Genomic DNA, 53,183 nt, shown 5'->3' with positions numbered 1-53,183 from the left:
CGCAGCGCCGTCTCGAAGGCGACGTATTTCGCCCCGGATTGCACGCCAGCCATGTTCAGCAGGTCGGCCAGTTCGAACCCGTTCCACGGCACGACCATCGACCACGCCTCGACACAGCGGAAGCGGTAGATGCGCTCTTCGATACTCATCTGCGAGAGAATGTCTTCGAGCGCGTAGGTGCCGGGCTTGTCGACCATGCCATCGATGGTGACCGACCACGGCTCGGTGGTCAGCGCATCGGCGTATTTCTTGGGATCGCCCTTGTCGGTGCCGAACTCATAGTAATTGTTGTAGCTGGTGATCTCTTCCCAGCTGTTGGGCTCGAGCCCTTCCGCCGCATGGGCGCGGCCCGCGAGACCGGCCAGCGCCAGCCCCCCTGCCCCACCGATGATCTGTCGGCGATTCAGCCACAGCGACTCGTCGGTAACGTGATGATCCTTGAGATCGCCTTTCCAGCGGAACGCCATGGGTATCCTCCTTCATACGGGTGTGGGTATCCGGGTTTCAGCAAAGGTAGCGGCAATCCGCCGATCCACCAAACCAAGCGATCTCACGTTGCGGTGTCTCCTCTGTAACTTGGGCGCAGTTTCGAGAAGGGGATCGAGCTGCCGTCGGCCTGCACGATGCGCACATGGCGGCGGCGCATCTGCCGCGGCTCCGACACGCCGACCGAATGGGCGATGGTCTCGACCTCTTTGATCACCGCTTTGGCGTAATTGGCGACCTTCATGTATTTGTCCTCGACCACGAGGCCCTTTTGCAGCCGCGGATCATGGGTGGTGATGCCGGTCGGGCAGGTGTTGCGGTTGCACTTCAGCGCCTGAATGCAGCCCATGGAGAACATGAAGCCGCGCGCCGAGGTGACAAAATCCGCGCCGAGGCAGATCGCCCAAGCCACATCCGCCGGGTTCACCAGCTTGCCCGCGGCGACGATGCGGATGCGCTCCTTCAGGCCGTAGCGGTCGCGCAGATCGACGATGCGCGGCAGCGCCTCGCGGATCGGCATGCCGACAAGATCGATAAGCGGCATGGGCGCGGCCCCGGTGCCACCCTCGCCGCCGTCGATGGTGATGAAGTCGGGCGCGCTTTCCGGCCCGCGCTCGACGATCAGCTGGAACATGCGCTCCCATTCGTCGGAGGAGCCGATCACCGTCTTGAAGCCCACCGGCTTGCCCGAGACGCGGCGGATGTGGACGATCATGTCGAGCAGGTCTTCGAAAGTGTCGATCTCGCGGTGGCGGTTCGGCGAGATGCCGGGCTGGCCCACCTTGAGGCCGCGGATCGCGGCGATCTCTGCGTTGACCTTCTCGCCCGGTAGGATGCCGCCCTTGCCGGGCTTGGCACCTTGGGCGAGTTTCAGTTCGAACATCTTCACCTGCGGACGCGCGCCCACCGCCGCCAGCTTGGCGTCGTCGATATTGCCGTGCTCGTCGCGGATGCCAAATTTGGCGGTGCCGATCTGATAGACGAGATCGCAGGCGCCAAGCTCGTGAAACGGGGCCAGCCCGCCCTCGCCGGTGTTGAGCCAGACCCCCGCCGCGGCGGCCCCGCGGCTGAGCGCCTCGACCGCCGGGCGCGAGATCGCGCCATAGCTCATGCCCGAGATGTTGAAGATCGAGCGCGCCACGAAGGGCACTTTGGCCATCGGGCCGATCACCATGGGCTCGGTCGCCGAGAACTGATCGTCGAGCGGCGGGAAGACCGCGTTCACGAAGATCGGCGTGCCGGGGATGTTGAGATTGCGGGTGGAGCCGAAGGCGACGGTGTTATCCTTGCCCTTGGTGGCATGGTAGACCCAGTCGCGCTGCGCCCGGTTGAAGGGCATCTCCTCGCGGTCCATGGCAAAGAAGTACTGCCGGAAGAATTCGCCGAGCTTGCTGAACCAGCCCCGAAAGCGGCCGATCACCGGGTAGTTGCGCCGGATTGCGTCGCCGGTCTGGGTGGTGTCGATCAGGTAGAGCAAGACCACCGCCAGCACTGCAAGACCGATGGCCACCAGAAAGACCAGTGCCAGAACCTGCAGGATATACATTGCCGCGCCCATGAAGTGCCTCTGCGTTGTCGTGTGATTGCGTAGATTGCCGGGTTTGTCGCTTGGCATGGTTACAAGGCGATGTCGCCACGGCAAGGCAGGAGTGAGCGGGCTCGAGCACTGTTAGCGCCGCAGCTTCGCCTGGGATCAGGTGGCGATCAGTGCGGGATCAGGCGAAAACCGCGCCAGATCATTCACGAGGTGCTGACATGTTCTCACGCAGGCTCGACCAGATCGCCCGGATTTGCCCGATTTCGGGCGCTGCAATAGCCCCGACCCGCGCTCCGGCAAGCCCGGCTCACGCGGATTTCAGGCTGATCCGTCTGCGAGAAGCCCCCGTAATCCTTGGTACATTCACCTGATGAAGGAGGACTTCACAATGATCCGCATGACTTCCATTGCTCTCACCACCACCGCAGCCCTGATCGCCGGCCCGGCTCTGGCCGATCACCACATGGAGAAGAACATCGTCGAGACCGCGCAGGAAGCCGGTGACTTCTCGACCCTTCTGGCCGCAGCCGAGGCGGCTGGCCTTGTGGACACGCTGACCGGCGAAGGCCCGTTCACCGTGTTCGCCCCCACCGACGAAGCCTTTGACGCACTGCCCGAGGGCACCGTGGACGAGCTTCTGATGGAAGAGAACAAGGACAAGCTGACCGACATCCTCACCTACCACGTGGTGCCGGGCAAAGTGATGTCGACGGACCTCGAAGACGGCATGATGGCCGAGACCGTGCAGGGCGAGAGCCTTGAGATCATGACCTCGGACGGCGTGACCGTGGACGGCGTGAGCGTCACCAAAGCCGACATCGAAGCCTCGAACGGCGTGATCCACGTCATCGACGGCGTGCTGATGCCCGAGTGATCTGACCGGAGCGGCCGGGCGGGATGACCCGCTCGGCCCCGCGAACAGGAAAAAGGCCCGCCGGATCGGCGGGCCTTTCTCACATTATATATAGGGCGCTGTTCAGTGCACCACGGCGTCGTCGGGACGGGGCCGGTTGCTGGCACCGATCTTGTCGCCGATGATCAGCCCGTCGGCCCCGGCGCTTACCGGCACCGTGTCGCCGTCGTGGATGTCGCCGCCGAGGATCATCTCGGCCAGCGGATCCTGCAGCGCGCGCTGGATCACCCGCTTGAGCGGACGCGCCCCGAAGACCGGATCGTAGCCTTCTTCGGCCAGCCACTTCTTGGCGTCCGCGTCGAGCGTAAGAGTGACCTTGCGGTTCGCCAGACGCTTGAGCAGCCGCGCAAGCTGGATCTCGACGATGCCGTCCATGTCCTCGCGCTTGAGCCGATCGAAGATGATCGTCTCGTCGAGACGGTTGAGGAACTCGGGGCGGAAGTGCGCCCGAACCGCATCCATCACGTCACGCTTGGCCGCGCCGCTGTCGGCACCTTCCGGCAGCTGGCTGAGCGCCTGCGAGCCGAGGTTCGAGGTCAGCACGATCAGCGTCTGCTTGAAGTCCACGGTCCGGCCCTGACCATCGGTCAGCACACCATCGTCAAGCACCTGCAACAGCACGTTGAACACATCCGGGTGCGCCTTCTCGACCTCGTCGAACAGCACCACCTGATAGGGGCGCCGCCGCACGGCCTCGGTCAGCACACCGCCTTCGTCATAGCCGACGTAGCCCGGAGGCGCGCCGATCAGACGGGCGACCGCGTGTTTCTCCATGAACTCGGACATGTCGATGCGAACCATCGCGCTGTCGTCGTCAAAGAGGAACTCGGCCACGGCCTTGGTCAGCTCGGTTTTACCCACACCGGTCGGCCCGAGGAACAGGAACGAGCCGAGCGGACGGTTCTCATCGTTGAGCCCGGCCCGTGCGCGGCGCACCGCGTTGGCCACGGCACGCACCGCCTGGCTCTGGCCGACGACCCGCTTGTGCAGACCATCTTCCATGCGCAGCAGTTTTTCGCGCTCGCCCTCGAGCATTTTCGAGGTCGGGATGCCCGTCCAGCGCTCGACCACCTCGGCGATCTGCTCGGGACGCACGGCCTCTTCGACCATGACATCGCCTTCGCCCTTCTCGGCCTGCTCGAGTTTCTGCTCGAGCTCGGGGATCTTGCCGTACTGCAGTTCCCCGGCCTTGGCGAAGTTGCCCTCGCGCTTGGCGATCTCCAGATCGGCGCGCATCCGGTCGAGCTGTTCCTTGACGTCCCGCGCCGAGGCCAGCTTGTCGCGTTCGGCCTGCCATTTGGCGGTCATCTCGGCAGAGCGCTCTTCCTGCTCGGCCAGTTCCTTCTCGAGCTTCTCGAGCCGGTCCTTCGAGGCAGCATCATCCTCGAGCTTCAGCGCCTCGACCTCGATCTGCATCTGCAGGATGTTGCGGTCGATCTGGTCAAGCTCTTCGGGCTTGCTGTCCACTTCCATGCGCAGGCGGGAAGCGGCCTCATCCATGAGGTCGATCGCCTTGTCGGGCAGGAAGCGGTCGGTGATGTAACGGTGCGAGAGCGTCGCCGCGGCCACAAGCGAAGAGTCCGAGATTCGCACGCCGTGGTGCAGCTCGTATTTCTCCTTGATGCCGCGCAGGATCGAGATCGTGTCCTCGACCGTGGGCTCCTGCACCATCACCGGCTGGAAGCGGCGTGCGAGGGCCGGGTCTTTTTCCACGTGCTTGCGGTACTCGTCGAGCGTGGTGGCGCCGACGCAGTGCAACTCGCCGCGGGCCAGCGCCGGTTTCAGCAGGTTCGAGGCATCCATCGCCCCGTCCGCCTTGCCCGCGCCGACAAGCGTGTGCATCTCGTCGATGAAAAGGATGATCTCGCCAGCGGCGGTCTCGATCTCCTTCAGGATGGCCTTCAGCCGCTCTTCGAATTCGCCGCGGTACTTCGCACCGGCGATCAGCGCCCCCATGTCGAGCGCCATCAGCCGCTTGTTGCGCAGGCTTTCGGGCACGTCGCCATTGACGATGCGCAGCGCAAGACCTTCGGCAATCGCGGTTTTACCCACGCCGGGCTCACCGATCAGCACCGGGTTGTTCTTGGTGCGGCGCGAGAGCACCTGCATCGAGCGGCGGATCTCGTCGTCACGGCCAATGATCGGGTCGATCTTGCCCTGTTCGGCGGCTTCGGTCAGATCGCGCGCATACTTCTTGAGGGCGTCATAACCCTCTTCGGCATTGGCGCTGTCCGCCGTGCGGCCCTTGCGAATGTCGTTGATCGCCTCGTTCAGCTTCTGCGGCGTGACCGCGCCAGCCTCCAGCGCCTCCTTGGCGCCGCTGCGCTCGATGGCGAGAGCCATGAGGACACGCTCGACGGGAACAAAGCTGTCGCCCGCCTTCTTCGCGATCTTCTCGGCCTCGTCGAGCACGCGCCCGGTGGCCGAATTGAGATACACCTGACCGGCGTCGCCCGAGACCTTCGGCTGTTTCGCGAGTTTCTGATCGAGGGTTTCCACCACCCGCTGCGGCGAACCGCCGGCCCGGGTGATCAGGTTGCTGGCCAGCCCCTGGTCATCGTCCATCAGGGCCTTCAGCAGGTGTTCGGGAACCAGCCGCTGATGGCCTTCCCGCATAGCGATGGTCTGCGCGGCTTGAATGAACCCACGCGACCTTTCAGTGAACTTCTCCAAGTTCATCACGTCTCTCCTTCCACAAGCGCCCGTCTGGGATTTGCCCCGCCTGCCAGGCAGCACGGAGCGGTATCGGGCCTCGGAGTAGAGATGGGCGCAGCGCATGAACGGTTCAAGAACATCGGCATGGAAAAAACGCCGGGGTGCGCCCCTCGCCCGCCCCCTGCAATGGCCTGACACCGATGTTTAACATCTTTGCCGCATGTTGGCCCGAAGAGCATGACGCTGCGCGACAATAGACCGCCCAGAGACAGCGCATTGACAGACCGACCTTTAGAAGGATGCAAGAAATGCATGTGGACCGCGTCGAATTCGACGGTTTCGAGCCGATGGAACGGGGCGCTGCCGCCCGGCTCTGCGATGGCACCGATCCCGATACCATCGGCCCGCCCGGCGGCAGCGTCTCGCTGGTCTCTCAGGATGGGCGGCTGCGGGTCTCGCTGCTCGGCGCGCCGCAGGCGCAGCGGCCCGCGCTGATCGCGGCGATCCGGCTGCTGCTGCGCATGCCGGAGTTTCGCGGCGGTGCGCAGCGGCTGACCTTCGCCAGAACGCTGCCGCTAAGCACCCGCAAGCGCCGCTAAGGCGCTCAGCCCGCTTTGCGCAGGTCGGCGATCATCGCGTCGATGTCGCCCCGTCGCCGGTCGAGCATGGCGCCGATCTCGGTCCGTTCGGTGAGCAGCATGTTCACGCCCTCGACGTACATATTGTAGAACCGCCCGGATTTCTCGCCGACGAAGAAGGTCACCTCGAAGGGCGACTGCCCGCGCAGCTTGGCGACTGTGGCCACCTGATAGGCGTTCTTGACCTTCTGCGTGCCGGAGACGGTGATCTCGCTGCCGACGAACTGGCGGAACTGCTTGCCGTATTTGCGCGCGGCATAGCCTTGGAACGCCGCGGTGAAGGCTTTCTTCTGCGCCCCGGTGGCGCGCCGCCCGTCGGCGCCCATCACATAGGCCGCGATATAGGGCATGTCGCCATAGCGCCCGAAGATGCGTTCGAACTGCGCAATCATCGCCGACTCGGAGGCGCCCGAGGCGATCACCGCGTTCACGTCGCCGACCAGCCCCTGCACCAATTGCTCGGCCTGCGCCGCGCTGGCGGCCAGCGCCGCGCCGGGCAGCAGCGCCAGCCCCGAGAGCGCCAGCCCATGGCTGAGGAAGCTGCGGCGGCTCGCGAAATAACTCATCAAAATCCCTCCGTATCCAAGGCTTCGGGGTCGATGAACCCCGCACCCTCTATGCTGTCGTCGCCCAGTTCGTGACGGCGTTTCTCGAGCCAGATCACCCGGGCCTGCGCGTAGCTGTCGGCGCTGCCGGTAAGAACCGCGTCGATCGCGTCGCCATAGTCGCTGCGCTTGATCGCCAGTTCGCCCAGACGGGCGCCGTAGCGAACATAGCGTTGCGGCGAGGGAAGCACATAGGCAAACGGATCGGTGAAAAAGTCGACGAAGAGGCCAACCGTCTCGCGCTCGGTCGAGGGGCCGAGCACCGGAAGCTCCATGTAGGCGCCCTCGGGAAAGCCCCAAACGAACAGTGTTTCGCCAAAATTGCTGCGATCTTCGGGCAGGCCCATGGGGCTGGCGACATCCATCAGCCCGGCGATTCCCAGCGTCGCGTTCACGGAAAAGCGAAGTGTGTTTCGCGAGGCGCGCAGCAAGCGACCCTGCAAAATCTGGTTCACCACGGTCTGCGGCAAAGCGACCGTGTCGGAGAAATTGACCACGCCGGATTTAACCGGCTGCGGAAGCGACGAAATCATTCCGCCGTCGCCTTTACCGGAAAGGCCGGAATAGATTTTCTTGTTAAACGCGTGGACGCGGCGGTTGGCAGGTTCTTGCGGATCGAAGATGCCATCGGGCGACTCGCCCGGACCGGGTGTCGCACAGGCCGCGAATCCCGTTATAAGCGCCAACGCAGCAAAGGCGCGCAGCAACGAGGCGCAGCCGCCCGTCGGTGGAATTGTCATTAGGAAAAACCGAATCTTGATGTACAAGATCTAGGTAATTGGAAAAGGTGTCCAACCCAAGCGGACAATCGGCATGTGCCTCAGGCGTGGCAAGAGAGCGACATGGATATTTTTGAGCAACCACGTCGCAGACGAAATACAGACAAACGGAGAGCGGAATAGCGCTCATGCAAAATAGAATAAAATCTGCTGGAGCTGATGAACTTGCAGCCGCCCGCAAGCAAAGTCGGCCCTATTTTTGGTTCGTTGGTGTTTTCAGTTTCTTCGTCAACATGTTGATGCTGACGGGTCCGCTTTACATGCTTCAGGTCTATGATCGGGTGCTTGGCTCGCGGTCCGAAGCGACGCTGCTGGCCCTGACCGCACTTGTGGTGTTTCTCTACGGCATGATGGGCGTGCTCGACTACGCCCGCGGGCGCGTGATGGCACGAGTTGCCGCGCGCTTTCAGGCGGCGCTCGACATGCGCGTCTTCGATGCCGTGATTCGGCGCTCGTCGGTAAAAATGGACGAATTGGCCGCCACCGGCCTCAAGGATCTTGAGGCGGTGCAGCGGTTCATGGCCTCGCCGGTGCTGATGGCCCTGTTCGATCTGCCTTGGACGCCGCTGTTCATCGCGGGCATCTTCGTTTTCCACCCGTGGCTCGGGTTCCTTGCCATTGCTGGCGGCGTGGTGCTGGTGATCATCACCATCGCCAACCAGATGCTGAGCCGCGCGCCGACGCTGAAATCCAACCGCGCAGTGCTGGCCGCCGAGCAGACCTCGGAGCAGATCCGGCTCGACGCCGAGACGGTGCAGGCCATGGGGATGCGCGGGGCCGCGTTCCGCCGCTGGGACCGCGCCCGCTCGGAGGCGCTGAACGGCCAGATCTCGACCAATGACCTCGTCGGCACCTTCACCACGATGACCAAGAGCTTCCGCATGCTGCTGCAGTCGGCGATGCTGGGTCTTGGTGCCTATCTGGTGCTGCAGAACGAGCTGACCGCCGGTGCGATGATCGCAGGCTCGATCCTGATGGGCCGCGCGCTTGCCCCCATCGAGCTGGCGATTGGCCAGTGGCCGATGGTCACCCGCGCCCGCAAAGGCTGGGACAACCTGTCGGAACTGCTCGGCGAGATGCCCCCCGAGCCCGCCCGCACGCCGCTGCCCAAGCCGCGCGCCCTGCTCGAGGTTCAGCAGCTTACCGTGGTGCCGCCGGGAGAGCAGCAGGCCGCCCTGCGTCTGGTCTCTTTCGATCTTCAGCCGGGCCATGCGGTCGGCGTGATCGGCTCGTCCGGCGCTGGCAAATCGACGCTGGCGCGCGCGATCACCGGGGTCTGGCGCCCCGCTGGCGGGCGCATCCGTCTCGATGGCGCGACGCTCGATCAATATGACGAGGATCTGGGCAAGCACATCGGTTACCTGCCGCAGCGGGTCAGCCTGTTCGACGGCACCATCGCCGAGAACATCGCCCGTCTTGCCGACCAGCCCGACCCCGAGAAGATCGTCGAGGCGGCCAAGAAGGCCGACGCGCATGAGATGATCCTCAAGCTGCCCAAGGGCTACGACACCCGTGTCACCGCCACCGGCGGGCGGCTGTCGGGCGGTCAGATGCAGCGCATCGGCCTTGCCCGTGCGATGTATGGCGATCCGGTGATCCTCGTACTCGACGAGCCCAACTCGAACCTCGACAATGAGGGCAGCGAAGCGGTCAACGCCGCGATCCGACGCCTCAAGGAAGAGGGCAAATCGGTCATCATCATGGCCCACCGCCCTGCCGCGATCCGCGAATGCGACATGCTGCTGATGCTCGAGCATGGGGCCCGCGTCGCCTATGGTCCGAAGGACGAGGTGCTGCGCGCGCAGGTCAAGAACCACGAACAGATCACCCGGCACGCCGGGCCCGGAGGTGTCCGCTAATGTCGCAAGAGACCGACAAGCGCTTCCCGCTCAAGAAACCGCTCATGCTGGGCCTTATCGCCCTGCTGATCCTCGTCGGGGGCTTTGGCACCTGGGCGGCCACAACCAATATTTCCGGCGCCATCGTCGCCGGGGGCCAGATTCAGGTCGAACGCAACCGTCAGGTCGTGCAGCACCCCGATGGTGGTGTGGTCGAAGAGATCGTCGTCGACGAGGGCGATGTGGTTGAGGCTGGCGATGTGCTGATCAAGCTCGATCCGACGCTGCTGCAGTCCGAGTTGAACATCGTCGAAGGGCAGTATTTCGAACTGGTCGCCCGCCGTGCCCGACTGCAGGCGGAACGCGACGGCTCCGAGGAGCTGACTTTCGACGAGACGCTGCTCAAGGTGGCCGAATATGACGACGAGGTGCAGGAGCTGATCGAAGGTCAGCGCAACCTGTTCTTCGCCCGTCTCGAGTTGATGAACCGCGAATCCGAGCAGCTGACCAAGCGCCGCGATCAGATCGTGAATCAGGTCGAGGGGCTCGACGCGCAGCAGACCGCGCTGAACAGCCAGCTGTCGCTCATCGAAGAAGAGCTGAACGATCAGAAATCGCTGCTCGACCGCGGTCTTGCGCAGGCCAGCCGCGTGCTCGCCCTGCAGCGCGAAGAGGCGCGGCTGTCGGGCGAGGTCGGCGATCTGACGGCGCAGAAGGCGCAGTCCGAAGGCCGGATGACCGAGATCGACATCGAGGTGCTGAAGCTCGCCACCACCCGCCGCGAAGAGGCGATCACCCAGCTGCGCGACATGCAGTACCGCGAGCGCGAGCTTGCCGAACAGCGCTCTGCCCTGCTCGAAAAGCTCAAGCGGATGGAAATCCGCGCGCCTGTGAGCGGCGTGGTCTACGGGCTGACCGTCTTCGCCCCGCGTTCGGTGATCCGCGCCGCGGACCCGGTGCTCTACCTCATTCCGCAGGACCGCCCGCTGGTGATCACCGCGCAGGTGCCGCCGATCCACATCGATCAGGTGCACGTCGGGCAAGAGGTGACGCTGCGCTTCTCGGCGCTCGACCAGCGCCGCACGCCCGAGACCTTGGGCACGGTGACGCAGATCTCGGCCAACTCCTTCACCGACGAGAACACCTCGGCCAGCTTCTACCGCGCCGAGATCATGCTCGACGAAGGCCAGATCGACCGCCTGCCCGAAGGCACCAACCTCGTCCCGGGGATGCCGGTAGAGGCCTTCCTGCGCACCGCGGACCGCACGCCGCTCGCCTATTTGGTGAAACCGTTCACCGATTACTTCTCCAAGGCGTTCCGCGAATAAGTCTCGCACATAAAGCTTGGAAGGGGCCGCTGTCTTCGGGACGCGGCCCCTTTTCTTTGAGCTGCCGTGGGTCTAGCGTCCGCCGCAGATCACACGCACCGATCTTTCGGGCAGATCTCCCGAACAGATCACACGGAGGCTCCAATGACCGATATCACCGCCCGCCTTGCAGAGCTTGGCCTGACGCTGCCCGACGCGCCCGCCCCCGCCGCCAACTACGTGCCTTATGTGCAGAGCGGCACCATGCTCTATGTCTCCGGCCAGATCAGCATGGATGAAAACGGCCTGATCACCGGCAAGATCGGCGACACGCTGGATGTCGAGGCCGGTGCCAAGGCCGCCCAGCGCTGCGCCCTGTCGCTGATCGCCCAGGCCAAGGCGGCCTGCGGCGGCGATCTGTCGAAGCTCAAGCGCGTGGTGAAGCTGGTCGGTTTCGTGAACTCCACCCCCGAGTTCACCGAGCAGCCCAAAGTCATCAACGGCGCCTCGGACCTGATGGTCGCGGTCTTCGGCGATGCTGGAAAACACGCCCGCTCGGCGGTCTCCGCGGGCGCGCTGCCCATGGGTGTCGCCGTCGAGATCGAAGCGATCTTCGAGCTCGCCTGATGACCGGCCTGCCCGCCGCGTTCCTCGATCGGCCCATCGCGCATCGTGCCCTGCATGATCTCGCGGCGGGCCGCCCCGAGAACTCCCGCGCCGCCATCTCGGCGGCCATCGAACAGGGCTATGGCATCGAGATCGACCTGCAGCTCTCGTCCGATGGCGTCGCCATGGTGTTTCACGACGAGCGGTTGGAGCGGCTCACCGGGGCACGCGGGCTCGTAGGGGCGCGCGATGCGTCCGAGCTTGCGGCGCTGCGCCTTAAGGGCGGCGAGGAGGGCATTCCGACGCTGAGCGAGGTGCTGGATCTCGTCGCCGGGCGCGTGCCGCTGCTCATCGAGATCAAGGATCAGGATGGGGCGCTCGGTGCCGATGTGGGGCCGTTGGAGAACGCCACCGCCGATGCGCTGAAAGGATATGACGGCCCGGTGGCGGTGATGTCCTTCAACCCCCATTCCATCGCCCGTATGGCGCGGCTCGCGCCGCAGCTGCCGCGCGGGCTGACCACCGACGCCTTCGATCCCGAGGATTGGTCCGGCGTGCCGGGCTGGCGGCTCGAAGAGCTGCGCGCCATCCCCGATTACACCCGCACCGGTGCCTGTTTCATCAGCCACGGTTGGCGCGATCTCGCCAGTCCGCGCGTGGCGGAGCTCAAAGAGGCAGGCGCCAGCATCCTGTGCTGGACCATCCGCACGCCCGAGCAGGAGGCAGAGGCCCGCAAGGTGGCCCAGAACGTGACCTTCGAGCAGTATCTCGCGTGAGCGTGTCTTGATCCCGGCCCCGCCGGGATCAGATACTGCCCGGTGATGACAGGGCCAAAGATCTCCGCATGACCGACCAGAGTCCCAACGAGACAGCTGGCGAGACCATCGCCGTCAACGTGCTGAGCTCGCTCGACCAGATTGCTCAAAGCGACTGGGACGCCTGCGCCTGCCCCGAGGCGGCCAACGGTGGGCGCCCGGACGATCCTTTCACAACCTGGCGCTTCCTGCGCGCGCTGGAACGCTCCGGCTCGGTCGGGCGCGGCACCGGCTGGGAGCCGCGCTATCTCGCCGCCGAAAAGGCCGGGCGGCTGATCGCCGTGGCGCCGCTCTATGCCAAGGGCCACAGTCAGGGCGAGTATATCTTCGACCACAGTTTCGCCCATGCCTACGAGCAGGCGGGCGGCGACTATTATCCCAAGCTGCAGATCGCCGTGCCCTTCACCCCCGCCACCGGGCGGCGCTTCCTCACCCGTCCGGGGCATGAGGCCGAGGGCATGATGGCGCTGGTGCAGGGCGCGGTGCAACTGACCGCCGATAATGATCTGAGCTCGCTGCACATCACCTTCTGCACCGAGGGCGAGGCGGTGGCTGGCGAGCGCATGGGTCTGCTGCGCCGCGTCACCCAGCAGTTCCACTGGCTCAACAGGGATTACGCGGATTTCGACGGGTTCCTCGCCGATCTCAGCTCGCGCAAGCGCAAGGCGATCCGCAAAGAGCGCGCGCGGGCGCAGGAGTTCGGCGGCCGCATCCGCATTCTCACCGGCGACGAGATCGCGCCCGAGCACTGGGATGCCTTCTGGGAATTCTATCAGGACACGGGCGGGCGCAAATGGGGCACGCCCTATCTGACCCGCGCCTTCTTTGACGAGCTGCATGAGACCATGCGCGAGGATGTGGCGCTGGTGATCTGCGAGCGCGACGGGATGCCGGTCGCCGGCGCGCTGAATTTCATTGGCCGCGACGCGCTCTTCGGACGCTACTGGGGCTGCACCGAACATCACCCCTGCCTGCATTTCGAGGCGTGCTACTATCAGGCCATCGACTTCGCCATCGCCCACGGTCTCGGGCGGGTGGAGGCCGGGGCGCAGGGCGAACACAAGCTGGCGCGCGGATATCTGCCCAGCCAGACCCATTCGCTGCATTGGTTCCCCGACAAGGGGTTTGCCCGCGCCGTGGCGCACTATCTGGAGGCCGAGGCACGCGCCGTGGACGAGGACATCGAAGTTCTCACCGCCTACGGCCCGTTCCGGAAAGACCACGGGAAGGACACCCAATGACAGAGAAACTCTCCGACACCGGCCGCGCCACCATGCTGGCCCCGCTGCTCGAGAACGGCTGGGAGATGAACGAGGCGGAAGACACGCTGTGCAAGACCTATGAGTTCGGCGATTTCACCGAAGCGTTCTCATGGATGACCCGCGCCGCGCTCTGGGCCGAGAAATGGAACCACCATCCCGACTGGCGCAATGTCTACAAGACCGTGGAAGTGAAGCTCACCACCCATGACGTCGGCGGCCTTAGCTCGCTCGACGCAAAGCTGGCGCGCAAGCTCGACACGCTCTGAGCATCCTCTGAGCATCCCGCCCGGCCTCCCGGCGCATGGGCGCGCCGGAGGGCTGGGGATTTGCGTATTTGGAAAGAGAAGAAGACCCGATGGTGAGACCCATTCTCGCTTCTTCTCTTTAAAAATACGCATATCCGGCGGCGCCACAAAGGATGCCGCCGGAGGATTGGGTCAGATCGCCGCCAGCAGCGCCTCGCCGCCCGAGATCTCGCAGGTGCCGCGCCCGGTCTCTTCGTGGAACACCACGACCTTGCCGTCCTCGACATACATCGCATAGCGCTTCGAGCGGCGGATCAGCCCGGCGGGCGGCGCGCTGAACTCCATGTCGATGGCGCTGGTGAAGGCGCATTCGGGATCGGCCAGCATGGTCAGCCCCGCCTCGGTCGCGCCGGTGCTTTCGCCCCAGACCTTCATCACGAAGGGATCGTTGACCGACACGCAGATGATCTCGTCCACGCCCTTGGCGTCGAACCCGTCCTTGGTGCGGATGAAGCTCGGGACATGCGCCGACGAGCAGGTCGGCGTAAACGCGCCCGGCAGCCCGAAGATCACCACCTTGCGGCCCTTGAGTTTCGCCGCCAGATCGACCGGCTCCGGTCCGGCCTCGCCCAGCTGAACCAGTGTCGCCTCGGGCAACATGTCTCCTGCGGATGGCGCCATGCGCGTCTCTCCATAGATTGCGTTTTCCTGTGTTCGCCATATAGGGTCCGCGCGACCATGGGAAAGCGGAAACGGAGGCCGGGATGGGGCATGTTGTAGTGATCGGTGCGGGTCAGGCCGCCGCCTCGCTGGTGGCCCGGCTGCGCGGCAAGGGCTTTGACGGCGAGATCACCATGATCGGCGCCGAGAGCGAGCCGCCCTACCAGCGCCCGCCGCTGTCCAAAGCCTATCTGCTGGGCGAGATGGAGAAGGACCGGCTGTATCTGCGCCCGCGCGCCTTCTACGACGATCAGAAGATCACGCTGATGCTGGGCGAGCCGGCGGTGTCGGTGGACACCGAGGCGCGCCATGTGATCGCCGGGGGCCGCGAGATCGCCTATGACGATCTGGTGTTCTGCACCGGCTCGGCGCCGCGCCGCCTGCCCGCCGCGATCGGCGGCGATCTGGACGGTGTCTGCTTGGTGCGCGGCATCGCCGATGTGGACGCCATGCGTCCGCGCTTCACCGAAGGCGCCCGCGTGCTGATCGTCGGCGGCGGCTACATCGGGCTCGAGGCGGCGGCGGTGGCCGCCAAGCTGGGTCTTCACGTCACGCTGGTGGAGATGGCCGAGCGCATCCTGCAACGCGTCGCCGCGCCCGAAACCTCCGACTGGTTCCGCGCCCTGCACACCGCGCGCGGCGTCGATATTCGCGAGGGCGTCGGCCTTGGCAAGCTGCTGGGTGAGGACGGCAAGGTCACCAGCGCCGAGCTGACCGATGGCTCTTCGCTGCCGGTGGATTTTGTCATCGCCGGGGTCGGCATCCTGCCCGAAACCGCGGTGGCCGAGGCCGCCGGGATCGAGAACGTCAACGGCATCCGCACCGATGCCTTGGGCCGCTGCTCTGCCCCGCATGTCTGGGCGGCGGGGGATTGTGCCTCTTTCCCCCATGGCGCGGCGCAAATCCGGCTTGAGAGCGTTGGCAATGCCATCGATCAGGCCGAGGCGGTGGCGGACAACATCATGGGGGCCGAAGCGCCCTATCAGCCCAAGCCTTGGTTCTGGTCCGATCAGTACGACGTAAAGCTGCAGATCGCCGGGCTGAACGCGGGCTACGACAAGGTGGTGGTGCGCGATGGCGGCGAAGGGCCGGTGTCGCATTGGTATTACCGCGAAGGCCAGCTGATCGCGCTCGACGCGATGAACGATCCGCGTGCCTATATGGTCGGCAAGCGGCTGATCGAGGCGGGCAAAAACGCCGATCCCGAGGTCGTGGCGGATGCGGGGAGCGACCTCAAGGCGCTGCTTAAGGCATGAGGATCATCGCCGGAGACTGGCGCGGCCGCCCGCTCACCGCCGTCGGCAAGGGCGATCCGGGCGCGCATCTGCGCCCGACCACCGACCGCGTGCGCGAGAGCCTGTTCAACATGCTGGGGGGTGGGCGCTTCGGCGAGCCCTTCGAAGAGGCGGTGGTGCTCGATCTTTTCGCCGGCACCGGGGCGCTGAGCTTCGAGGCGCTGTCGCGCGGCGCGGCTTCGGCCACGCTGGTCGACGACGGGCGTATCGCGCAGAAGCTGATCAAGCAGAACATCCGCCTGCTGGGCTGCGCGGACCGCGCCCGGCTGATGTCCTGCAACGCCACCCGCCTGCCGCCCGCCGAAACGCAGGCGACGCTGGTGTTTCTCGATCCGCCCTATGGGCTGAACCTTGGCGCAAAGGCGCTCGAGGCGGCGCGGGCGCAGGGCTGGCTGGCGCCGGGCGCGCTGATCGTCTGGGAGGAAAGCAGCCCGCAGGACGCGCCGGAGGGCTTTGCGCCGCTCGACACCCGGCGCTATGGCGACACCACGGTGACCCTGCTCGAAGCGCCCTGATCTCAAACGGATCCCAGCGGCGCGCCGCCACGGCCCGTCAATGCGCGGCCACCTGCCGCCCGCTCGCGACCACTTGTCGCGCGGGCCGTGCGTTTCTATAACCGCGGCAACTTCAGGGGAGCCGTTCCATGCGTTTCGACCAGCGCCACCTTCTGGGCATCGAGCCCCTTCATCCCGACGAGATTACCACGCTGCTCGATCTGGCCGAGCGCTATGTGACCCTGTCGCGCGCGCGCGACAAGCATGCGAACGCGCTGGCCGGGCTCACCCAGATCAACATGTTCTTTGAAAACTCCACCCGCACCCAGTCCAGTTTCGAACTGGCGGGCAAGCGGCTCGGGGCGGATGTGATGAACATGTCGATGCAGGCCAGTTCGATCAAGAAGGGCGAGACGCTGATCGACACGGCGCTGACGCTCAACGCCATGCACCCCGATCTGCTGGTGGTGCGCCACCCGCATTCCGGCGCGGTGGACCTGCTGGCGCAGAAGGTGAACTGCGCGGTGATCAACGCCGGCGACGGGCGGCACGAGCACCCGACGCAGGCGCTGCTGGACGCGCTGACCATCCGCCGTGCGAAGGGCCGTCTGCACCGGCTGAACATCGCGATCTGCGGCGACATTGCGCATTCGCGCGTGGCGCGGTCGAACCTGCTGCTGCTGCACAAGATGGAGAACCGCATCCGGCTTGTGGGCCCGTCGACGCTAATGCCCTCGGGGATCGCCGACTTCGGTGCCGAGGTCTATGACGACATGGCCGAGGGGCTGAAGGATGTGGACGTGGTGATGATGCTGCGCCTTCAGAAAGAGCGGATGGACGGCGGTTTCATCCCGTCCGAGCGCGAGTATTACCACCGCTGGGGGCTGGATGCCGAGAAGCTGGCCCATGCCAAGCCCGACGCCATCGTCATGCACCCCGGCCCGATGAACCGCGGCGTCGAGATCGACGGCACCATCGCCGACGACATCAACCGCTCGGTCATCCAAGAGCAGGTGGAAATGGGCGTCGCCGTGCGCATGGCGGCGATGGACCTTCTGGCCCGCAACCTGCGCGCGCGGCCCAGCGAACTGGCGATCTGAGCGGGGCGCGGCGCGGCATGACCAAGATGCATATCAACGGCTCTGAAAGCGACGTGGTGCGGCTTTTCCACCTCGACCTGCCGCCAGAGGCGGTCGAGCGCTTCACCACGCAGGCGGGCACCGGCGAGTGGCCGCTGCAATACGCGCTTGGCGCGCGGCAACTGCGCAGCGCCTTCGTCGATGTGGTGTCGATCCGCGATCTCGGGGAGATGCCGCTCTCGCGCTATCTGGCCGAGGCGCATCAGCTGACCGGCGACGCTTTCGCCCAGATGCGTCCGCGCATCGACGCGCTGAAGGGGCATGTGGTGATCCTGCCCAGCCAAGCCTTCGATCATGTGACGCAGGACCTCAGCATCGCGACGCCGCTGCGCTGGATCGGCACATTCTCCGAGGTGAAGGCCAGCCCGCGCGGCCCGGCGCTGCGCAGCGCCTCCGCCCGTGGCCGCACGTCCCGGCCCGGCCCCGAGACCGCGCCGCGCAACCGCGGCCTCACCTACCTTCTGATCGGGCTCGGCGTCCTCGCGCTGCTGCTGCTCGCCGCCCTCTTCCGGGCTGGCTGATCCTGCCGTGATCGCCGCGCCCGCCACAAACGACACCCCGCCGCCCGGAGGCAAGGAATGAAAGACACGCTGCTTTACAACGCCCGGCTGATCGACCCGGAGGCCGGTGCCGTCACCGAAGGCGCGCTGCTGCTCTCGGGGGGCAAGATCAAGGCGGTGCTGACCTCCGCCGACGAGATCGCCCAGCTGATCGAAAAGACCGAGGCGCAGGACCTTGGCGGCGCGCATGTGGCGCCGGGGATCGTCGATCTGGGGGTGAAGGTCGGCGAGCCGGGCGAGCGCCACAAGGAAAGCTTCAAGACCGCGGGCATGGCCGCCGCCGCGGGCGGCGTGACCACCATCATCACCCGGCCCGACACCTCTCCGGCGATCGACACGCCCGAGGTGCTGGAATTCATCCGCCGCCGCGCCAATGAGACCGCGCCGGTCAATGTGCTGCCCATGGCGGCGCTGACCAAGGGCCGTGAAGGCCGCGAGATGACTGAACTTGGCTTCCTGCTCGACGCGGGCGCCGTGGCCTTCACCGATTGCGACCATGTGGTGCGCGACACCAAGGTGCTGTCGCGGGCGATGAGCTACGCCCGCTCGCTGGGGGCGCTGGTCATGGCGCATCCGCAAGAGCCGATCCTGTCGAAAGGTGCCGCCGCCAGCTCGGGGAAATTCGCCTCGCTGCGCGGGCTGCCGTCTGTCTCGCCGATGGCCGAGCGCATGGGGCTGGACCGCGACATCGCACTCGTCGAGATGACCGGCGTGCGCTACCACGCCGATCAGATCACCACCGCCCGCGCCCTGCCCGCGCTGGAGCGCGCCAAGAACAACGGGTTCGACGTGACGGCGGGCATCTCGATGCACCACCTCACGCTCAACGAGATGGACGTGGCCGACTACCGCACCTTCTTCAAGGTCAAGCCGCCGCTGCGCGCCGAGGACGACCGGCAGGCGGTGCTCGAGGCGCTGCGCACCGGCTTGATCGACGTGATCGGCTCGTTCCACACGCCGCAGGACGAGGAATCGAAACGCCTGCCCTTCGAGGAGGCCGCCTCTGGCGCGGTGGGTCTGGAGACCATGCTGCCGGTGCTGCTGCGGCTCTACCATTCGGGCGAAGTCGATCTGCCGGTGCTGTTCCGTGGCCTGTCCCTGAACCCCGCCAAGCGGCTTGGGCTGGACTGCGGTCGTCTGAGCGCGGGCGCACCCGCCGATCTGGTGATCTTCGACGCCGACAAGCCGTTCATCCTCGACCGCTTCAAGCTGCAGTCGAAATCCAAGAATACCCCCTTTGACGGGGCGCGGCTGCAGGGCAAGGTGCTGCAGACACTCGTCGCCGGAACCCCTGTCTGGAGCGCCTGACATGCTGCCCGAGATCACCTCTTCGGTCCCCGTGCTGAGCCTCTGGGCCGTGTTGGGCTACCTGCTTGGCTCGATCCCCTTCGGCCTGCTGCTGACCCGGGCGATGAACCTCGGCGATCTGCGCTCGATCGGCTCGGGCAATATCGGCGCGACCAATGTGCTGCGCACCGGCAACAAAGCGGCGGCGGTAGGCACGCTGATCCTCGACGGCGGCAAGGGCGCGGTGGCGGTGCTGCTGGCGCGCTGGTTGGCGGGCGAGGATGCGGCGCAGCTGGCGGGCCTCACGGCGTTTCTGGGCCATTGCTATCCGGTCTGGCTGAAGTTCAAGGGCGGCAAGGGCGTCGCGACCTTCATCGGCCTGGTGCTGGCGCTGCACTGGCCGGTGGGGCTGATCACCTGCGCCACATGGCTGGCCGGGGCCGCGATGTCGCGCATCTCGTCGGTCGGCGCACTGGTGGCGGCGCTGCTGTCGACGGTCTGGATGGCGCTCTTTGCCGAGACCCAGATGACCGCGCTGACTCTGGTGCTGACCGCACTGATCTTCTGGCGTCACCGCGAGAACATCGACCGCATCCGCAAGGGCACCGAGTCGAAGATCGGCCAGAAGGGCTGAGCCCGCTCCGAGGTGATGCAGCCCGGCTGCAGGCCGGGCCGTGGTCCTGACGTGATGCTTTTTTAGAGCTTTCCGCTCAGGTGCAGGTCCAGATCCTCGAGCCGGTCCTGCCCCCAGAACTTCTCGCCCTCTGCGGTGATCCAGAACGGCGAACCGAAGACTCCGGCGCTCACCGCGTCTTCGAGGTTGGCGGCATAGGTCTCGGCCCCGACCAGCAGGCCGCTGTCGGCGAGCGACGGATCGAAGCCATTCTCTTCGAGCGCGGCGCGGATCACCTCATCCTCGGCAATGTCCTTTTCTTCCGCCCAGCTGGCCTGCAGCAGGCTCTGGATCAGCCCGCCGACGTTTCCGCCGCCCGCCTTGGACGCCGCGATGATCGCATAGGACGAGGGCGCCGCATTGGTCGGCCAGAACATCGGCTTGAGGTTCAGCGGCATGCCCGCCTTTTTCGCCTGACGCGGCAGGTCCACATTGCGGTAGTCGATCCGCGACGGGTGCCGCTGCCCGAGCGGCGCGCCGCCGGTGCGCGGAAACAGCGCCATGATGTCGAACGGCTTGTAGACCACCTCGGCTCCATGCGCCTTGGCGATCTCCTCGAACCGCGGCCCGGCCAGATAGGCGAACGGCGACAACATGGAAAAGTAGTAATCAATTCGTGCCATGGCGTCACATGCCCTCCCCTGTATCTTTGCCCCACGCTAACTGCGTGTTAAGGCGACCGCAACGTCACGAATTTGTCATTCCGTAACGCCGGAGCCTCCCAAATGCCCACCGTCATCGAACCCAAGCTCATTGCGGGTAATGCCAACAAGCCGCTCGCGAATGCCATCGCGCGGCGCATGTCCCTCTACCGCGGTGGTGCGGTCGGTCTTGTGGATGCGCGCGTCGAGCGGTTCAACGACCAAGAGATCTTTGTCGAGGTCTACGAGAACGTCCGCGGCGAGGATATGTACATCCTCCAGCCGACCTCGAACCCGGCGAACGATAACCTGATGGAACTGCTGATCATGGCCGACGCGCTGCGCCGCTCCTCGGCTGCGCGCATCACCGCCGTGATCCCCTACTTCGGCTACGCCCGTCAGGACCGCCGCACCAAGGCGCGCACCCCGATCACCGCCAAACTGGTGTCGAACATGATCCACGAAGCGGGCATCGAGCGCGTGCTGACCATGGACCTGCACGCGGCGCAGATTCAGGGCTTCTTCGACATCCCCGTCGACAACCTCTACGCCTCGCCGATCTTCGCCCTCGACATCCAGCACCAGTTCAAGGACTCGCTGCAGGACGTCATGGTGATTTCGCCGGACGTGGGCGGCGTGGCCCGTGCCCGCGAACTGGCCAAGCGGATCAACGCGCCGCTCGCCATCGTCGACAAGCGCCGCGAGAAGCCGGGCGAGATCGCCGAGATGACCGTGATCGGTGACGTCACCGGCAAGAAGTGCATCATCGTCGACGACATCTGCGACACCGCCGGCACGCTGTGCAAAGCCGCCGAGGTGCTGATGGACCACGGCGCCACCGAGGTGCACGCCTATATCACCCACGGCGTGCTGTCGGGTCCGGCGGTCGAGCGCGTCACCAAATCGGTGATGAAGTCGCTGGTGATCACCGACTCGATCGCAGCGACCGATCCGGTTGCCGCCGCGCCGAACATCCGCATCCTGCCGACCGCGCCGATCTTCGCACAGGCGATCCTGAACATCTGGAACGGCACCTCGGTGTCGTCGCTGTTCGAGACCGACGTGCTTGGCCCGATCTACGAAGGCATCCTGTGATGACCTCGCGCCCGCCGCTTATCCGGCGGGCGCACCCCGCGGATCTTGGTGCGATCGAAGAGATCGTCGAGACCGCCTATTCCCCCTACATTCCGCGCATGGGCCAAAAGCCCGGCCCCATGCTCGACGATTACGCCGCGCTGATCACGGCGGGCCATGTGCATGTGGCCGATCTCGACGGTCAAGTCGCGGCGCTGCTGGTGCTGCTGGATCAGGCCGATGCACTGCTTCTGGACAATATCGCCGTCTCCCCGTCCGCGCAGGGCCGCGGCGTCGGGCGCGCGCTGATGGCATTCGCCGAATCCGAGGCACAGGCGCGCGGTCATGCGGTGATCCGCCTCTATACCCATGTCCTGATGCGCGAGAACCTCGTGCTCTATCCCCGGCTCGGCTATCAGGAAACCGGACGGATCACCGAGAAGGGGTTCGACCGGGTCTATTTCGAAAAGCCGGTCTGACCAAGGCCTTGCCGGTGCCATGCGCGGCTTGCAAGGCGGCACTTCCCTTTGCGTATCTTGTGAGACCGCCTCTCCATGCCGATTTCTCGGGCGAAGCAAACATGGAGACCAAGATGGCAACCACCGACATTCACTCGATCCCCGCCACCCGCCAGCCGGGCTTTGCCGGTATGATGGCACGCCTGCGCAGCGCCCGCAGCCGCCGCACCGAATACCACCGCGTCTATGGCGAGCTTGAGCAATACAGCGACCGCGAACTGACCGACATCGGCATCAGCCGCGCCAACATCCGCGACATCGCATGGCAAGCCGCCTACGGGCGCTGAGCGGGTACGAAATCGACAGGCGATCCCGCCTGTTCACCTGAACGCAAAAAGGCCCCGCAGTTGCGGGGCCTTTGCAATTTCAAGCGAGACGACCTCAGTAGTTGAGGTTCGGCGATTTCGGGTCGAGCCCGATGTGACCGCCAACCGCCACCATGTCCTGAAGCAGCTTGGCCGCTTCGTCCACGGGGCCCGGCTCGTTCTCGGGAGCAGCTTCCTTCGCGGCCTTGTAGGCCATCAGAGCGTCTTCCACGAGCGCCTCATAGGTTGCCTGATCCATGTCGCCATGCGGCACGGCCTTTTCGGCGAGCACGCTGACCGAGGTGCCGATCTCGGCGAAGCCGCCGGTCACGACGAACTCTTCCGTGCCGGTCTCGGTCTCGACCTTGAGAATGCCCGGACGCAGCGTGGTGATCATCGGCGCATGGTTGGGCATGGCCGTCAGATCACCCTCGGTGCCCGGAATCTGCACCGACTTCACGGCGGCCGACAGCAGCTTGCGCTCGGGGCTCACCAGGTCGAATTGCATCGTTTCAGCCATTTGGGCCTCCGGTTACTGGGGGGCACGAAGCCCCCCGCTGGTCTTAGGCAGCCTCGGCGGCCAGTTTCTCGGCCTTCTCGAGCACCTCGTCGATGCCGCCAACCATGTAGAAGGCAGCTTCCGGCAGGTGGTCGTACTCGCCAGCCACCACAGCCTTGAACGACTTGATGGTGTCTTCGAGCGGAACCTGCACACCGTCCGAGCCGGTGAACACTTTTGCCACGTCGAACGGCTGCGAGAGGAAACGCTGGATCTTCCGGGCGCGAGCCACGGTCAGCTTGTCCTCTTCCGACAGTTCGTCCATGCCGAGGATCGCGATGATGTCCTGCAGCGACTTGTAGCGCTGGAGGATACCCTGCACGGCGAAGGCGGTGTCATAGTGTTCCTGACCAACAACGGCCGGGTCCATCAGACGCGACGAGCTGTCGAGCGGGTCGACCGCCGGGTAGATGCCCAGTTCCGAGATGGCACGGTTGAGAACCGTCGTCGCGTCGAGGTGCGCGAAGGTCGTGGCCGGTGCCGGGTCGGTAAGGTCGTCCGCGGGAACGTAGACGGCCTGGATCGAGGTGATCGAGCCGTTCTTCGTCGAGGTGATGCGTTCCTGCATCGCGCCCATGTCGGTTGCCAGCGTCGGCTGGTAGCCCACAGCGGAGGGGATACGGCCGAGAAGTGCGGACACCTCGGAGCCTGCCTGCGTGAAGCGGAAGATGTTGTCGACGAAGAACAGAACGTCGGTGCCGGACTGGTCACGGAACTGCTCGGCCAGGGTCAGGCCGGTCAGGGCGACGCGAGCACGGGCTCCCGGCGGTTCGTTCATCTGACCGTAGACCAGCGCCACCTGCGACTCGGACAGGTTGTCGGGCTTGATCACGTTCGATTCGATCATCTCGTGGTAAAGGTCGTTGCCTTCACGGGTCCGCTCACCAACACCGGCGAACACGGAGAAGCCCGAGTGCACCTTTGCGATGTTGTTGATCAGTTCCATGATGAGAACGGTCTTGCCCACGCCGGCGCCGCCGAACAGGCCGATCTTGCCGCCCTTCGAGTAGGGGGCCAGCAGGTCGATGACCTTGATGCCGGTCACCAGGATTTCCGACTCGGTCGACTGCTCGTCGAACTGCGGTGCGGGCTGGTGGATCGAGCGGGTTTCTTCGGCGTTGACCGGGCCCTGCTCGTCGACGGGCTCGCCCACGACGTTCAGGATGCGGCCGAGGGTCGCGTTGCCGACCGGCACCGAGATCGGGCCAGCGGTGTCGAGAACTTCCTGACCGCGCACGAGGCCTTCGGTCGAGTCCATTGCGATGGTGCGGACGGTGCTTTCGCCAAGGTGCTGGGCAACTTCCAGAACCAGTGTCTTGCCGTCGTTTTCGGTGGTCAGCGCGTTCAGGATCTCGGGCAGGTGGTCGTCGAACTTCACGTCGACCACGGCGCCGATGACCTGGGTCACTTTGCCTTTTGCGTTTGCCATTTATCGTCTCCGGTTCTTAGAGCGCCTCGGCGCCCGAGATGATTTCGATCAGTTCGTTGGTGATGACCGCCTGACGCGAGCGGTTGTACTCAATCGTCAGTTTGTCGATCATCTCGCCCGCGTTGCGCGTGGCGTTGTCCATGGCGCTCATACGAGCCCCCTGTTCCGAGGCGGCGTTCTCCAGCAGAGCCGAGAAGATCTGGGTGGCGACACCGCGGGGCAGAAGGTCGGCAAGGATGGCTTCCTCACCGGGTTCGTATTCGTAGAGCGTGGACCCGCCAGCATCCTCCTCGGGCGCGTCGAACTGCGCCGGGATGATCTGCTGCTCCGTCGGGACCTGGCTGATCACCGACTGGAACTTGGCGTAATAGATGGTCGCCACGTCAAACTCCTCGGCGTCGAAACGCACGAGAACATCCTTCGCGATCTTCTGAGCATCGGCATAGCCGAGTTTCTTCACATCGCTCAGGTCGACGTGACCGACGAACAGATCGCCGTAATCACGCTTGAGCTGCTCGCGGCCTTTCTTGCCGACGGTGAGGATCTTCACCGTCTTGCCTTCGGCTTTGAGCGTTTCGATACGGTTGCGGGCCTTTTTCACGATGGAGCTGTTGAAGCCCCCGCAAAGCCCGCGCTCGGCGGTCATGACGACGAGCAGTTGCACGTCGTCTTTCCCGGTTCCCGAGAGAAGTTTAGGCGCAGTCGCGCTACCGCCCACCGACGCCGCCAGAGCACCGAGCAGCGCGTTGAAGCGCTCGGTGTAAGGCCGCGACATCTCGGCCGCATCCTGTGCCCGCCGCAGTTTTGCGGCGGCCACCATTTGCATGGCCTTGGTGATCTTCCGGGTCGATTTGACCGAGGAGATGCGGTTCTTGAGGTCCTTGAGGCTAGGCATAATCCTGTCCTTTCAGGGCGCTCAGGCGTAGGTCTTAACGAAGTCGTCGAGCACTGCCTTCAGCTTGTCCGCGGGTTCACCTTTGATCTTCGGATCTTCGCTTTCGATCCAGTCGAGGATGTCCTTACGCTGGCCGCGCAGATACGCGAGCAGAGCCGCTTCGAACCTGCCGACTTCGCTTACCGGAACGCTGTCGAGGTAGCCGTTGGTGCCTGCGAAGATGATGCAGACGATCTCGGCGTTGGTCAGCGGCGAGTACTGCGGCTGTTTCATCAGCTCGGTCAGACGCGCGCCACGGTTCAGCAGCTTCTGGGTCGAGGCATCGAGGTCCGAACCGAACTGGGCGAAGGCCGCCATCTCGCGGTACTGCGCGAGCGACAGTTTCACCGGGCCGGCAACCGAGGACATCGCCTTGGTCTGAGCGGACGAACCCACACGCGACACCGACAGACCGGTGTTCACAGCCGGACGGATGCCCTGGAAGAACAGTTCGGTTTCCAGGAAGATCTGGCCGTCGGTGATCGAGATCACGTTGGTCGGGATGAAGGCCGACACGTCGCCGCCCTGGGTTTCGATGATCGGCAGCGCGGTCAGCGAGCCAGCGCCGTGATCTTCGTTCAGCTTCGCCGAACGCTCGAGCAGGCGCGAGTGCAGGTAGAACACGTCGCCCGGGTATGCTTCACGGCCCGGCGGACGGCGCAGCAGCAGCGACATCTGACGGTAAGCCACGGCCTGTTTGGACAGGTCATCATAGATGATGAGGGCGTGCTTGCCGTTGTCACGGAAGTACTCGGCCATCGCGGTCGCGGTGTAGGGCGCGAGGTACTGCATCGGTGCCGGGTCGGACGCGGTTGCGGCGACGACGATCGAGTAGTCGATGGCGCCGGTTGCTTCCAGACGCTTCACCAGCTGCGCAACGGTCGAGCGCTTCTGGCCGACGGCGACGTAGATGCAGTAAAGCTTCTTGCTCTCATCATCGCCCGCGGCGTCGTTGTACGACTTCTGGTTCAGGATTGCGTCGAGCGCGATTGCGGTCTTGCCGGTCTGGCGGTCGCCAATGATCAGCTCGCGCTGGCCACGGCCGATCGGGATCATCGCGTCGACCGACTTGAGGCCGGTTGCCATCGGCTCGTGAACCGACTTACGCGGGATGATGCCCGGTGCTTTCACGTCTGCGACGCGACGCTCGGAGGCCGCGATCGGGCCTTTGCCGTCCAGCGGGTTGCCAAGGCCATCGACCACGCGGCCAAGCAGGGCTTCGCCTGCGGGCACGTCCACGATCGAGTTGGTGCGCTTGACGACGTCGCCTTCTTTGATGTCCCGGTCGGAGCCGAAGATCACCACACCGACGTTGTCGTTTTCCAGGTTCAGCGCCATACCCATGATGCCGCCCGGGAATTCGACCATCTCGCCGGCTTTAACGCTGTCGAGACCGTGGACACGTGCAATACCGTCACCGACGGACAGCACGCGGCCAACTTCAGCGACTTCGGCCTCCTGACCGAAGTTCTTGATCTGGTCCTTTAGGATCGCAGAAATCTCGGCTGCTTGGATACCCATTTATCCGACCTCTTTCATTGCATTCTGGAGGGAGTTGAGCTTCGAGCGGATCGACGTGTCGACCATCTTCGAGCCCACCTTAACAACGAGACCGCCGATGAGGCTTTCATCCACGGTCGATTTGATCTTCACGTCCGAACCGATCTGCGACTTCAGCGTCGCAGCAAGCTCGGAGGCCTGAGCCGGGGTCAGCTCGATGGCCGAGGTCACCTCAGCGGTCACCTCACCCTTCTCTTCGGCGATCATTGCGCGCAGCGTTGCGATGAGCTGCGGCAGCGCGAAGAGACGGCGCTTGGAGGCCATCAGGCCCAGCGTGTTCGTCAGCACGGGCGCGAGGCCCATCTTCTTGGCGATCTCGGTGATTGCCTTGCCCTGTGCTTCGCGGGTGTAAACCGGCGAAGTGATCAGATCATTCAGGTCGGCGCTTTCCTCGAGGGCGGCAGACAGGTCGTCGATACCGTTCTCGAGCTTGTCGAGCCCTTGTTCCTCTTTGGCGATCTCAAAGACCGCCTTGGCATAGCGTGCCGCGATGCCACTGGAGATCGAAGCTGGTTCAGACACGTCCACCCTTCCGATATGAGGCCCCCGCGACGCACGGGGGTGTCCCGGCGACCGGAGGCGTTGTCCCTGCCCTGATGCCCTCAAGGCGTCGAAATCAGCGACGATCTAGCAGAGGCATGGGCACCTCGCAACATGCTAACGGCCATTTAACCATCTGCGGAGCGTAGCTTTTCCGGCTTCGCACCGGGTCTGCCCATGGATACGGCGGACATGACTATGGAATGTCTCGCTTTTTCGTGAACATGTGACGGAATGCCTCACGCCCGCAGAGAATTTTATCCCACGTCACGCTAGCGCAAACGTATCTCGAGGGGCACATCCGACAGTTGATACCGATGCCATGACGTAACGGCGCGATTCCGTCCGTTCAGACCGGTTTGGGCTCTTTGCTGGGCGCGGGGTTCAGCACGCCGAGCGGATTGGGCACGCGGACTTTCTCGCTCAGCCCGGTGCGTTGCGGCGGGTAGCGCTTTGAGGCGCGCACCATCAGAACGCCGCCCGCCATCACCGCCGGAACGGTGCGGCCGATCCGCTCCCAGATCGGCGCGGTCTTCATCCAGAAGCGGCGGGTCGAGGGCGGCTGATAAAGCACCGAGGCGTGCGACACCCGGAGGAAGTCATGCGCCCGAAGCTGCGCGTCGAGCTGGCTTAGCGAATAGGGCCTGCCCTGCCCGAAGGGCGTCGTCTCGGATCGCGCCCAGAGCCCCGAGCGATTGGGCACGATGAACAGCACCTCGCCGCCCGGCCCCAGCGTGCGATAGCACTCGTCCAAAAGCGCGGTCACATTGGTGCAGGTTTCCAGCCCATGCATCACCACCAGCCGGTCCAGATGGCCCGTCTCCACAGGCCAGAGCATCTCTTCGGTGAGCACCGAGACATTGGGCATTCCGGCGGGCCAGCGCATCACCCCCTGCGGTGCGGGCATCAAAGCGGTGACGCGCCGCGCCTGCGCAAGATAGGGCCGCAGCACCGGCACGGCGAAACCGTAGCCCGCCACATTCAGCCCCTGCGCCTCGGGCCAGAGTTGCAGCACCTGATCGCGCAGGGCACCGCGCGCCGCGCGCCCCAGCGCACTGCGATAATAGAAGTCGCGGAGCGCCTGCACATCTGGATGCATTGCGGGTCGTCGTCCCTTGCGTCACTCTTGGGGGCCAGTCTGTCAAAGCCTTGAAGGAAAAGCCATGCCTCTCGACGTCGTCACCGTCCCCTGCCTTTCGGACAATTATGCCTATCTGGTGAACGGTCCCGAGGGTGTCATCCTGATCGACGCTCCCGAGGCGGGTCCGATCGAAGCAGAACTCAACTCGCGCGGCTGGAGCCTGAGCACGATTCTCATCACCCACCACCATCACGACCACGTCGAGGGAATCGCACCGCTGAAGGCGCGCTACGGCTGCACGGTCATCGGCCCCCGCGCCGAAGCCGCAAAGATCGACGGGCTGGATCAGCTCGTGGGTGGGGGCGACGAGTTCTCTGTGGATGGCGTCGGCGTGCATGTGATCGACGTGCCGGGCCACACGCTGGGCCATGTGGCCTTTTACATGCCGCAGGCCGAGGCGGTGTTCACCGCAGACAGCCTCATGGCGCTTGGCTGCGGACGGCTGTTTGAAGGGGATGCCGCGATGATGTGGGCCTCGATGCAGCGCCTGATCGCCCTGCCGCCGGAGACCACCGTTTACTCGGGTCACGAATACACTTCCGGAAACGCACGTTTCGCGCTTACTATTGAACCTCAGAACGCTGCGCTTAAATTGCGTAGTGACGCCATCGCCAAAGCCCGGACAGAGGGGCGACCAACCGCCTCCTGCGTGCTGTCCGAGGAACTGGCCACCAACCCTTTCCTACGCCCGGATTTGCCCGCGATCCGCGAAACACTCGCGATGACCGGGGCAGATGATGTGTCGGTATTCGCCGAGATCCGAGCCCGGAAGGACCGCTTCTAAGCCGCCACATTTCACGCCACGTTGCGACAAACGCGTTAAATGTGAGCGCCGCAAGCTTAGAAAACACTTGAAGGATGGTCCGTATCGACCAAACTTTAACGGTAAGAGGCAATGTTGGGCCTGTGCCCGACGCAGACAAGAAGGAGCACGCCGTGCCTTCATTCTCGAACACTCTTGAGCAGGCAATTCACTCGGCCCTGGCGCTGGCGAACTCCCGCAGCCACGAATTTGCGACGCTCGAGCACCTTCTTCTGGCCCTGATCGACGAACCCGACGCCGCCCGCGTGATGAAAGCCTGCTCGGTGGACACCGAGGAGCTGCGCACCACGCTGGTGGAATTCATCGACGAGGACCTTTCCAACCTCGTGACCGACGTCGAAGGCTCGGAGGCGGTGCCGACCGCCGCGTTCCAGCGCGTGATCCAGCGCGCCGCCATCCACGTCCAAAGCTCGGGCCGTACCGAGGTGACCGGGGCGAACGTGCTCGTCGCCATCTTCGCCGAGCGCGAGAGCAATGCCGCCTACTTCCTGCAAGAGCAGGACATGACGCGCTATGATGCGGTCAACTTCATCGCCCACGGCGTGGCGAAAAACCCGGCCTACGGCGAAAGCCGCCCGGTGAGCGGCGCGCAGGACAATGAGGAAGAGGCCAAGGCCGAAACCACGCAGGCCGCCGACAACAAGGAATCGGCGCTGGCGAAATACTGCGTCGACCTCAACGCCAAGTCCCGCAAGGGCGATGTCGATCCGCTGATCGGCCGCGAATCCGAGGTCGAGCGCTGCATTCAGGTGCTCTGCCGCCGCCGCAAGAACAACCCGCTGCTGGTGGGCGATCCCGGCGTGGGCAAGACCGCCATCGCTGAGGGTCTCGCGCGCAAGATCGTCAACGGCGACACCCCCGAGGTGCTGTCGAACACCACGATCTACTCGCTCGACATGGGCGCGCTGCTGGCGGGCACCCGCTACCGCGGCGATTTCGAAGAGCGGCTCAAGGCCGTGGTGACCGAGCTTGAAGAGCATCCCGACGCGGTTCTCTTCATCGACGAGATCCACACGGTGATCGGTGCCGGGGCCACCTCCGGCGGCGCCATGGATGCCTCCAACCTGCTGAAGCCCGCGCTTCAGGGCGGCAAGCTTCGCACCATGGGCTCGACCACCTACAAAGAGTTCCGCCAGCACTTCGAAAAGGACCGCGCGCTCAGCCGCCGGTTCCAGAAGATCGACGTGAACGAGCCTTCGGTCGATGATGCGGTGAAGATCCTCAAGGGCCTCAAGCCCTACTTCGAAGAGCACCACTCGGTGAAATACACGCAGGATGCGATCAAGTCGGCGGTCGAGCTTTCGGCCCGCTACATCAATGACCGCAAGTTGCCCGACAAGGCGATCGACGTGATCGACGAAGCCGGCGCAGCGCAGCACCTTGTGGCCGAGAGCAAGCGTCGCAAAACCATCGGCGCCAAGGAGATCGAGGATGTCGTGGCCAAGATCGCCCGCATCCCCCCGAAGAACGTCTCGAAGAACGACGCAGAGGTTCTCAAGGACCTCGAAGCGACGCTCAAGCGCGTGGTCTTCGGTCAGGACAATGCCATCGAGGCGCTGTCTTCGGCGATCAAACTTGCCCGTGCCGGCCTGCGCGAACCCGAGAAGCCCATTGGCAACTACCTCTTCGCTGGCCCGACCGGCGTCGGCAAAACTGAGGTGGCCAAGCAGCTTGCAAGCTCGCTGGGCGTCGAACTCCTGCGCTTCGACATGTCCGAATACATGGAGAAACACGCGGTCAGCCGTCTGATCGGTGCGCCTCCGGGCTATGTCGGCTTCGATCAGGGTGGCCAGCTCACCGATGGCGTGGATCAGCACCCGCACTGCGTGCTTCTGCTCGACGAGATCGAGAAGGCGCACCCGGATGTCTACAACATCCTGCTGCAGGTGATGGACCACGGCTCGCTGACCGACCACAACGGGCGCACGGTGGATTTCCGCAACGTGATCCTCATCATGACCTCGAACGCGGGTGCCGCGGAACAGGCCAAGGCGGCCATCGGCTTCGGTCGCGACCGCCGCGAGGGCGAGGACACCGCCGCCATCGAGCGGACCTTCACGCCGGAATTCCGCAACCGTCTCGACGCGGTGATCAGCTTCCAGCCGCTGCCCAAAGAGGTCATCCTCTCGGTGGTCGAGAAGTTCGTGCTGCAACTCGAAGCGCAGCTCATGGATCGCAACGTGTCGATCGAGCTCACCAAGCCGGCGGCCGAATGGCTGGCCGACAAGGGCTATGACGACAAGATGGGCGCACGTCCGCTGGGCCGCGTGATCCAGGAAAACATCAAGAAGCCGCTGGCCGAGGAACTGCTCTTTGGCAAGCTGGTCAAGGGCGGTCTGGTCAAGGTCACCGTCAAGGACGACAAGCTGGTGCTGAAGACGGAAGGGCCGGACAAGCTCCGCCTCTCCTCGCGCAAGCCGCCGCTTCTGACCGCCGACTGACGCCAGACGGCATCGCAAACGCGGTATCGCAAAAAATGTCCCCGCCGGTCCGCCCGGCGGGGATTTTTTGTGCCCGGCGCCCGCCCCCTGCCCGCAGTTCCGGCTGCCACCCGGCGACAGGCCGTGGACGGTGGAAGAGAAGGCCGCGCTCTTTGACGACATGCTGGCCTATGTCGCCAGCTACCGCCTCGAAGGCGACAGGGTGATCCATGAGGTCGACGGCGCGTTGAACCCCAAATGGCAGGGGGCACTCGAGCGGCCCTTCACGCTCGCGGGCGACCGGCTGGTGATCAGCGGCGCGCCCGGCACGGACCCCGCCACCGGCGAAGAGGTCATCTACCGCATGGAATTCATCAAGGACTGAGCCGCGATTCCCGCGACAGCCGTCTTACTTCTCGGTCAGCTTCAACTCGATCCGGCGGTTCTGGGCGCGCGCCTCGGCGGTGTCCGCCGGGTTGATCGGCTGGAACTGCCCGAAGCCATTGGCCGAGAGCCGCTGCGGCGGAATGCCCTCGTTCTCGACCATGTAGCGCACCACCGACAGCGCCCGCGCCTGGCTCAACTCCCAGTTGTCGGCAAAGGGCGCGCCGGGACGCAGCGGCGTGTCATCCGTGTGCCCGTCGACCCGCAGGATCCAGTTCAACCCCGGCGGAATCTCCTGCGCGATGGTGCGGATCAGCCCGGCGACCTTGGCAATCTCCTGCTCGCCCGCAACCGAAAGCTGCGCGCCGCCCGGCGGGAACAGCACCTCTGACGAGAAGACGAAACGGTCACCCTCAATGCGGATGCCCTCCTGATCGCCCACAACCTCGCGCAGACGCCCGAAGAACTCCGAACGGTAGCGCTCCAGATCCTGCGCCTGCGCCTCGAGCCGCTTGCGCTCGGCCTCTTCAAGCTGTCGGCGCTTGCGCTCTTCGGCGGCGACCCGCGCCAGCGCGGCGTTGAGGTCGGTCCCGAGGTTCTGGATCTGCACCTGCGCCTCGGCATCCTTCTCGCGGCTCTCGTCGAGCAGCCCCTGCAGTTGCGACAGTTGCGTGCGCAGCGCGGCCACCTGTTGGTTCAGCAGTTCCGACTGTTTCTGCGCGGCACTCGCCCGCGCCTCGCTGTCCTGAAGCTCCGAGCGCGCCTGCGCCAGCAGCGCCTGCTGGCGTTCGTCCTCGCTCAGCCCCTCCGAGAGCTTGGCTTCCGCCGTGGCCTTTGCGGCCAGCGCCGCGGCAAGCCGCTCCTGCACTTGTTTGGCATCAAGCTCCACATCGCTCTGCGCGGCCAACGCCTCGGCCAGTTTCACCTCGGCGGCCTCGCGCGCGCGGCGTGCCGCGGCCAGATCGCTGCGCAGCGCGGCCATCTCGCCCGCGGCGCTATCGCCCGCGTCCTGCGCCTGCGCCAGCTGCGTTTCGAGCGAGGCAACGCGCGCCTCCAGCGCGTCGGAATCATCCGCCGCCAGCGCCGCCGCAAGCCGGGCGGTCAGTTCCTCGCGGCCCTGCCGCGCGGCGGCCAGAAGCGTCAGCGTGTCCTCGGCCTGCTTGCGCTCTTGCTCCAGCGCCAGCGTCATCGAGGTCAGTTCGGCCTGCGCGCCTTCGAGCCGCTTGCGCAGCGCGGCGGCGGCCTCTGCCTCGGCCAGACGCTGCTGTTCCTCTTCGGAAAGATCGTCCTGCAGCTCGCTCACCTGCGCGGTCAGCCCGCCCAGTTGCTGCTCCTTGTCGGCGTTCTGCGCGCGCAGATCGGCCACCAGCGCCTCGAGCGCCTCGCGCTTGGCGGCGGCAAGCCGTGCCGCCTCCTGCTGCGCGTCCATCTCGGAGCGGGCCGAGGCCAGCGCGGTCTCCAGCGCATCGCGCTCGGAACTGAGGCTGTCGCGCTCCTGCGAGAGATCCGCCACGGTGCCGCGCGCATCGTCACGCTCGGCAATCAGCGAGGCGACCTGCTCTTCGAAAGAGGCGATCCGCCCCTGCTGCTCGTCGCGCTGCGCGGTCAGCGAGGCGATGATCGAGCGCTGCTCTGCCAGTTGCGCCTCGGTGTCGGTCAGGGTGGATTCCAACTCGCCAAGCTGGTTGGTTAGCGCGGTATTGCGCCGCTCCTGCAGCCCAAGCGCCTGCGACAGCGAGGCGATCTCGCCGGTCAGACTGTCAAGCTCGCTCTCCTGCCCGGTGATGGTCTCGCGCAGCACGAACTGGATCACCATGAAGATGGTGAGCACGAACATCAGCACCAGCAGAAGACCGGTCATCGCATCGACGAAACCGGGCCAGATGTTGGCCTGAAGACGGGCCCCGGTGCGGCGCGACAGAGCCATGGATCAGCCCTCGGTCCCGCCGGAACGGGCCGGGCCGGGACGCACGGCGCGCACCTGCGGCGCTTGCGGGCGGGCGATCTGCCCAATGGCGCGGGTCAGCGTCGCCAGATCGGTGCGCAGTTCGGCCATGCTTTCCTGACGGCCCGCCGCCACCTCTTCGAGAAGCCGCAGCATCTGCACGTCGATCGAGCGCAGACGCATGCGGCTTTCGGCATCCAGCCCCTCGGCGCTCTCGCGGCTTTCCAGCACTTCGATCAGCTTTTCCTGCCCCTCGGCAATACGGGCCAGAGAGTTCGAGGACGGCGCCGTGGCTTCCAGCCGCTCGGTCATCCGCTCGATGGAATCGGCCAGTTGCCCGAGCCGCCCCTCGATCTCCATCCGGCCCTGCTCACTCTCGGCATAGAGGGCGGTCATCCGGCCCATCTGATCGTTCATCTGGTCGAGCACCATGCCGATCAGCGCCTCGTCACCGCCGCCCTCGCCTTCGCCAGAGGAGAAGCTGAGCTTGGTGATCGAGCTGAGCCATTCTTCAAGCTCGCGGTAAAAACGGTTCTGCCCGTGCCCGGCGAAAAGCTCCAGCAGCCCGACGATCAGCGAGCCGGCAAGACCCAGCAGCGACGAGGCGAAAGCCACGCCCATGCCGCCCAACTGCCCCTCGAGCCCGCTCATCAGGCGCGAGAAGGTCTGCACCCCGCTCTCGCCCTCTTCCGGCACAAGGCTGCGGATCGTGTCGACCAGCGCGGGCACCGTCGTGGCCAGCCCGTAGAAAGTGCCCAGCAGGCCAAGGAAGATCAGCAGCGAGACGATGTAGCGGGTGATCTCGCGCGCCTCGTCGATCCGCGTGGCCACGGAGTCGAGGATCGAACGCGTCGAGGTGGTGGTGATCTGCAGCCGCTTGTCATGCCGCCGCAGCAGCGCCGCCAGCGGCGCCAGCAGGCGCGGCGGGCGGGCGCCCGCGTCGCGGCCCGAGGCAAACCCTTCGATCCAGCGCACCGAAGTGATCAGCTGCGCCACCTGCAGGAAACAGGCCAGAACCCCCAGCACGAACACGAACAGGATGAAGCCGTTGAGATAGGGGTTCGACTGGAACACCGGCAACACGCGCGGCAGCACCAGAAAGGCCCCCGCGCCGCAGAGGCCGAGCACCGCCAGCATCAGCAGGATCTGGCGGACGGGTTGGCTGAAATGGGCCTCTGCCTCGAGGTCGCGTCGGTCCATTACGGGCACCTGATCAAAGCGAAAATTCCGCTTTTCAGCCTAAGGGTTCGCCCCAATCAAGCCAAGCCGTTATCCACAAGCGCACGAACACGTTCCGTCAACCAGTGCAACTCGGCATCAGGAATGCCCAGATGTTCCAGATGCGCCGTGGTGTTGTAGAGATATTCGGTGTTCGGCCCGCGTCCGCCGATGGCCTGCGCGATGATCCGCGCCTGCTCTTCAAGGTCCAGCCCGCCGCAGTACTGCACGTGGTCGGGATCGATGATATAGGTCACCGCCTCCACCTCGCGCCCGTCCTGCAGCACCAGCGGCAATGTTGCCTCGTAATAGGCCGCCGAGACCAGTTCACGATCACGCAGATAGGCCAGCGTCGGCCCCTCGGTGCCCGGCTGGGCGCGCAGCGCCAGCCCCTCGCAAGAGGCCTCGTGCTCCGCATCCAGCGCCAGCACCAGCCCCGGCGCCTCGGGGGTGCCGCGGTGGTGGATCGAGCGCATGCAGAACGAGCGGCGATAGCCCGGCAGCGTGGCATGCGCGCTCTCCGCCACGGGAAAGCCGGGGTTCCAAAGAAGTGAGCCGTATCCGAAGACCCAAAGCGCCATCATTCTGGTCCTTTCCGCATGCCAGCTGTAAACACCAAACGGTTGCTTCGGAAAAGGGGGGCGTTGCGGTGAAGAAACTTGCAATTGCGGTGATCGTGGCCGCGCTGGCGTGGTCGGGCTTCTGGTTCGTGTCCGCCCATTTCGAGCGCAAGGCGATCGACAGCTGGATGGAGGCGCGCCGCGCCGAGGGCTGGACCGCCACCTATGACGATCTGACCATCAAGGGCTTTCCCAACCGCATGGACGCGCGGCTGAGCGGGCTGGTGCTGGCAAGCCCGGACGGGCTGCGCTGGGAGGCGCCCTTCGTCGATATCTACCGGTTGGTCTACAACTTCGGGCATGAGATCCTCGCCTTCCCGCCGCAGATGACCGTCACCACCGAGATGGGCGAGACGCAGGTCGCTTCGGACGGGATGCGCGCCAGCTTCATCCACGAGGGCGACACCGTGGTGCGCGCCAATTTCGAAAGCCAGACGCTCAACCTCACCGGCGCCACCACCGCCGCGCTGGCCGGTCTGACCGCCGCGCTCACCCGCGACGAGGAGGCCGAGACCAGCTACCGCATCGCCGTCGGCGCCGATGCCATCGCAGGCTCTGGCGGGCGCGTGGCCGATGCCATCCGGCTGGATGCGGGGTTCGACACCGATTTGCCGCTGCGCGTCGGCCAGCAGTCCGGTCCGCACCCACAGCCCACCCGCGTCGATCTGCGGCTGGCCGAGTACAAGGTGGACGACCTGCAGCTGAAAGTGGCCGGCGAGGTGGATATCGACGACCGGGGCCGGATGGATGGCGAGGTTACCGTGAAGGCGGTGAACTGGCGCGAGATGATCGCCATGGCGCAGCAGAGCGGCCAGCTGCCCGAGAATATGGCACAGATGCTCGAGGACGGGCTTGGCCTGATCGCCGGTCTTTCGGGCAACCGCGAGACGCTGGACCTGCCGCTGACCCTCGACGAGGGCCGCGCCCGTCTCGGCCCGATCCCGCTGGGCGAGGCCCCGCGGCTGCGCTTCCCCTGAGCCGCCTCTCCCCGAACCCTGCCCGAGCCCTGCCTGCCCGCGCGCCACGCTTGCGTAGCGCGCGAAACGGGGGAAGAGTGCTGGCATGACCGACGCCACCGCCCCCCATACTGCCCCCCGTTCCGCCCCCGGGTCCGAAACTGGCCTCGAAAACCGTATTGCCGAGAAGCGCGACGATCTGATCGCCCTCACGCAGGATCTCGTGCGCATCCCCACGCTGAACCCGCCGGGTCAGTATTACCGCGACATCTGCGAGTATCTGCAGCGCCGCCTTGCCGCGCGCGGCTTCGACTGCACGTTGGTGCGCGCCGAGGGCGCCCCCGGCGACAGCGAGAAAAACCCGCGCTGGAATCTCGTCGCCCGCCGCGAGGGCACGCGCCCCGGCGAGTGCGTGCATTTCAACTCGCATCACGACGTGGTCGAGGTGGGCAGCGGCTGGACCCGCGATCCCTTTGGCGGCGCGCTCGAGGGCGATCGCATCTACGGGCGCGGCACCTGCGACATGAAGGGCGGGCTCGCCGCCTCGGTGATCGCGGTGGAGGCCTTTCTCGAAGCCCATCCCGATTTTTCCGGCGCGGTAGAGATCAGCGCCACGGCGGACGAGGAATCCGGCGGCTACGGCGGCGTCGCGCATCTGGCCAAGGAGGGCTGGTTCGCCCCCAGCCGCGTGCAGCATGTGATCATCCCCGAGCCGCTCGACAAACACCGCATCTGCCTTGGCCATCGGGGCGGCTGGTGGGCCGAGATCGAAACCAAGGGCGAGATCGCCCATGGCTCGATGCCCTTCCTCGGCGATTGCGCCATCCGCCACATGGGCGCCGTTCTGGAGGCCTTCGAGCAGACTTTGTTCCCGGCTATGGCCGCCCGCACCACCGACATGCCCGTGGTCCCCGAGGGCGCGCGCAATTCGACGATGAACATCAACTCGATCCACGGCGGCCAGCCCGAAGAGCACGAGGGGCTTCCGGCCCATTGCGTCCCGGACAGCTGCCGCATCGTGATCGACCGCCGGTTTCTGATCGAGGAAACGGTCGAGGGTGTGCAGGATGAGGTGATCGCGCTGCTGGACGACCTGAAATCCCGCCGTCCGCAGTTTGATTACGAAATACGGGAACTCAACCGGGTCATCCCCTCGATGACCGACAAATCCGCCCCGGTGGTCACCACGGTCGCCGAGGCGATCCGCGAAGTGCTGGGACAGGATCCCACGTATGTCGCCTCCCCCGGCAGCTACGACCAGAAGCACATCGACCGCATCGGCAAGCTGAAAAACTGCATCGCCTACGGTCCCGGCGTGCTGGAACTGGCGCATAAGCCCGACGAGTGGATCGGCGTCACCGACATGCTCGACAGCGCCCGCGTCATGGGCCGCAGCCTGCAGCGGTTGCTGCTGCCCTGACCTCGCAGGCTTGCGCCCGCGGCGCGCTCCGGCCTGCCTCCGGCGGGGATATTTTCATCTAGACGAAGCGCAGGACATCCCCCCTTCGTCTAGACTGAAATATCCCGGGGGTCCGGGGGCCGCGCCCCCGGTCCGGCTTCAGCCAACGGCGATATTGTCGATCAGCCGCACGCCGCCCAGCCACGCGGCGGCCAGCAGCCGCGCCGGACGGTCGGGGCGGGTCAAAGGTGCCAGCCCGTCGGCGGCGCGCAGCTCGAGATATTCCACCTCCGAAAATCCGGCCTCCCGCAGCGCCGCCTCGGCCTGCGCGCGCACCGGGCCAAGGCTCTCGTCATCCAGCAGCCGTTCCGCCATTTGACGCATCACCCGGTTCAGCGCCGGTGCCGCGGCGCGGGTCTCGGGCGGCAGCAGCATGTTGCGCGAGGACAGCGCGAGGCCGTCCTCCTCGCGCACCGTGGGGCAGCCGATCACCTCGCAGGGGATATCGAGATCGCGGGCCATCCGGGTCACCACCTGCAGCTGCTGGTAGTCCTTCTCGCCGAAATAGGCGCGGTCGGCGAGCGTCTGCAAAAAGAGCTTGCTGACCACCGTCGTTACCCCGTCGAAATGCCCCGGCCGATGCGCGCCGCAGAGCCCCTCGGTCAGGCCGGTGACCGAGACCGTGGTGGCAAAGCCCTCGGGGTAGATCTGCTCGGAGCCCGGCGCATAGATCGCATCCACGGCAAAAGGCGCGAGCTTTTCGGCATCCGCCACTTCGGTGCGCGGATAATTCTCGAGGTCGGAGGCACTATTGAACTGCTTGGGATTGACGAAAATCGTCACGATCACCCGGTCGCAGTCCGTCTTGGCCGCCTCGACAAGGCTCAGATGTCCGGCGTGCAGCGCGCCCATGGTGGGCACCACGCCTGTGGTTTCGCCAGCGCGTTTCCAGCCCAGCACCGCCTCGCGCAGCGCTGCCTTGGTTCGCAGAATGGGGATCATGACGTCTTCTCCGGTGCGTCCTCGGCAAAGACATGCTCGGCGCCGGGAAACTCCCGCGCGCGCACCTCTGCCGCATATTCCTCGATCGCCGCTTCCGCCTGATGGCCAAGCGCCGCGTAGCGTTTCACGAACTTGGGCTTGAAGGCGGTGAAGGCACCCAGCATGTCGTCGACCACGAGGATCTGCCCGTCGCAGCCCGCCGAGGCGCCGATGCCGATGGTCGGGATCGGCACATCCGCGGTCACCCGGTCGGCTAGCGCCGCAGGGACCTTTTCCAGCACGACGGCAAAGGCTCCGGCCTCGGCCACGGCGCGCGCATCGTCGATCAGCGCCGCCGCGGCGGCGCCGCGGCCCTGCACTTTATAGCCCCCCAGCGTGTTGATCGACTGCGGCGTCAGCCCCACATGCGCCATCACCGGGATGCCGCGCTGCACAAGAAACTGGATGGTCTCGGCCATGCTCACGCCGCCTTCGAGCTTCACCGCCGCGGCGCCGGTCTCGGCCATGATCCGCGCGGCATTGCGAAACGCCTGGCTCGGGCCTTCCTCGTAGCTGCCGAAGGGCATGTCGACGACCATCATCGCCTTGCTCAGCCCGCGCTTCACCGCCTGCCCATGCAGGATCATCATCTCGAGGGTCACTCCCAGCGTCGAGGGCAGCCCGTGCAGCACCATGCCGACGGAATCGCCCACCAGCACAAAGTCGCAATGGGCGTCCATGGCTTGCGCCATGGGGGTGGTATAGGCGGTGAGGCTGACCAGCGGCACACCGCCCTTGCGGGAACGGATATCGTCGGGCAGCGGGGCGCTCTTGCGCGCGGTTGCGCTCATGGCTGTCTCCTCTCCACGGCAGCTTGGCGAACGGGCTGGCGCCACTTAGCAGGCCGCGCGGCACCGATCCAGCCTCAATCCCGAACGGTCCCCCCGGCGCGGCGGTGCAGCGCCTTGCACTGACACGGCAATTGCGCTCAGTCTGGGGCGACGCCCGCCCTTCTGTTCCGCGAAAGGACCCCGCCTTGATGACCCGCCTCAGCCTCTCTCTTGCCGCGCTGTTGCTCGGCAGCACCGCCGCGCTTGCGCAGCAGGACGATCTGATCATCGCGCTGCAGCTGGAGCCGCCGCATCTCGATCCCACATCGGCCGCCGCCGGGGCGATCGACTCGGTGCTCTATTCCAACGTCTTCGAGGGGCTGACGAAATTCGGCGAAGATGGCTCCATCCAGCCGGGCCTTGCGGAAAGCTGGGACATCTCGGAGGACGGCACCGGCTACACCTTCCACCTGCACGATGGCGTCACCTTCCATGATGGCAGCACGATGGACGCCGAGGATGTGAAGTTCACCCTCGACCGGGCCCGCGCCGAGGACAGCCAGAACGCGCAAAAGGCGCTGTTCTCCGGCATTTCGGAGGTGACGGTGACCGACCCGCGGACCGTCGAGGTCACCCTGTCCGAGCCGGATGGAGCGTTCCTGTTCAACATGGCCTGGGGCGACGCGGTGATCGTCGCGCCCGAAAGCGTCGGCGACATCAAGACCGCGCCGGTGGGCACCGGCCCCTTCGCCTTCGACACATGGGTGCAGGGCGACCGGATCGGGCTCAAGCGCTATGAGAGCTATTGGGGCGAGGCACCGGCGCTGAGCCACGCCACTTTCCGCTTCATCTCGGACCCGAGCGCGGCCTTCGCGGCGATGATGGCGCAGGACATTGACGCTTTCGCCGGCTACCCGGCACCCGAGAACCTCGCGCAATTCGAGGCTGACCCGCGCTTTCAGGTGTTGGTGGGCTCGACCGAGGGCCAGACGATCCTCGCGATGAATAATGGTGCCGAGCCCTTCGACGATCCGCTGGTACGCGAGGCGGTGGCCCATGCCATCGACCGGCAGGCGATCATCGACGGCGCCATGTTCGGCCTCGGCACGCCGATCGGCACGCATTTCGCGCCGCATAATCCCGATTACGTCGATCTGCTGGACCTGTCGGGGTACGATCCCGAAAAGGCCCGAACGCTGCTCGAGGACGCGGGCTATCCCGACGGGTTCACCACCACGCTGAAACTGCCGCCGCCCTCCTACGCGCGCCGCGGCGGCGAGATCATCGCCGCGCAGCTGCGCGAGATCGGCATCCAGACCGAGATCACCAACCTCGAATGGGCGCAATGGCTCGAAGAAGTGTTCCGCGGCAAGGATTTCGGCCTGACCATCGTCAGCCATACCGAGCCGATGGACATCAACATCTACGCCCGGCCCGATTATTACTTCCAATATGACAACCCGGCGTTTCAGGATCTGATGGCGCAGCTCACCGCCACCACCGATCCGGCGGCGCGCTCCGAGCTGCTGAAGCAGGCGCAGAGCATGATCGCCGAGGATCACGTCAACGGCTTCCTGTTCCAGCTGGCCTTCCCGACCATCGCCGATGCGCATCTGCGCGGGCTCTGGCAGAACCAGCCGACGCAGGCGACCGATCTGACCGGTGTCTACTGGGACGAGTGACGCAACGCCGGGGGCGCTGCCCCCGGACCCCCGGGATATTTCAGTCTAGACGAAGGAGGAACGTCCTGCGCTTCGTCTAGATGAAAATATCCCCGCCGGAGGCAGGCCGGGGCACGCCAAAGAGTGGGCGCTCAGGCGACCAGGCGCTCGGCTTTCTTCAGATCCACCGACACCAATTGGCTCACGCCTTGTTCCTGCATGGTGACACCGAAGAGGCGGTCCATCCGGCTCATGGTCACCGCGTGGTGGGTGATGATCAGGAACCGCGTGTTGGTGCGCCGGCACATCTCGTCGAGCAGGTCGCAGAAGCGCGTGACATTGGCGTCGTCGAGCGGCGCGTCGACCTCGTCGAGCACGCAGATCGGCGCCGGGTTCGCGAGGAACACCGCGAAGATCAGCGCCAGCGCGGTCAGCGTCTGCTCGCCGCCCGAGAGCAGCGAGAGCGTCGAGAGCTTCTTGCCCGGCGGCTGGCACATGATCTCAAGCCCGGCCTCGAGCGGGTCGTCGCTTTCGACCATCACGAGGTTGGCCTCGCCGCCGTTGAAGAGATGGGTGAAGAGCATCGAGAAATTGCTGTTCACCTGCTCGAAGGCGGTCAGCAGCCGCTCGCGGCCCTCGCGGTTCAGCGACGAGATGCCCGAGCGCAGCGTGCGCACTGCCTCTTCGAGGTCGGTCTTCTCCTGCACCAGCGTGTCATGCTCGCCGCGCACCTCGCGGGCGTCTTCCTCGGCCCGCAGGTTGACCGCGCCGAGCGCGTCGCGCTGGCGCTTGAGACGGTTCACATCGGCCTCGATCTCTTCCGAGCCGGGCATGTCGGAGGGCGCGATGTCAAGCCGCGCCAGCAATTTCTCGGGCGTGGTCTCCTGCTCTTCCTCGATGCGCTCGGCAGCCGCGGTCACGGTCTCGCGCGCCGCGTCCACACGCGCCTCCGCTCCGGCCCGCGCCTCGCGCGCCTCAGAAGCGGCGCGTTCCGCATCGCGCTCGGCGGCAATCGCCGCGCGCATGGCGCTTTCGGCGGCGGCCAGCATGTCCGAGGCGGCGCTGCGGCGCTCTTCGGCCTCTTCGATCGAGCGCGCCAGTTCGTCGCGCTTGGCCGCAAGCTCATCGGGCACCGCCTGCGCCTCGATGAGTTCGCGCTCGTGGCCGCGGCGGCGCTCGTCGAGTTCGGCGCTGCGCTTCTCGGCGGTCTCCAGCCGGTGGCGCCAGCCCGACAGCTCCTTGGTGACGCTCTGCTGGCGCGCGGTGCGGGCCTCGCCCTCGCGGCGCAGCTCGTCATGAGCCGAGCGCCGGGTCATCATGGTCATCCGGGCCGCCTCGACGGTCATCCGCACGTCCTCGGCCACGGCGCGGGCGCTTTCCAGATCGCCCAGTTCCGCAAGGCCGCGCTCGGCCTCGACCACCTGCTGGCGCGCCGTCGTGGCCTCGTCATCATGGCGGCTGACCGCCAGCGCCGCGCTCTCCAGCCGGCTCTCGGCCATGCTGCGCTCGCTTTCGGCGCGATTGAAGGCGCGCATCGCCTCGTTGACCTCGCGGTCGGCCTCGCGCCGGGTCTCGCGCGCCACCTTGTCGGCGCGGGTCAGCTCTGCCAGCCGCGCGACCAGCGCGTCATGGGCGGTGCGCATGCCCTCCACCCGCGACTCCGTCTCGGCCATCTCGCGCTTCAGCCCCTCCAGCCGGTTGAGCTGTTCGAGCCGCAGCGCCGCGGCGGAGGGCGCATCCTCGGACCACGCCCGGTAGCCATCCCAGCGCCAGAGATCGCCGTCGCGGCTCACCAGCCGCTGGCCCGGCTGCAGAAGATGCTGCAGCGCATTGCCCTCGTCGGGGTCCACAAGGCCGATCTGGCTCATGCGGCGGATCAGCACGTCGGGCACCGAGACATGGTGCGACAGCGCGGTGACCCCCCGCGGCAGCGGCTGCTCGTCGGCGTAGCGCGGCAGTTCGAACCAGCCCGAGGGGCCATCGTCGGCCACTTCCGGCGCGCGCAGATCATCTGAAAGCGCAGCACCAAGCGCCTTTTCAAAGCCCTGCTCCACCTGCAACCGGTCGAGCACCTGCCCGCCCTCGGCGGTGTCGCGCTCCAGGAGCCGCGAGAGCGCCGCAACCTCGGCGCTGAGCGCGCTCAACTCGCCCTCGGCCTCGGAGCGTTCGGCGCGGGCCTCGGCCTCGCGGGTCTGGCAATCGGTACGCGCCTCATCGGCCTGCAACAGCAAGTCCTCGGCGCGGGCAGCCATGGCCTGCGCCTCTTCGGAGCGTTCCTGCGCCTCTTCCATCGCCGAGGTGGCCTGCGCCAGACGCCCGCGCGCCTCGGCCACCGCATCGCGTGCCTTGCCCGCTTCGGCATCGTGGCGCGCGAGGGTCTTGCGCACATCCGCCAGATAGCGCTGCGCTGACTGGTGGCGGGCGGCGAGACGGGCCACATCCTCGGTCTGCTGGGTCAGCGCGGCCTCACGCTCCTGCAGCACCGCCGACGCCTCGGAGGCCGCTTCGGAGGCTTCGGTCAGGCGCGCGTCATGGCCCTCGCCCGCCTTGGCAAGCTCGCGCGCCTCCCATTCGAGCCCCTCGATGGTTTCGCCCGCGTCGCGGTTGAGCGCGCCCTCGCGCTCCATGTCCTTGCCGATCTGCTCGATCCGGCGGGTCAGCGTTTCGATGGTGTCCTGCGCCCGCGCCTCCTGTTCGGCAAGCGCGTCGCGCTGCACCATGAGACGCTGCAGGATCGCCGCGGCGATGGCCTCTTCCTCGCGCAGGGGCGGCAGCGCCTCATCGCGCTCGGCGCGGGCGCGTTCGGCGGCGCGGGCGGCGCTTTCGGCCTGTGACGCGGCGGTAATCCGGGCGCGCAGCACGCTCTCGGCGGATTGCCGGGCCTCTTCGGCCTCCATCCAGCGGCGATAGAGCAGCACGCCCTCGGCCTGCCGCAGGTCGGTGCCAATGGCACGGTAGCGCGCCGCCTGTCGCGCCTGCCGGTCAAGCTGCTGCAGTTGCGCCGCCAATTGCTCGATCACGTCATCGACGCGCAGCAGGTTGGCCTCGGTGTTGTTGAGCTTCAGCTCCGCTTCGTGGCGGCGCTGGTAGAGCCCCGAGATGCCTGCCGCCTCTTCGAGGATACGGCGGCGGTTCTTCGGCTTGGCGTTGATCAGTTCCGAGATTTGCCCCTGCCGCACCAGCGCGGGCGAATGCGCCCCGGTCGAAGCGTCGGCAAACAGCATCTGCACGTCGCGGGCGCGCACGTCTTTCGCGTTGACCTTATAGGCCGAGCCGACGTCGCGGGTGATCCGGCGCACGATCTCAAGCTGGTCGGCTTCGTTGAAGCCGGCGGGGGCGAGACGGTCGCCATTGTCGATCGACAGCGAAACCTCGGCGAAGTTGCGGGCCGGGCGGGAATGCGCCCCGGCGAAGATCACATCTTCCATGCCCGCGCCGCGCATCGCCTTGGCACGGTTCTCGCCCATCACCCAGCGCAGCGCCTCCAGCAGGTTGGACTTGCCGCAGCCATTGGGTCCAACGACTCCGGTCAGCCCCTCGGAGATGACGAGGTCGGTGGGATCGACGAAGCTCTTGAAGCCCGTCAGTCGAAGACGTGTGAACTGCAAAGCGATGCCCCGATTCCGAAGTTATCCCCGAATTTGCCGTCTCGCACCGGGCCAAGTCAAACGCTTTGCCCCGGATGTGGCGGCCCTCTGCCAGTTGTCCACAAGATATTGCGTGGATTGCGCCTTATTTGTGGGTTGACCCCGGCGGAGGCCCCGCCAATATCCGACCCTATGGCCAGAGGAAAGCATCTATGTCGATAACCATCGCCCCCGTGTCTCCACGTGATCCGCGCGCCGAGGCGCTGCTGCTGGAGAGCCACGCGCTGATGGGGGCGCTGTTCCCGCCCGAAGAGAACTACTGCCTCGATATCGACGCGCTCTGCGCCCCCGAAATCACCTTTCTCGGGGCCGAAGAAAATGGCGTGCTGCTGGGCTGCGCCGCCATCGCGCGGGCCGAGGGCTATGCCGAGGTGAAATCCATGTTCGTCTCGCCCGAGGCGCGCGGGCTGGGGCTGGCGCGGCGCTTGCTGCAGCATCTCGAACGCACCGCGCAGGCGGAGGGCATTCCGCTCTTGCGGCTCGAGACCGGAGACAAGCTGCCAGCGGCTCTGGCGCTTTATGAGAGCACCGGATTTGCGCGGCGCGGCCCTTTCGGCGGCTATGTCGAGAACAGCTCGAGCCTGTTTTACGAAAAGACGCTCTGACCGCCTCTTGCAGCAGTTCACTCACAGGTCCTCCCCCTTGCGCCAAGGAAATTGCAGGCGGTGTGGCGGCCTTTCGGCTTCTTCGGAGGGGACCGACCGCCGCAGGATAAGCCCAGCTCGATCACCGACGGATCGCCCACCGCCCAGACCGGCACGCAGCCGCTGGCCCCAGCCACAGCGATCTGCGCAAGGCGTGCGACCTCGGCAAATTTCGGCGGCCACATCGGGCTGACCCGGATCGCCTCGGCCCGATCTTCACGCAGCCGCAAAACAATGCGCATCCCCTCGACCTCGGCCGCGATCGGCACCGCGCCAGCATAGCCCGCCCCGCCCATCTGCGCCGCGCAGGCGCCGCAGGACAGCAGGCCCGCCAGCGCCAGCAGACGGCGCAAAACCGGCGCACTGGGCCGCCGCAACCGCGCGCAACACCACTGCGCCATAGCTGCCAGCGCTACAAAGAGGATCGGCAAGTTCATGCGCAATCCTTTGTCAGAATTTGCTAATTCTTCGCTAACATTTCCGCTGTGGCCTTGCGTTCGTTCCGCGCCTGCGCCCAAACTGCGTCTGACGCAGGGTCATCCGACACCAATGCCACTGGCTGTGACAGCCGCCGAACCACGGAGACAGCCGATGACAGACGGTCCGTCCACGCCGACGCCGCGCAAGAAATGGGGCTGGATGCTGGTTTTGGGAGTGATCCTGATCCTCGGCGGGATCGGCGCACTCGTGCACCCGTTCGCGGCCTCGCTCACCGTGCTGACGATCTCGGCCATCGCCTTCATCATCGCCGGAGCGCTGCAACTTTGGATCGCTTTCAACGACGAAACCAGCCTCGGCGCGCGCCTCGCCGAAGCGTTGCTTGGCCTTCTGGTGCTGGCTTTCGGCGTGTTCCTGCTGGCGAACCCGCTGCGCGGGCTGGTGTCGCTCACATGGCTGATCGCGGCGTTCTTCCTCGCCCTCGGCGTGATGCGGATCGCCATCGGCCTGTCGGTCCGCGAGCGCACCGGATGGAGCTGGCTGGTCTTCGCGGGCGTGGTCTCGCTGGTGCTGGGCGTGCTGATCATGGCCACGCTGCCGGGCTCGGCGACCGGGCTGCTCGGGGTCTTTCTTGGGATCGACCTGATCAGTTCGGGCATCGGCGCGGCGCTGATCGCGCTGCACATGCGCAACCACTAGCCCGCGCGTCAGGGGTCAGAAATCGACCTCAACCCCCGGCAATTCCAGCGCCTTGACCAGCTCCCGCAGCTCCTGCCGCGCGGCCACATTCGAGATGTTGAGGTTGCCGACGCCGATATCTTTCAGGTCCAGCAGCGTCAGACCCCGGGGGAAAAGTTCACGGAAGATCACCCGCTCGTTGAAGCCGGGCGCGATGCGGAAGCCGATGCGCTTCGACAGCTTGGTCAGCGCCTTTTCCATCTTCATCTTGTTGACCATGTTCTGCGCCCCCAGCCGGTTGCGCAGCACCACCCAGTCGATCGGCTGAAGGCCGGCCTGCGCGCGCAGCTGGCGGGCGTTCCAGACCATCTCGGAATAGACCGAAGGGCCGAGGATCTTCTCGCCATCGCTGTCGATATGCGCCAGCAGGTCGAAATCGATGAAACTGTCGTTGAGCGGGGTGACCAGCGTGTCGGCCAGCGAATGCGCCACCTGGCTCAGCCGGGTGTGCGAGCCGGGGCAGTCGATCAGCACGAAGTCGCAATCGGTCTCGAGCTGCGCCACGGCAGCCGACAGGCGGTGATCAAAGGCGTTCTCGCCGGGCGCGAGCGCCTCGGGCTGCACCTCGGGCAGATCGAGATAGCGGGGAATGGCCAGCTCGATGCCTTCGCTTTCGCAAAAGCGGCGGCGGTTCTCGATGTAGCGGCCGACCGAGCGCTGCCGCAGGTCGAGATCGAGCGCGCCGGTGCGATGGCCCATGCGAACGAGGGCGGTTGCCAGATGCATCGAGACGGTGGACTTGCCTGCCCCGCCCTTCTCGTTCCCCACGACGATGATATGTGCCACGTTGTCCCCTCGACTGTCCGCCCACATGTTTGGCTGTGATTGCGGTACTTCCACAGTATATGGGGTCCGCGTCAAGGGGAAGGGGAGAGAAGCCCCCGACACCCTTCGTATCGGCCCCAGACAGAGCCTGCGGGCGTTTTTCGAGCGCCATGATGACGCAGCGCCACAAAAGCAAAAGCCCGGCCATGGGCCGGGCTCTGCAAGTACTGCCGTGTCGGTCAGGTCAGTGCAGCTTGGCACCCACCGTCTTGATCGACTCGTCGACCAGCTTGGCCTTGTCCTGCGCACCGAGTTTCTCGGCGATCACATCCGAAGCAGCGGCCACGGCCACGGAAATCGCGCGATCGCGGACTTCCTTGACGGCCGAGGTCTCTGCCGACTTGATCTGCTCTTCAGCAGCGGCAAGACGGCGCGTGATCGATGCATCGAGGTCCTTGCGGGCCTGCTCTGCGGCGCTTTCGGCGTCGATCTTGGCCTGAGCTACGATCTGCTCTGCCTGATCCTGCACTTCGCGCTGCTGACGCTCGTAAGAGGCCAGAAGGGTCTGTGCTTCCTCGCGCAGGGCGCGGGCTTCTTCCAGCTCGTTGCGGATGCCTTCGGCACGGCGATCAAGCTGGCTGCCCAGCATCTTCGGCACTTTGAAGTACACGAGGACGGCGAGGAACAGCAGGAAGCCCAGCAGCACGACGAAATCGGTGTTGCGGAGCGAGAAGAACGGGCCGGAGGCGGCCAGCGCGGGGCTGGCCATCAGGGTTCCGAGCGCGCTCAGGGTGATGAGTTTGCGCATGGGATCAGCCTTTCATCCGGTTTGCCACAGCCGCGTCGATCGCGGCCTTGTCGGCGCTGGTCCCCAGGGCGGCCACGATGGCCTCCGCGGTTTCCTTGGCCACGGCCTCGACGCTTTCCACCGCGCTCGCGCGAATCTCGGAGAGCACCTTTTCGGACTTTGCGGTTTTCTCGGCGATCTTGGCATCCGCCTCGGCCGTTGCGGCATCGAGTTGGGCCTTGATCTCGTCGCGGGTTTTCTGGGCGATGGCCTGAGCTTCGCTCCGGGCATCGGCCAGCGCCTTCTCATAGGCCGCTTCCGCGTCCTTGGCTTGGCGCTTGAGCTCTTCGGCGGCGGAGATGTCGTTCGTGATGGTGCCCTGACGCTCGGCCAGAACGGACGCGATCCGCGGCAGAGCGACGCGCGACAGCACGAAGAAGATCACCAGCAGCGTGATGATGAGCCAGAAGATCTGGTTCGGGATCCATTCGCCGCAAAGCTGCGGCATCCCGATGGCGGAGCCATGGGCGTCGACGCAGATACCGGCCATTTCTTCTTGAATGGGTTCGACCGCCATGTCGTCCTCCGTCGGAACGTTGTCTCTACTTGGGGCGGCCCGTCAATGACGGTGCCGCCCCCGCGTAAGGATAAGGTCCCGAAGGATTAGACGGCGAACATCAGCAGCAGAGCGACGAGGAACGAGAAGATCCCCAGAGCTTCTGCGAATGCGATGCCGATGAAGAGGGTCGCGGTCTGCGAAGCAGCTGCCGACGGGTTGCGCAGAGCGCCGCCCAGGAAGTTTGCAGCAACGTTACCCACGCCGAGGGCTGCAATGCCCGAACCCAGGCCTGCGAGGCCGGCGCCGATGAACTGACCGAGGTTTGCGATATCGCCTTCCATTTGAGTCTCTCCTTACGATGGAATTGGATGGATAGAGGTTGTCCGGACCGGCCTGCGCCTCAGTGGGCAGGATGCAGCGCGTCCTTGAGGTAGACGCAGGTCAGGATGGTGAACACGTAGGCCTGGATGAAGGCCACGAGAACTTCGAGCCCGTAGATCGCGGTGATTGCGACGATCGACACCGGCGAGACGACGGCCAGCGCGGCGAAGCCTGCAAATACCTTCATCACGGCGTGACCGGCCATCACGTTGCCAGCAAGACGGATGGAGTGGCTGACCGGACGGACGAAGTAGGAAATCACTTCGATCACGGCGAGGATCGGGCGAAGCGCCAGCGGTGCCGAGGACACCCAGAACAGGCCGAGGAAGTGCACGCCGTTCTTGACGAAGCCAAGGATCGTCACGCCGAGGAACACCGCCAGAGCCAGCACCCAGGTCACCGCGATGTGCGACGTGGTGGTGAAGCTCATCGGGATCAGGCCGAGGAAGTTCGAGAAGACGATGAACATGAACAGCGTCATGATGTAGGGGAAGTACTTGAGGCCTTCCTTGCCGGTCACGTCCTCGATCATCTTGTAGATGAAGCCATAGGCCAGTTCGGCGACCGACTGGCTGCGCGAGGGGATAATCGCGCGGCGCGAGGTTCCCAGCACCATGACGCCGATGATCGCGAGAATGCAAAGGAACATCCACAGCGTCACATTGGTGATGGTGAACATGCCGACGTCGCCGGCTCCGAAGAGCGGTTTGACCATGAACTGGTCCATCGGGTGGAAGACGAGACCGCCTTCTGCCGCCTGTTCTGCACCGTGAGCCGCTTCAGTCGCCATCGCCGCGATCCCTCTTCTCGTCGTCTCCGGTCTTGCCGGAGGATTGCCCCTCTCCGGCGTCGCCGGAGGTTTGTTTCTGCTGTATCTCGGCGGCGGTCCGCAGCATCACGCGGATGCCCGCCACTAGGCCCAGCAATGTGAACAGCACCATAAGCCACGGCAGGGTCCCCAGCAGGAGGTCCAGCCCGTAGCCGATGCCAAAGCCGATCCCAAGACCGGCCACCATTTCCGTCACCATCCGCCAGGCGACATTCGCCTGCGAGTAGTGTTCCTCGTGGTGCGACTTCCGGGTCTCCCGGGCAGCCTTGGCCGCCGCAATCTTTGCCTCCAGCGCGTCGAGTTGCCGCTTCGGATCGGGATCGCCCACTTTGTCGCTCCATTCGGACGTTCGAGAAGGTTGCTACGTGCAGGGGGGCTTTAAGTCAACCCGCCGTGATCACTTGAAACGAGCACCTAAGTCACTGATATTGCATACATCCAAAGTGTCGCGACCTCCCGCCGCGCCCCTGCTAGCGCCAACAGGGCGGCAAAACCATATTTAACCTCGGAGTTGATTATAGTCTCCGGGCCGCCACGGCGGTGCTTGACGGCGCCGCCCGCCCCGAGGCTTATGAAGCCATGACCCCCGATCTCGACACCGTCTTTGCCGCCCTCGCCGACCCCACCCGGCGGCGCATCCTCGCCATGCTGCTCGAGGATGATATGGCGGTGACCGATGTCGCCGAGCCGTTCGAGATGTCGTTGGCCGCGATCTCCAAGCATCTCACCATCCTCGCCTCCGCCGGGCTGATCAGTCAGGAGAAACGCGGACGGGTGAAATGGTGCAAGCTGGAGCCGGACGCGCTGCGCGAGGCCTCGGTCTGGATGCAGGGGTTCGGGCAGTTCGAGCCGATCAACCTCGATGCGTTCGAGCGCTTCCTGCAGGTCGAACTGAAACCCGAGGATCCGGCCTGATCGACCCGGCCTGAGCGCAAATTCCTTCGCAAGGAATTTGCAACTCTCTTCAAAGAGAGTTGCCCCTACCCGTCGCGCAGCAGCAAAAGCAGCGCCACCACCGTCAGCCCGATCCCCACGAGGATCGCCAGCGGCGGCGCGCCGCGTCCCAGCGCCAGTTCCCACAGGATCACCCAGCTTGGGATCAGATAGGTATAGGCCATGACCTTGGCACTCGGCAGGCGCATCGCGGCGAACTGCAGCAGCACCGTGCTCAGCGCGGTCGCCGCCACGGTCGTATAAAGGATCGTCACCCAGACAATTCCCGGCAGCGCGCCCCAATCGGTCGCGCGCAGGGCGCCCCAGCCAAAGACGATCAGCAGCAGCGTACCGGCGACCATCGTGCCGAAGGTAAAGACCAGCCCCGGCTCGCCGCGATTGAGCCGCGGCACCATCGGCGCATAGATCGCATGCGCGGCGCAGCCGAGCAGATAGACCATCTCTCCGCGCCCCGGCGCGAAGCGCAGAAGCGCCGAAAGATCGGCGCGGAAGATCACCCAGAGCGCCCCGGCCCCGCCGATCGCCAGCGCCAGCGCCATGCGCCTGCTCAGGTGCTGGCGCAGCAGCAGCCAGCCAAAGCCCGCCGCCATCACCGGCGTCAGGGTGAAGACCGCCGCCATGCTCACCGGCGCCGCCGTGCGCAGCCCTTCGAACATCAGCACGAAATAGGCCACCATCAGCGCGCCGATCACGCCGTACCGCCAGGGTGCCCTCAGCGCAGCGCGCGGCACCCCGCCGCGCATCATAACCACCGCGCCCAAAAGCAGCGTCGCCAGCGCAAAGCGCACCGCGTTGAGCGCGGAAGGCGCGATATGCGGCGCGGCCATGGCGCCCAAAGAGAAGGACCCCGCGACGCAGGCCGAGAAGGTCAGCATCGCAAGATGGCCGCGCGCGGCGGGTGTCAGGCTCACGCCATGTCCTGTTCGGCGGCGTAGGCCTTGAGGTGCTTGAGAAAGGCCTGAACCTTCGGCGTGCGGTGCAGGTCCACATGGGTCACCAGCCACAGCGGCGACGTCCAATCTTCCTGCGGCGGCAGCACCTGCACAAGCTCGGGGTCCTGCTCGGCCTCGGTCACCGGCATGAAGCCCATGCCCGCCCCGGCCCGGATCGCCTGCAGCTGCACCCGATCGTCCGAGGTCCGGAACACGATGCGCTCCTGCAGAACGTTGCTCTTCATCCAGCGATGATACGGCGCGCGCGATTCGAGATCGTCGAAGCCTACGAAATCATGCGCGCCGAACTCCGAGACGGCCTTCGGCGTGCCCTTGCGCGCGAGATAGGATTTCGCGGCATAAAGCGCGACCGGACGCCGCGAGAAGGGCTGCACCACATTGTCGGGCTCTTCCGGGGCCGCACCGGCGCGCAGCGCCACATGCGCCTCGCCATATTCCAGCCGGAACAGGCGCGAGCCGGTCAGATAGCGCACGGTCACGTCGGGATAGGTCTCGCGGAAGGAGGTCAGCGCGCCGATCATCAGAGCCGAGAAATTGACCAGCGAGGTGACCAGCAGCTCGCCCGAGACCGCCTCGCCGCGGCCCTTGATGCGGCCCACCAGCTGTTGGAACTGATCGTCGGTGCATTGCGCCACGCGCGACAGGTCGCTGCCCGCTTCGGTGGGCGTGTAGCCGCGGGCGTGGCGCTGGAACAGC

General features: G+C 65.6%; 54 protein-coding genes (2 of these 54 cut by a window edge). 26 read left to right on the top strand and 28 right to left on the bottom strand.

Features of this window, described 5'->3' with window-relative positions:
* Together msrP and ACXAD2_RS12705 are read right to left on the bottom strand one after the other, a co-directional pair.
* A protein-coding gene (msrP, locus tag ACXAD2_RS12710; RefSeq protein ID WP_475170494.1) for a protein-methionine-sulfoxide reductase catalytic subunit MsrP crosses the window boundary here: on the bottom strand, window positions 1-467 show its 5' portion. The gene continues 436 nt to the left of window position 1, outside the view; the window shows 467 of its 903 coding nt (coding positions 1-467); the start codon lies at window positions 465-467; its stop codon lies beyond the left edge, outside the window.
* A gap of 83 nt (window positions 468-550) precedes the next feature.
* Entirely contained in the window at window positions 551-2,044 is a 1,494-nt protein-coding gene (locus ACXAD2_RS12705) for an FMN-binding glutamate synthase family protein (RefSeq protein WP_164180184.1), read from the bottom strand.
* A gap of 367 nt (window positions 2,045-2,411) precedes the next feature.
* Between ACXAD2_RS12705 and ACXAD2_RS12700 the strand changes: the two genes are divergently transcribed.
* Window positions 2,412-2,897 carry a fasciclin domain-containing protein gene (locus tag ACXAD2_RS12700; RefSeq protein WP_157374036.1) on the top strand — a complete coding sequence of 162 codons (486 nt, stop codon included), beginning with the start codon at window positions 2,412-2,414 and terminating at the stop codon, window positions 2,895-2,897.
* A gap of 102 nt (window positions 2,898-2,999) precedes the next feature.
* Here the strand turns inward: ACXAD2_RS12700 and clpB are convergent, their stop codons facing one another.
* Window positions 3,000-5,615 (bottom strand): ATP-dependent chaperone ClpB, encoded by a 2,616-nt coding sequence (clpB, locus tag ACXAD2_RS12695; RefSeq protein ID WP_475170488.1) that lies wholly within the window; start codon window positions 5,613-5,615, stop codon window positions 3,000-3,002.
* 284 nt (window positions 5,616-5,899) lie between these two features.
* Between clpB and ACXAD2_RS12690 the strand changes: the two genes are divergently transcribed.
* Window positions 5,900-6,190 carry a hypothetical protein gene (locus ACXAD2_RS12690; protein WP_224905699.1) on the top strand — a complete coding sequence of 97 codons (291 nt, stop codon included), beginning with the start codon at window positions 5,900-5,902 and terminating at the stop codon, window positions 6,188-6,190.
* A gap of 5 nt (window positions 6,191-6,195) precedes the next feature.
* On the opposite strand, the gene ACXAD2_RS12685 is transcribed toward ACXAD2_RS12690, so the two are convergent.
* Window positions 6,196-6,795: an MlaC/ttg2D family ABC transporter substrate-binding protein gene (locus ACXAD2_RS12685; RefSeq protein ID WP_475170484.1), complete on the bottom strand. Its 600-nt coding sequence runs from the start codon at window positions 6,793-6,795 to the stop codon at window positions 6,196-6,198.
* Complete coding sequence (locus tag ACXAD2_RS12680) at window positions 6,795-7,601, bottom strand: MlaA family lipoprotein (protein WP_224905701.1); 807 nt, start codon at window positions 7,599-7,601, stop codon at window positions 6,795-6,797. Before ACXAD2_RS12680 ends, ACXAD2_RS12685 begins: the two co-directional genes overlap by 1 nt.
* Window positions 7,602-7,741: 140 nt before the next feature.
* Here ACXAD2_RS12680 and ACXAD2_RS12675 point away from each other — a divergent pair, with 140 nt between their 5' ends.
* The 6 genes from ACXAD2_RS12675 (at window position 7,742) to ACXAD2_RS12650 (ending at window position 13,707) form a co-directional block, all read left to right on the top strand.
* Window positions 7,742-9,472 carry a type I secretion system permease/ATPase gene (locus ACXAD2_RS12675; RefSeq protein ID WP_224905703.1) on the top strand — a complete coding sequence of 577 codons (1,731 nt, stop codon included), beginning with the start codon at window positions 7,742-7,744 and terminating at the stop codon, window positions 9,470-9,472.
* Window positions 9,472-10,779 (top strand): HlyD family type I secretion periplasmic adaptor subunit, encoded by a 1,308-nt coding sequence (locus ACXAD2_RS12670; protein ID WP_475170480.1) that lies wholly within the window; start codon window positions 9,472-9,474, stop codon window positions 10,777-10,779. Before ACXAD2_RS12675 ends, ACXAD2_RS12670 begins: the two co-directional genes overlap by 1 nt.
* A gap of 144 nt (window positions 10,780-10,923) precedes the next feature.
* Window positions 10,924-11,385 (top strand): RidA family protein, encoded by a 462-nt coding sequence (locus ACXAD2_RS12665; protein ID WP_066103973.1) that lies wholly within the window; start codon window positions 10,924-10,926, stop codon window positions 11,383-11,385.
* Window positions 11,385-12,140: a glycerophosphodiester phosphodiesterase family protein gene (locus ACXAD2_RS12660; protein WP_475170477.1), complete on the top strand. Its 756-nt coding sequence runs from the start codon at window positions 11,385-11,387 to the stop codon at window positions 12,138-12,140. Before ACXAD2_RS12665 ends, ACXAD2_RS12660 begins: the two co-directional genes overlap by 1 nt.
* A 68-nt stretch (window positions 12,141-12,208) precedes the next feature.
* Entirely contained in the window at window positions 12,209-13,420 is a 1,212-nt protein-coding gene (locus tag ACXAD2_RS12655) for a GNAT family N-acetyltransferase (protein WP_475170474.1), read from the top strand.
* Complete coding sequence (locus ACXAD2_RS12650; protein WP_066103965.1) at window positions 13,417-13,707, top strand: 4a-hydroxytetrahydrobiopterin dehydratase; 291 nt, start codon at window positions 13,417-13,419, stop codon at window positions 13,705-13,707. Before ACXAD2_RS12655 ends, ACXAD2_RS12650 begins: the two co-directional genes overlap by 4 nt.
* 171 nt (window positions 13,708-13,878) lie before the next feature.
* On the opposite strand, the gene ACXAD2_RS12645 is transcribed toward ACXAD2_RS12650, so the two are convergent.
* Complete coding sequence (locus ACXAD2_RS12645; protein ID WP_224905709.1) at window positions 13,879-14,367, bottom strand: peroxiredoxin; 489 nt, start codon at window positions 14,365-14,367, stop codon at window positions 13,879-13,881.
* Window positions 14,368-14,450: 83 nt separating this feature from the next.
* On the opposite strand from ACXAD2_RS12645, the gene ACXAD2_RS12640 reads away from it, so the two are divergent.
* The 6 genes from ACXAD2_RS12640 (at window position 14,451) to plsY (ending at window position 19,815) form a co-directional block, all read left to right on the top strand.
* Window positions 14,451-15,662: an NAD(P)/FAD-dependent oxidoreductase gene (locus tag ACXAD2_RS12640; RefSeq protein ID WP_475170471.1), complete on the top strand. Its 1,212-nt coding sequence runs from the start codon at window positions 14,451-14,453 to the stop codon at window positions 15,660-15,662.
* Window positions 15,659-16,216 carry a 16S rRNA (guanine(966)-N(2))-methyltransferase RsmD gene (rsmD, locus tag ACXAD2_RS12635; protein ID WP_066103957.1) on the top strand — a complete coding sequence of 186 codons (558 nt, stop codon included), beginning with the start codon at window positions 15,659-15,661 and terminating at the stop codon, window positions 16,214-16,216. The genes ACXAD2_RS12640 and rsmD overlap by 4 nt, the downstream gene beginning before the upstream one ends.
* A gap of 128 nt (window positions 16,217-16,344) precedes the next feature.
* Window positions 16,345-17,295: an aspartate carbamoyltransferase catalytic subunit gene (locus ACXAD2_RS12630; RefSeq protein WP_475170467.1), complete on the top strand. Its 951-nt coding sequence runs from the start codon at window positions 16,345-16,347 to the stop codon at window positions 17,293-17,295.
* A 17-nt stretch (window positions 17,296-17,312) separates the two neighbouring features.
* Window positions 17,313-17,855: an aspartate carbamoyltransferase catalytic subunit gene (locus ACXAD2_RS12625; protein ID WP_164180164.1), complete on the top strand. Its 543-nt coding sequence runs from the start codon at window positions 17,313-17,315 to the stop codon at window positions 17,853-17,855.
* Between the two features lie 57 nt (window positions 17,856-17,912).
* The gene (gene pyrC / locus ACXAD2_RS12620; RefSeq protein ID WP_475170463.1) at window positions 17,913-19,202 is read left to right on the top strand and encodes a dihydroorotase; all 1,290 of its coding nucleotides are present in this window, start codon (window positions 17,913-17,915) and stop codon (window positions 19,200-19,202) included.
* A 1-nt stretch (window position 19,203) separates the two neighbouring features.
* Window positions 19,204-19,815, top strand: a complete 612-nt coding sequence (gene plsY / locus ACXAD2_RS12615; protein ID WP_475170460.1) for a glycerol-3-phosphate 1-O-acyltransferase PlsY — start codon at window positions 19,204-19,206, stop codon at window positions 19,813-19,815.
* Between the two features lie 62 nt (window positions 19,816-19,877).
* Here plsY and ACXAD2_RS12610 read toward each other — a convergent pair whose 3' ends face one another.
* A complete protein-coding gene (locus ACXAD2_RS12610) occupies window positions 19,878-20,477 on the bottom strand; it encodes a DsbA family protein (RefSeq protein ID WP_475170455.1) in 600 nt (199 codons plus the stop codon).
* Between the two features lie 102 nt (window positions 20,478-20,579).
* Here ACXAD2_RS12610 and ACXAD2_RS12605 point away from each other — a divergent pair, with 102 nt between their 5' ends.
* The 3 genes from ACXAD2_RS12605 (at window position 20,580) to ACXAD2_RS12595 (ending at window position 22,374) form a co-directional block, all read left to right on the top strand.
* Window positions 20,580-21,590: a ribose-phosphate pyrophosphokinase gene (locus ACXAD2_RS12605; RefSeq protein WP_066103943.1), complete on the top strand. Its 1,011-nt coding sequence runs from the start codon at window positions 20,580-20,582 to the stop codon at window positions 21,588-21,590.
* Window positions 21,590-22,048: a GNAT family N-acetyltransferase gene (locus tag ACXAD2_RS12600; RefSeq protein WP_475170447.1), complete on the top strand. Its 459-nt coding sequence runs from the start codon at window positions 21,590-21,592 to the stop codon at window positions 22,046-22,048. The genes ACXAD2_RS12605 and ACXAD2_RS12600 overlap by 1 nt, the downstream gene beginning before the upstream one ends.
* A 113-nt stretch (window positions 22,049-22,161) precedes the next feature.
* On the top strand, window positions 22,162-22,374 hold the full coding sequence (locus ACXAD2_RS12595; protein WP_475170444.1) for a DUF1127 domain-containing protein: 213 nt from the start codon (window positions 22,162-22,164) through the stop codon (window positions 22,372-22,374).
* A gap of 94 nt (window positions 22,375-22,468) precedes the next feature.
* Here the strand turns inward: ACXAD2_RS12595 and ACXAD2_RS12590 are convergent, their stop codons facing one another.
* From ACXAD2_RS12590 to ACXAD2_RS12565, 6 genes are all read right to left on the bottom strand, one after another.
* Entirely contained in the window at window positions 22,469-22,912 is a 444-nt protein-coding gene (locus ACXAD2_RS12590) for a F0F1 ATP synthase subunit epsilon (RefSeq protein WP_066103939.1), read from the bottom strand.
* Between the two features lie 43 nt (window positions 22,913-22,955).
* Entirely contained in the window at window positions 22,956-24,380 is a 1,425-nt protein-coding gene (gene atpD, locus ACXAD2_RS12585) for a F0F1 ATP synthase subunit beta (protein ID WP_475170438.1), read from the bottom strand.
* 16 nt (window positions 24,381-24,396) lie between these two features.
* A complete protein-coding gene (locus ACXAD2_RS12580; protein ID WP_066103935.1) occupies window positions 24,397-25,275 on the bottom strand; it encodes a F0F1 ATP synthase subunit gamma in 879 nt (292 codons plus the stop codon).
* A 21-nt stretch (window positions 25,276-25,296) separates the two neighbouring features.
* Complete coding sequence (gene atpA / locus ACXAD2_RS12575) at window positions 25,297-26,835, bottom strand: F0F1 ATP synthase subunit alpha (protein ID WP_475170435.1); 1,539 nt, start codon at window positions 26,833-26,835, stop codon at window positions 25,297-25,299.
* Window positions 26,836-27,402 (bottom strand): F0F1 ATP synthase subunit delta, encoded by a 567-nt coding sequence (locus ACXAD2_RS12570; RefSeq protein WP_083191196.1) that lies wholly within the window; start codon window positions 27,400-27,402, stop codon window positions 26,836-26,838.
* A 361-nt stretch (window positions 27,403-27,763) separates the two neighbouring features.
* Window positions 27,764-28,513 carry a class I SAM-dependent methyltransferase gene (locus ACXAD2_RS12565; protein ID WP_475170427.1) on the bottom strand — a complete coding sequence of 250 codons (750 nt, stop codon included), beginning with the start codon at window positions 28,511-28,513 and terminating at the stop codon, window positions 27,764-27,766.
* A gap of 64 nt (window positions 28,514-28,577) precedes the next feature.
* On the opposite strand from ACXAD2_RS12565, the gene gloB reads away from it, so the two are divergent.
* The 3 genes from gloB (at window position 28,578) to ACXAD2_RS12550 (ending at window position 32,183) form a co-directional block, all read left to right on the top strand.
* Window positions 28,578-29,339: a hydroxyacylglutathione hydrolase gene (gene gloB / locus ACXAD2_RS12560; RefSeq protein WP_475170424.1), complete on the top strand. Its 762-nt coding sequence runs from the start codon at window positions 28,578-28,580 to the stop codon at window positions 29,337-29,339.
* A 152-nt stretch (window positions 29,340-29,491) separates the two neighbouring features.
* Entirely contained in the window at window positions 29,492-31,819 is a 2,328-nt protein-coding gene (gene clpA / locus ACXAD2_RS12555) for an ATP-dependent Clp protease ATP-binding subunit ClpA (RefSeq protein WP_066103925.1), read from the top strand.
* Window positions 31,820-31,949: 130 nt separating this feature from the next.
* On the top strand, window positions 31,950-32,183 hold the full coding sequence (locus ACXAD2_RS12550; RefSeq protein WP_475170419.1) for a lipocalin-like domain-containing protein: 234 nt from the start codon (window positions 31,950-31,952) through the stop codon (window positions 32,181-32,183).
* A 24-nt stretch (window positions 32,184-32,207) separates the two neighbouring features.
* On the opposite strand, the gene ACXAD2_RS12545 is transcribed toward ACXAD2_RS12550, so the two are convergent.
* Genes ACXAD2_RS12545 through ACXAD2_RS12535 form a run of 3 tightly spaced genes read right to left on the bottom strand, consistent with a single transcriptional unit; the run spans window position 32,208 to window position 35,926 of the window.
* Window positions 32,208-34,109: a peptidoglycan -binding protein gene (locus ACXAD2_RS12545; protein ID WP_475170416.1), complete on the bottom strand. Its 1,902-nt coding sequence runs from the start codon at window positions 34,107-34,109 to the stop codon at window positions 32,208-32,210.
* Between the two features lie 3 nt (window positions 34,110-34,112).
* Window positions 34,113-35,327 carry a biopolymer transporter ExbB gene (locus ACXAD2_RS12540; protein WP_066103919.1) on the bottom strand — a complete coding sequence of 405 codons (1,215 nt, stop codon included), beginning with the start codon at window positions 35,325-35,327 and terminating at the stop codon, window positions 34,113-34,115.
* Between the two features lie 56 nt (window positions 35,328-35,383).
* Window positions 35,384-35,926 carry a gamma-glutamylcyclotransferase gene (locus ACXAD2_RS12535; RefSeq protein ID WP_164180204.1) on the bottom strand — a complete coding sequence of 181 codons (543 nt, stop codon included), beginning with the start codon at window positions 35,924-35,926 and terminating at the stop codon, window positions 35,384-35,386.
* Window positions 35,927-35,994: 68 nt separating this feature from the next.
* Here ACXAD2_RS12535 and ACXAD2_RS12530 point away from each other — a divergent pair, with 68 nt between their 5' ends.
* Both ACXAD2_RS12530 and ACXAD2_RS12525 read left to right on the top strand, forming a co-directional pair.
* Window positions 35,995-36,942 carry a DUF2125 domain-containing protein gene (locus ACXAD2_RS12530; protein ID WP_475170412.1) on the top strand — a complete coding sequence of 316 codons (948 nt, stop codon included), beginning with the start codon at window positions 35,995-35,997 and terminating at the stop codon, window positions 36,940-36,942.
* 85 nt (window positions 36,943-37,027) lie between these two features.
* On the top strand, window positions 37,028-38,341 hold the full coding sequence (locus ACXAD2_RS12525) for an acetylornithine deacetylase/succinyl-diaminopimelate desuccinylase family protein (RefSeq protein WP_475170409.1): 1,314 nt from the start codon (window positions 37,028-37,030) through the stop codon (window positions 38,339-38,341).
* 138 nt (window positions 38,342-38,479) lie between these two features.
* On the opposite strand, the gene panC is transcribed toward ACXAD2_RS12525, so the two are convergent.
* Both panC and panB read right to left on the bottom strand, forming a co-directional pair.
* Window positions 38,480-39,322, bottom strand: a complete 843-nt coding sequence (panC, locus tag ACXAD2_RS12520) for a pantoate--beta-alanine ligase (RefSeq protein WP_475170406.1) — start codon at window positions 39,320-39,322, stop codon at window positions 38,480-38,482.
* On the bottom strand, window positions 39,319-40,152 hold the full coding sequence (gene panB, locus ACXAD2_RS12515) for a 3-methyl-2-oxobutanoate hydroxymethyltransferase (protein ID WP_475170404.1): 834 nt from the start codon (window positions 40,150-40,152) through the stop codon (window positions 39,319-39,321). Before panB ends, panC begins: the two co-directional genes overlap by 4 nt.
* A 188-nt stretch (window positions 40,153-40,340) precedes the next feature.
* Here panB and ACXAD2_RS12510 point away from each other — a divergent pair, with 188 nt between their 5' ends.
* Window positions 40,341-41,813, top strand: a complete 1,473-nt coding sequence (locus ACXAD2_RS12510) for an ABC transporter substrate-binding protein (RefSeq protein ID WP_475170400.1) — start codon at window positions 40,341-40,343, stop codon at window positions 41,811-41,813.
* Window positions 41,814-41,944: 131 nt separating this feature from the next.
* Here ACXAD2_RS12510 and ACXAD2_RS12505 read toward each other — a convergent pair whose 3' ends face one another.
* Window positions 41,945-45,400 carry a chromosome segregation SMC family protein gene (locus ACXAD2_RS12505; protein ID WP_475170397.1) on the bottom strand — a complete coding sequence of 1,152 codons (3,456 nt, stop codon included), beginning with the start codon at window positions 45,398-45,400 and terminating at the stop codon, window positions 41,945-41,947.
* A gap of 191 nt (window positions 45,401-45,591) precedes the next feature.
* Here ACXAD2_RS12505 and ACXAD2_RS12500 point away from each other — a divergent pair, with 191 nt between their 5' ends.
* A complete protein-coding gene (locus ACXAD2_RS12500) occupies window positions 45,592-46,044 on the top strand; it encodes a GNAT family N-acetyltransferase (protein ID WP_224905741.1) in 453 nt (150 codons plus the stop codon).
* Between the two features lie 17 nt (window positions 46,045-46,061).
* On the opposite strand, the gene ACXAD2_RS12495 is transcribed toward ACXAD2_RS12500, so the two are convergent.
* A complete protein-coding gene (locus tag ACXAD2_RS12495; protein ID WP_475170394.1) occupies window positions 46,062-46,520 on the bottom strand; it encodes a hypothetical protein in 459 nt (152 codons plus the stop codon).
* A 154-nt stretch (window positions 46,521-46,674) separates the two neighbouring features.
* On the opposite strand from ACXAD2_RS12495, the gene ACXAD2_RS12490 reads away from it, so the two are divergent.
* Window positions 46,675-47,220: an HdeD family acid-resistance protein gene (locus ACXAD2_RS12490; protein WP_475170391.1), complete on the top strand. Its 546-nt coding sequence runs from the start codon at window positions 46,675-46,677 to the stop codon at window positions 47,218-47,220.
* A 15-nt stretch (window positions 47,221-47,235) separates the two neighbouring features.
* On the opposite strand, the gene ACXAD2_RS12485 is transcribed toward ACXAD2_RS12490, so the two are convergent.
* From ACXAD2_RS12485 to ACXAD2_RS12460, 6 genes are all read right to left on the bottom strand, one after another.
* The gene (locus tag ACXAD2_RS12485; protein ID WP_066103899.1) at window positions 47,236-48,045 is read right to left on the bottom strand and encodes a division plane positioning ATPase MipZ; all 810 of its coding nucleotides are present in this window, start codon (window positions 48,043-48,045) and stop codon (window positions 47,236-47,238) included.
* A gap of 223 nt (window positions 48,046-48,268) precedes the next feature.
* Entirely contained in the window at window positions 48,269-48,832 is a 564-nt protein-coding gene (locus tag ACXAD2_RS12480; protein WP_475170388.1) for a F0F1 ATP synthase subunit B, read from the bottom strand.
* Window positions 48,833-48,836: 4 nt separating this feature from the next.
* Window positions 48,837-49,388: a F0F1 ATP synthase subunit B' gene (locus ACXAD2_RS12475; protein ID WP_475170385.1), complete on the bottom strand. Its 552-nt coding sequence runs from the start codon at window positions 49,386-49,388 to the stop codon at window positions 48,837-48,839.
* Between the two features lie 86 nt (window positions 49,389-49,474).
* A complete protein-coding gene (locus ACXAD2_RS12470) occupies window positions 49,475-49,711 on the bottom strand; it encodes a F0F1 ATP synthase subunit C (RefSeq protein WP_066103893.1) in 237 nt (78 codons plus the stop codon).
* Between the two features lie 59 nt (window positions 49,712-49,770).
* Window positions 49,771-50,541 carry a F0F1 ATP synthase subunit A gene (locus ACXAD2_RS12465; RefSeq protein WP_066103889.1) on the bottom strand — a complete coding sequence of 257 codons (771 nt, stop codon included), beginning with the start codon at window positions 50,539-50,541 and terminating at the stop codon, window positions 49,771-49,773.
* Window positions 50,531-50,908, bottom strand: coding sequence for an AtpZ/AtpI family protein (locus ACXAD2_RS12460; RefSeq protein ID WP_066103887.1), 378 nt, complete (start codon window positions 50,906-50,908; stop codon window positions 50,531-50,533). Before ACXAD2_RS12460 ends, ACXAD2_RS12465 begins: the two co-directional genes overlap by 11 nt.
* A 251-nt stretch (window positions 50,909-51,159) precedes the next feature.
* Here ACXAD2_RS12460 and ACXAD2_RS12455 point away from each other — a divergent pair, with 251 nt between their 5' ends.
* The gene (locus tag ACXAD2_RS12455; protein WP_066106905.1) at window positions 51,160-51,495 is read left to right on the top strand and encodes an ArsR/SmtB family transcription factor; all 336 of its coding nucleotides are present in this window, start codon (window positions 51,160-51,162) and stop codon (window positions 51,493-51,495) included.
* Window positions 51,496-51,560: 65 nt separating this feature from the next.
* On the opposite strand, the gene ACXAD2_RS12450 is transcribed toward ACXAD2_RS12455, so the two are convergent.
* Both ACXAD2_RS12450 and ACXAD2_RS12445 read right to left on the bottom strand, forming a co-directional pair.
* Window positions 51,561-52,439, bottom strand: coding sequence for a DMT family transporter (locus ACXAD2_RS12450; protein ID WP_475174856.1), 879 nt, complete (start codon window positions 52,437-52,439; stop codon window positions 51,561-51,563).
* 2 nt (window positions 52,440-52,441) lie between these two features.
* Window positions 52,442-53,183, bottom strand: the 3' portion of a protein-coding gene (locus ACXAD2_RS12445) for a LysR family transcriptional regulator (protein WP_475170378.1). It continues 140 nt past the right edge of the window; 742 of the gene's 882 nt are visible here — the last part of the coding sequence; its start codon lies beyond the right edge, outside the window — the gene reads right to left on this strand; it ends in the stop codon at window positions 52,442-52,444.

This window comes from Salipiger sp. ABN3_019 (genome assembly GCF_056158605.1).
Note: the sequence above shows the minus strand (reverse complement) of the source record. Positions and strands in the feature narration are given on the sequence as shown.

Bases quoted from the DNA above. Each gene is read 5' to 3' on its own strand.
- ACXAD2_RS12690 (WP_224905699.1), top strand. From the start codon at position 5,900: ATGCATGTGGACCGCGTCGAATTCGACGGTTTCGAGCCGATGGAACGG.
- ACXAD2_RS12645 (WP_224905709.1), bottom strand. From the start codon at position 14,367: ATGGCGCCATCCGCAGGAGACATGTTGCCCGAGGCGACACTGGTTCAG.
- ACXAD2_RS12675 (WP_224905703.1), top strand. From the start codon at position 7,742: ATGCAAAATAGAATAAAATCTGCTGGAGCTGATGAACTTGCAGCCGCC.
- ACXAD2_RS12650 (WP_066103965.1), top strand. From the start codon at position 13,417: ATGACAGAGAAACTCTCCGACACCGGCCGCGCCACCATGCTGGCCCCG.
- ACXAD2_RS12655 (WP_475170474.1), top strand. From the start codon at position 12,209: ATGACCGACCAGAGTCCCAACGAGACAGCTGGCGAGACCATCGCCGTC.
- atpD (WP_475170438.1), bottom strand. From the start codon at position 24,380: ATGGCAAACGCAAAAGGCAAAGTGACCCAGGTCATCGGCGCCGTGGTC.
- ACXAD2_RS12495 (WP_475170394.1), bottom strand. From the start codon at position 46,520: ATGAACTTGCCGATCCTCTTTGTAGCGCTGGCAGCTATGGCGCAGTGG.
- ACXAD2_RS12525 (WP_475170409.1), top strand. From the start codon at position 37,028: ATGACCGACGCCACCGCCCCCCATACTGCCCCCCGTTCCGCCCCCGGG.
- ACXAD2_RS12625 (WP_164180164.1), top strand. From the start codon at position 17,313: ATGACCAAGATGCATATCAACGGCTCTGAAAGCGACGTGGTGCGGCTT.
- ACXAD2_RS12640 (WP_475170471.1), top strand. From the start codon at position 14,451: ATGGGGCATGTTGTAGTGATCGGTGCGGGTCAGGCCGCCGCCTCGCTG.
- ACXAD2_RS12475 (WP_475170385.1), bottom strand. From the start codon at position 49,388: ATGGCGGTCGAACCCATTCAAGAAGAAATGGCCGGTATCTGCGTCGAC.
- ACXAD2_RS12630 (WP_475170467.1), top strand. From the start codon at position 16,345: ATGCGTTTCGACCAGCGCCACCTTCTGGGCATCGAGCCCCTTCATCCC.
- ACXAD2_RS12590 (WP_066103939.1), bottom strand. From the start codon at position 22,912: ATGGCTGAAACGATGCAATTCGACCTGGTGAGCCCCGAGCGCAAGCTG.
- ACXAD2_RS12455 (WP_066106905.1), top strand. From the start codon at position 51,160: ATGACCCCCGATCTCGACACCGTCTTTGCCGCCCTCGCCGACCCCACC.
- panB (WP_475170404.1), bottom strand. From the start codon at position 40,152: ATGAGCGCAACCGCGCGCAAGAGCGCCCCGCTGCCCGACGATATCCGT.
- plsY (WP_475170460.1), top strand. From the start codon at position 19,204: ATGCTGCCCGAGATCACCTCTTCGGTCCCCGTGCTGAGCCTCTGGGCC.
- ACXAD2_RS12540 (WP_066103919.1), bottom strand. From the start codon at position 35,327: ATGGACCGACGCGACCTCGAGGCAGAGGCCCATTTCAGCCAACCCGTC.
- ACXAD2_RS12670 (WP_475170480.1), top strand. From the start codon at position 9,472: ATGTCGCAAGAGACCGACAAGCGCTTCCCGCTCAAGAAACCGCTCATG.
- ACXAD2_RS12605 (WP_066103943.1), top strand. From the start codon at position 20,580: ATGCCCACCGTCATCGAACCCAAGCTCATTGCGGGTAATGCCAACAAG.
- clpB (WP_475170488.1), bottom strand. From the start codon at position 5,615: ATGAACTTGGAGAAGTTCACTGAAAGGTCGCGTGGGTTCATTCAAGCC.
- ACXAD2_RS12580 (WP_066103935.1), bottom strand. From the start codon at position 25,275: ATGCCTAGCCTCAAGGACCTCAAGAACCGCATCTCCTCGGTCAAATCG.
- ACXAD2_RS12665 (WP_066103973.1), top strand. From the start codon at position 10,924: ATGACCGATATCACCGCCCGCCTTGCAGAGCTTGGCCTGACGCTGCCC.
- atpA (WP_475170435.1), bottom strand. From the start codon at position 26,835: ATGGGTATCCAAGCAGCCGAGATTTCTGCGATCCTAAAGGACCAGATC.
- ACXAD2_RS12705 (WP_164180184.1), bottom strand. From the start codon at position 2,044: ATGGGCGCGGCAATGTATATCCTGCAGGTTCTGGCACTGGTCTTTCTG.
- panC (WP_475170406.1), bottom strand. From the start codon at position 39,322: ATGATCCCCATTCTGCGAACCAAGGCAGCGCTGCGCGAGGCGGTGCTG.
- gloB (WP_475170424.1), top strand. From the start codon at position 28,578: ATGCCTCTCGACGTCGTCACCGTCCCCTGCCTTTCGGACAATTATGCC.
- ACXAD2_RS12545 (WP_475170416.1), bottom strand. From the start codon at position 34,109: ATGGCTCTGTCGCGCCGCACCGGGGCCCGTCTTCAGGCCAACATCTGG.
- ACXAD2_RS12600 (WP_475170447.1), top strand. From the start codon at position 21,590: ATGACCTCGCGCCCGCCGCTTATCCGGCGGGCGCACCCCGCGGATCTT.
- ACXAD2_RS12500 (WP_224905741.1), top strand. From the start codon at position 45,592: ATGTCGATAACCATCGCCCCCGTGTCTCCACGTGATCCGCGCGCCGAG.
- rsmD (WP_066103957.1), top strand. From the start codon at position 15,659: ATGAGGATCATCGCCGGAGACTGGCGCGGCCGCCCGCTCACCGCCGTC.
- ACXAD2_RS12490 (WP_475170391.1), top strand. From the start codon at position 46,675: ATGACAGACGGTCCGTCCACGCCGACGCCGCGCAAGAAATGGGGCTGG.
- ACXAD2_RS12470 (WP_066103893.1), bottom strand. From the start codon at position 49,711: ATGGAAGGCGATATCGCAAACCTCGGTCAGTTCATCGGCGCCGGCCTC.
- ACXAD2_RS12660 (WP_475170477.1), top strand. From the start codon at position 11,385: ATGACCGGCCTGCCCGCCGCGTTCCTCGATCGGCCCATCGCGCATCGT.
- pyrC (WP_475170463.1), top strand. From the start codon at position 17,913: ATGAAAGACACGCTGCTTTACAACGCCCGGCTGATCGACCCGGAGGCC.
- ACXAD2_RS12595 (WP_475170444.1), top strand. From the start codon at position 22,162: ATGGCAACCACCGACATTCACTCGATCCCCGCCACCCGCCAGCCGGGC.
- ACXAD2_RS12700 (WP_157374036.1), top strand. From the start codon at position 2,412: ATGATCCGCATGACTTCCATTGCTCTCACCACCACCGCAGCCCTGATC.
- ACXAD2_RS12510 (WP_475170400.1), top strand. From the start codon at position 40,341: ATGACCCGCCTCAGCCTCTCTCTTGCCGCGCTGTTGCTCGGCAGCACC.
- ACXAD2_RS12610 (WP_475170455.1), bottom strand. From the start codon at position 20,477: ATGGCACGAATTGATTACTACTTTTCCATGTTGTCGCCGTTCGCCTAT.
- ACXAD2_RS12565 (WP_475170427.1), bottom strand. From the start codon at position 28,513: ATGCATCCAGATGTGCAGGCGCTCCGCGACTTCTATTATCGCAGTGCG.
- ACXAD2_RS12685 (WP_475170484.1), bottom strand. From the start codon at position 6,795: ATGAGTTATTTCGCGAGCCGCCGCAGCTTCCTCAGCCATGGGCTGGCG.
- ACXAD2_RS12535 (WP_164180204.1), bottom strand. From the start codon at position 35,926: ATGGCGCTTTGGGTCTTCGGATACGGCTCACTTCTTTGGAACCCCGGC.
- ACXAD2_RS12480 (WP_475170388.1), bottom strand. From the start codon at position 48,832: ATGCGCAAACTCATCACCCTGAGCGCGCTCGGAACCCTGATGGCCAGC.
- ACXAD2_RS12465 (WP_066103889.1), bottom strand. From the start codon at position 50,541: ATGGCGACTGAAGCGGCTCACGGTGCAGAACAGGCGGCAGAAGGCGGT.